The 43,483-nt window shown below is 43.5% G+C and carries 54 protein-coding genes (1 of these 54 running past the window's edge); 40 read left to right on the forward strand and 14 right to left on the reverse strand.

The window, feature by feature from the left end:
• From rsgA to CN378_RS02165, 4 genes are all read left to right on the forward strand, one after another.
• Positions 1–632: the 3' portion of a ribosome small subunit-dependent GTPase A gene (gene rsgA / locus CN378_RS02150; protein ID WP_257140965.1), read on the forward strand. The gene continues 397 nt to the left of window position 1, outside the view; the window shows 632 of its 1,029 coding nt (coding positions 398–1,029); its start codon lies beyond the left edge, outside the window; the stop codon is at positions 630–632.
• Positions 633–811: 179 nt separating this feature from the next.
• On the forward strand, positions 812–1,354 hold the full coding sequence (gene msrA / locus CN378_RS02155; RefSeq protein WP_098350341.1) for a peptide-methionine (S)-S-oxide reductase MsrA: 543 nt from the start codon (positions 812–814) through the stop codon (positions 1,352–1,354).
• The gene (msrB, locus tag CN378_RS02160; protein WP_098350286.1) at positions 1,351–1,773 is read left to right on the forward strand and encodes a peptide-methionine (R)-S-oxide reductase MsrB; all 423 of its coding nucleotides are present in this window, start codon (positions 1,351–1,353) and stop codon (positions 1,771–1,773) included. The genes msrA and msrB overlap by 4 nt, the downstream gene beginning before the upstream one ends.
• A gap of 110 nt (positions 1,774–1,883) precedes the next feature.
• Complete coding sequence (locus tag CN378_RS02165; RefSeq protein ID WP_098350287.1) at positions 1,884–2,384, forward strand: PTS sugar transporter subunit IIA; 501 nt, start codon at positions 1,884–1,886, stop codon at positions 2,382–2,384.
• A 123-nt stretch (positions 2,385–2,507) separates the two neighbouring features.
• On the opposite strand, the gene CN378_RS02170 is transcribed toward CN378_RS02165, so the two are convergent.
• On the reverse strand, positions 2,508–3,089 hold the full coding sequence (locus CN378_RS02170) for a DUF502 domain-containing protein (protein ID WP_098350288.1): 582 nt from the start codon (positions 3,087–3,089) through the stop codon (positions 2,508–2,510).
• A gap of 164 nt (positions 3,090–3,253) precedes the next feature.
• Here CN378_RS02170 and CN378_RS02175 point away from each other — a divergent pair, with 164 nt between their 5' ends.
• The gene (locus CN378_RS02175; protein ID WP_098350289.1) at positions 3,254–3,403 is read left to right on the forward strand and encodes a YjcZ family sporulation protein; all 150 of its coding nucleotides are present in this window, start codon (positions 3,254–3,256) and stop codon (positions 3,401–3,403) included.
• A 67-nt stretch (positions 3,404–3,470) separates the two neighbouring features.
• On the opposite strand, the gene CN378_RS02180 is transcribed toward CN378_RS02175, so the two are convergent.
• Positions 3,471–5,261, reverse strand: coding sequence for a methyl-accepting chemotaxis protein (locus CN378_RS02180; protein ID WP_179884768.1), 1,791 nt, complete (start codon positions 5,259–5,261; stop codon positions 3,471–3,473).
• Positions 5,262–5,605: 344 nt separating this feature from the next.
• Here CN378_RS02180 and CN378_RS02185 point away from each other — a divergent pair, with 344 nt between their 5' ends.
• The 9 genes from CN378_RS02185 to CN378_RS02225 all read left to right on the forward strand — a co-directional run bounded on the left by CN378_RS02185 (position 5,606) and on the right by CN378_RS02225 (position 13,475).
• Complete coding sequence (locus CN378_RS02185; protein ID WP_098350342.1) at positions 5,606–6,913, forward strand: aspartate aminotransferase family protein; 1,308 nt, start codon at positions 5,606–5,608, stop codon at positions 6,911–6,913.
• Complete coding sequence (locus CN378_RS02190; protein ID WP_098350291.1) at positions 6,914–7,612, forward strand: 3-oxoacid CoA-transferase subunit A; 699 nt, start codon at positions 6,914–6,916, stop codon at positions 7,610–7,612.
• Positions 7,591–8,253, forward strand: coding sequence for a 3-oxoacid CoA-transferase subunit B (locus CN378_RS02195; protein WP_098350292.1), 663 nt, complete (start codon positions 7,591–7,593; stop codon positions 8,251–8,253). The genes CN378_RS02190 and CN378_RS02195 overlap by 22 nt, the downstream gene beginning before the upstream one ends.
• Positions 8,254–8,266: 13 nt before the next feature.
• Complete coding sequence (locus CN378_RS02200; protein WP_098350293.1) at positions 8,267–9,532, forward strand: peptidase; 1,266 nt, start codon at positions 8,267–8,269, stop codon at positions 9,530–9,532.
• A gap of 115 nt (positions 9,533–9,647) precedes the next feature.
• Positions 9,648–10,481 carry a putative beta-lysine N-acetyltransferase gene (gene ablB / locus CN378_RS02205; RefSeq protein ID WP_098350294.1) on the forward strand — a complete coding sequence of 278 codons (834 nt, stop codon included), beginning with the start codon at positions 9,648–9,650 and terminating at the stop codon, positions 10,479–10,481.
• 99 nt (positions 10,482–10,580) lie between these two features.
• Positions 10,581–12,008 carry a lysine 2,3-aminomutase gene (gene kamA / locus CN378_RS02210; RefSeq protein WP_098350295.1) on the forward strand — a complete coding sequence of 476 codons (1,428 nt, stop codon included), beginning with the start codon at positions 10,581–10,583 and terminating at the stop codon, positions 12,006–12,008.
• Positions 12,001–12,285, forward strand: coding sequence for a YokU family protein (locus tag CN378_RS02215; RefSeq protein WP_098350296.1), 285 nt, complete (start codon positions 12,001–12,003; stop codon positions 12,283–12,285). The genes kamA and CN378_RS02215 overlap by 8 nt, the downstream gene beginning before the upstream one ends.
• A gap of 106 nt (positions 12,286–12,391) precedes the next feature.
• Positions 12,392–12,616, forward strand: a complete 225-nt coding sequence (locus CN378_RS02220; RefSeq protein WP_098350297.1) for a YozE family protein — start codon at positions 12,392–12,394, stop codon at positions 12,614–12,616.
• A 199-nt stretch (positions 12,617–12,815) separates the two neighbouring features.
• Entirely contained in the window at positions 12,816–13,475 is a 660-nt protein-coding gene (locus tag CN378_RS02225) for a hypothetical protein (RefSeq protein ID WP_098350298.1), read from the forward strand.
• Here CN378_RS02225 and CN378_RS22455 read toward each other — a convergent pair.
• Positions 13,459–13,629 carry a hypothetical protein gene (locus CN378_RS22455; protein ID WP_179884769.1) on the reverse strand — a complete coding sequence of 57 codons (171 nt, stop codon included), beginning with the start codon at positions 13,627–13,629 and terminating at the stop codon, positions 13,459–13,461. The genes CN378_RS02225 and CN378_RS22455 overlap by 17 nt on opposite strands.
• A gap of 124 nt (positions 13,630–13,753) precedes the next feature.
• On the opposite strand from CN378_RS22455, the gene CN378_RS02230 reads away from it, so the two are divergent.
• The gene (locus CN378_RS02230; RefSeq protein WP_098350299.1) at positions 13,754–13,930 is read left to right on the forward strand and encodes a YozD family protein; all 177 of its coding nucleotides are present in this window, start codon (positions 13,754–13,756) and stop codon (positions 13,928–13,930) included.
• Between the two features lie 121 nt (positions 13,931–14,051).
• Here CN378_RS02230 and CN378_RS02235 read toward each other — a convergent pair whose 3' ends face one another.
• On the reverse strand, positions 14,052–15,143 hold the full coding sequence (locus tag CN378_RS02235) for a DUF2515 family protein (RefSeq protein ID WP_179884770.1): 1,092 nt from the start codon (positions 15,141–15,143) through the stop codon (positions 14,052–14,054).
• Between the two features lie 302 nt (positions 15,144–15,445).
• Here CN378_RS02235 and CN378_RS02245 point away from each other — a divergent pair, with 302 nt between their 5' ends.
• The 3 genes from CN378_RS02245 (at position 15,446) to CN378_RS02255 (ending at position 17,449) form a co-directional block, all read left to right on the forward strand.
• A complete protein-coding gene (locus CN378_RS02245) occupies positions 15,446–16,243 on the forward strand; it encodes a serine/threonine protein kinase (protein ID WP_098350302.1) in 798 nt (265 codons plus the stop codon).
• 18 nt (positions 16,244–16,261) lie between these two features.
• Positions 16,262–17,032, forward strand: a complete 771-nt coding sequence (locus CN378_RS02250) for a sporulation protein (protein WP_098350303.1) — start codon at positions 16,262–16,264, stop codon at positions 17,030–17,032.
• A gap of 96 nt (positions 17,033–17,128) precedes the next feature.
• Positions 17,129–17,449 (forward strand): YodL domain-containing protein, encoded by a 321-nt coding sequence (locus CN378_RS02255; protein ID WP_098350304.1) that lies wholly within the window; start codon positions 17,129–17,131, stop codon positions 17,447–17,449.
• Positions 17,450–17,517: 68 nt separating this feature from the next.
• Here CN378_RS02255 and CN378_RS22460 read toward each other — a convergent pair whose 3' ends face one another.
• Both CN378_RS22460 and CN378_RS22465 read right to left on the reverse strand, forming a co-directional pair.
• The gene (locus CN378_RS22460) at positions 17,518–17,661 is read right to left on the reverse strand and encodes a hypothetical protein (RefSeq protein WP_179884771.1); all 144 of its coding nucleotides are present in this window, start codon (positions 17,659–17,661) and stop codon (positions 17,518–17,520) included.
• 18 nt (positions 17,662–17,679) lie between these two features.
• The gene (locus tag CN378_RS22465) at positions 17,680–17,838 is read right to left on the reverse strand and encodes a hypothetical protein (RefSeq protein ID WP_179884761.1); all 159 of its coding nucleotides are present in this window, start codon (positions 17,836–17,838) and stop codon (positions 17,680–17,682) included.
• A gap of 94 nt (positions 17,839–17,932) precedes the next feature.
• Here CN378_RS22465 and deoD point away from each other — a divergent pair, with 94 nt between their 5' ends.
• From deoD to CN378_RS02280, 5 genes are all read left to right on the forward strand, one after another.
• Positions 17,933–18,637, forward strand: coding sequence for a purine-nucleoside phosphorylase (gene deoD / locus CN378_RS02260; RefSeq protein WP_098350305.1), 705 nt, complete (start codon positions 17,933–17,935; stop codon positions 18,635–18,637).
• A gap of 151 nt (positions 18,638–18,788) precedes the next feature.
• On the forward strand, positions 18,789–19,631 hold the full coding sequence (locus tag CN378_RS02265) for a M15 family metallopeptidase (protein ID WP_098350306.1): 843 nt from the start codon (positions 18,789–18,791) through the stop codon (positions 19,629–19,631).
• A 167-nt stretch (positions 19,632–19,798) separates the two neighbouring features.
• Positions 19,799–20,365 carry a YitT family protein gene (locus CN378_RS02270; protein ID WP_098350307.1) on the forward strand — a complete coding sequence of 189 codons (567 nt, stop codon included), beginning with the start codon at positions 19,799–19,801 and terminating at the stop codon, positions 20,363–20,365.
• A 196-nt stretch (positions 20,366–20,561) separates the two neighbouring features.
• On the forward strand, positions 20,562–21,965 hold the full coding sequence (locus tag CN378_RS02275) for a lmo1851 family serine protease (RefSeq protein WP_098350343.1): 1,404 nt from the start codon (positions 20,562–20,564) through the stop codon (positions 21,963–21,965).
• Positions 21,966–22,089: 124 nt separating this feature from the next.
• Positions 22,090–23,028, forward strand: a complete 939-nt coding sequence (locus CN378_RS02280; protein WP_098350308.1) for an LCP family protein — start codon at positions 22,090–22,092, stop codon at positions 23,026–23,028.
• Here CN378_RS02280 and CN378_RS02285 read toward each other — a convergent pair.
• A complete protein-coding gene (locus CN378_RS02285) occupies positions 23,016–23,738 on the reverse strand; it encodes an AlbA family DNA-binding domain-containing protein (protein WP_098350309.1) in 723 nt (240 codons plus the stop codon). The two genes, CN378_RS02280 and CN378_RS02285, sit on opposite strands and share 13 nt — an antisense overlap.
• Positions 23,739–23,945: 207 nt before the next feature.
• Here CN378_RS02285 and CN378_RS02290 point away from each other — a divergent pair, with 207 nt between their 5' ends.
• From CN378_RS02290 to CN378_RS02305, 5 genes are all read left to right on the forward strand, one after another.
• A complete protein-coding gene (locus CN378_RS02290) occupies positions 23,946–24,866 on the forward strand; it encodes a CobW family GTP-binding protein (RefSeq protein WP_098350310.1) in 921 nt (306 codons plus the stop codon).
• A 24-nt stretch (positions 24,867–24,890) separates the two neighbouring features.
• Positions 24,891–25,184, forward strand: coding sequence for a hypothetical protein (locus CN378_RS22470; RefSeq protein ID WP_179884772.1), 294 nt, complete (start codon positions 24,891–24,893; stop codon positions 25,182–25,184).
• A gap of 13 nt (positions 25,185–25,197) precedes the next feature.
• Positions 25,198–25,566, forward strand: coding sequence for a DUF2085 domain-containing protein (locus tag CN378_RS02295; RefSeq protein ID WP_179884773.1), 369 nt, complete (start codon positions 25,198–25,200; stop codon positions 25,564–25,566).
• A 129-nt stretch (positions 25,567–25,695) separates the two neighbouring features.
• Positions 25,696–26,070, forward strand: a complete 375-nt coding sequence (locus CN378_RS02300; protein ID WP_098350312.1) for a MarR family winged helix-turn-helix transcriptional regulator — start codon at positions 25,696–25,698, stop codon at positions 26,068–26,070.
• 129 nt (positions 26,071–26,199) lie between these two features.
• The gene (locus tag CN378_RS02305; RefSeq protein WP_098350313.1) at positions 26,200–27,819 is read left to right on the forward strand and encodes an MDR family MFS transporter; all 1,620 of its coding nucleotides are present in this window, start codon (positions 26,200–26,202) and stop codon (positions 27,817–27,819) included.
• A gap of 59 nt (positions 27,820–27,878) precedes the next feature.
• On the opposite strand, the gene CN378_RS02310 is transcribed toward CN378_RS02305, so the two are convergent.
• Positions 27,879–28,124, reverse strand: coding sequence for a DNA alkylation repair protein (locus tag CN378_RS02310; RefSeq protein WP_098350314.1), 246 nt, complete (start codon positions 28,122–28,124; stop codon positions 27,879–27,881).
• Positions 28,125–28,197: 73 nt separating this feature from the next.
• Here CN378_RS02310 and CN378_RS02315 point away from each other — a divergent pair, with 73 nt between their 5' ends.
• From CN378_RS02315 to CN378_RS02330, 4 genes are all read left to right on the forward strand, one after another.
• Positions 28,198–28,479 carry a hypothetical protein gene (locus CN378_RS02315; RefSeq protein ID WP_098350315.1) on the forward strand — a complete coding sequence of 94 codons (282 nt, stop codon included), beginning with the start codon at positions 28,198–28,200 and terminating at the stop codon, positions 28,477–28,479.
• Between the two features lie 80 nt (positions 28,480–28,559).
• A complete protein-coding gene (locus CN378_RS02320; RefSeq protein ID WP_098350316.1) occupies positions 28,560–28,919 on the forward strand; it encodes a hypothetical protein in 360 nt (119 codons plus the stop codon).
• 272 nt (positions 28,920–29,191) lie between these two features.
• Entirely contained in the window at positions 29,192–30,034 is an 843-nt protein-coding gene (locus CN378_RS02325) for a CAP domain-containing protein (RefSeq protein ID WP_483295042.1), read from the forward strand.
• Between the two features lie 181 nt (positions 30,035–30,215).
• Positions 30,216–30,989, forward strand: coding sequence for an SDR family oxidoreductase (locus CN378_RS02330; RefSeq protein WP_098350317.1), 774 nt, complete (start codon positions 30,216–30,218; stop codon positions 30,987–30,989).
• 47 nt (positions 30,990–31,036) lie between these two features.
• Here the strand turns inward: CN378_RS02330 and CN378_RS02335 are convergent, their stop codons facing one another.
• Positions 31,037–32,401, reverse strand: coding sequence for an MATE family efflux transporter (locus tag CN378_RS02335; RefSeq protein WP_098350318.1), 1,365 nt, complete (start codon positions 32,399–32,401; stop codon positions 31,037–31,039).
• Between the two features lie 153 nt (positions 32,402–32,554).
• Here CN378_RS02335 and CN378_RS02340 point away from each other — a divergent pair, with 153 nt between their 5' ends.
• The 6 genes from CN378_RS02340 to CN378_RS02365 all read left to right on the forward strand — a co-directional run bounded on the left by CN378_RS02340 (position 32,555) and on the right by CN378_RS02365 (position 38,041).
• The gene (locus CN378_RS02340) at positions 32,555–33,322 is read left to right on the forward strand and encodes a carotenoid biosynthesis protein (RefSeq protein WP_098350319.1); all 768 of its coding nucleotides are present in this window, start codon (positions 32,555–32,557) and stop codon (positions 33,320–33,322) included.
• Positions 33,319–34,035, forward strand: coding sequence for a lysophospholipid acyltransferase family protein (locus CN378_RS02345; RefSeq protein ID WP_098350320.1), 717 nt, complete (start codon positions 33,319–33,321; stop codon positions 34,033–34,035). Before CN378_RS02340 ends, CN378_RS02345 begins: the two co-directional genes overlap by 4 nt.
• 13 nt (positions 34,036–34,048) lie before the next feature.
• On the forward strand, positions 34,049–35,143 hold the full coding sequence (locus CN378_RS02350; RefSeq protein ID WP_098350321.1) for a glycosyltransferase family 2 protein: 1,095 nt from the start codon (positions 34,049–34,051) through the stop codon (positions 35,141–35,143).
• Positions 35,140–36,606 (forward strand): phytoene desaturase family protein, encoded by a 1,467-nt coding sequence (locus CN378_RS02355; RefSeq protein ID WP_098350322.1) that lies wholly within the window; start codon positions 35,140–35,142, stop codon positions 36,604–36,606. Before CN378_RS02350 ends, CN378_RS02355 begins: the two co-directional genes overlap by 4 nt.
• A gap of 160 nt (positions 36,607–36,766) precedes the next feature.
• Positions 36,767–37,837, forward strand: a complete 1,071-nt coding sequence (locus CN378_RS02360; protein ID WP_098350323.1) for an undecaprenyldiphospho-muramoylpentapeptide beta-N-acetylglucosaminyltransferase — start codon at positions 36,767–36,769, stop codon at positions 37,835–37,837.
• Positions 37,838–37,897: 60 nt separating this feature from the next.
• On the forward strand, positions 37,898–38,041 hold the full coding sequence (locus tag CN378_RS02365; RefSeq protein ID WP_098350324.1) for a YflJ family protein: 144 nt from the start codon (positions 37,898–37,900) through the stop codon (positions 38,039–38,041).
• Between the two features lie 64 nt (positions 38,042–38,105).
• On the opposite strand, the gene CN378_RS22475 is transcribed toward CN378_RS02365, so the two are convergent.
• Complete coding sequence (locus CN378_RS22475; protein ID WP_179884774.1) at positions 38,106–38,252, reverse strand: hypothetical protein; 147 nt, start codon at positions 38,250–38,252, stop codon at positions 38,106–38,108.
• A gap of 592 nt (positions 38,253–38,844) precedes the next feature.
• Between CN378_RS22475 and CN378_RS02375 the strand changes: the two genes are divergently transcribed.
• Positions 38,845–39,426 (forward strand): hypothetical protein, encoded by a 582-nt coding sequence (locus CN378_RS02375; protein WP_098350326.1) that lies wholly within the window; start codon positions 38,845–38,847, stop codon positions 39,424–39,426.
• Between the two features lie 56 nt (positions 39,427–39,482).
• Here the strand turns inward: CN378_RS02375 and CN378_RS02380 are convergent, their stop codons facing one another.
• The 4 genes from CN378_RS02380 to CN378_RS02395 form a co-directional block, all read right to left on the reverse strand.
• Positions 39,483–40,040, reverse strand: a complete 558-nt coding sequence (locus tag CN378_RS02380) for a GNAT family N-acetyltransferase (RefSeq protein WP_098350327.1) — start codon at positions 40,038–40,040, stop codon at positions 39,483–39,485.
• A 279-nt stretch (positions 40,041–40,319) separates the two neighbouring features.
• The gene (locus tag CN378_RS02385; RefSeq protein ID WP_098350328.1) at positions 40,320–41,450 is read right to left on the reverse strand and encodes an amidohydrolase; all 1,131 of its coding nucleotides are present in this window, start codon (positions 41,448–41,450) and stop codon (positions 40,320–40,322) included.
• 63 nt (positions 41,451–41,513) lie between these two features.
• Complete coding sequence (gene uptA / locus CN378_RS02390) at positions 41,514–42,113, reverse strand: undecaprenyl phosphate transporter UptA (protein ID WP_098350329.1); 600 nt, start codon at positions 42,111–42,113, stop codon at positions 41,514–41,516.
• A 10-nt stretch (positions 42,114–42,123) separates the two neighbouring features.
• Positions 42,124–42,903, reverse strand: a complete 780-nt coding sequence (locus CN378_RS02395; protein WP_098350345.1) for an undecaprenyl-diphosphate phosphatase — start codon at positions 42,901–42,903, stop codon at positions 42,124–42,126.
• 213 nt (positions 42,904–43,116) lie between these two features.
• On the opposite strand from CN378_RS02395, the gene CN378_RS02400 reads away from it, so the two are divergent.
• Positions 43,117–43,440, forward strand: coding sequence for a DUF4870 domain-containing protein (locus tag CN378_RS02400; RefSeq protein WP_098350330.1), 324 nt, complete (start codon positions 43,117–43,119; stop codon positions 43,438–43,440).
• The last annotated feature ends 43 nt before the right edge of the window (positions 43,441–43,483 follow it).

Below are 43,483 nucleotides of genomic sequence, written 5' to 3' on the forward strand. Positions count from 1 at the left end.
CAAACCCAGTCATCGTCCTGACGAAGGCCGATACATGTACTGAAATAGAAGAGAAAAAAAGGGAAGTGGAAGACACGCTGCTTGGGGTGAAGGTCATTACCATCAGCGCCGTGAATCAAGAGGGAATCGAAGAACTGCTCCCATACCTGGATAAGGGGAAGACAGTTGCCCTCGTCGGTTCCTCGGGTGTGGGAAAATCCACGTTAACCAACCTCCTTGTAGGTTATGACGTCCAGAAGACGAAGGAAATAAGGGAATCCGATGATAAAGGCCGGCATACAACAACCCACCGGGAGTTGTTTTTATTGGAAAATGGTGCTTCGATCATCGATACACCCGGGATGAGGGAAATCCAACTATGGCAGGGGCAGGAAGGGTTATCAACCCACTATAAGGACGTTGAGGAATACGCCCTTCATTGCCGATTCAGTGATTGCCGTCATGAAGATGAGCCCGGCTGCGGGATTCAGATGGCGATTGAAGAAGGCAGCCTGTCCGTGGAAAGGTTCGAACACTACCAGAAGCTCCAACGGGAGATCGCTTATATGGAGAGACGCGGGAATAAGCGGCTCGAGTCATTGGAACGGAAGAAGTGGAAAAGTATCGGAAAACAGAGGAAACTTAAATATTGAACAGAAGAGTGACCCTTTAATGGAGGGCACTCTTTTTTTAATGAACAAAGGGAAGGGATTTTCAAACCGTAGACTAAACCGTTTCAGCAAGCTTAATACTTTCCCTTTTTAAAGGGAATGCGTTAAAATCTCATACAAAGGGAATAGTGAAAGAGAATGAGATGGAAAGGATGATGAACATGTCAGAGGCTTCAACGTATGAAAAAGCCACCTTTGCCGGCGGGTGTTTCTGGTGCATGGTGAAACCGTTTGATGAACAGCCCGGAATAGGCAGTGTCATATCAGGATACACAGGGGGCCACGTTCCCAATCCGTCCTATAAGGAAGTGTGCAGTGAAACGACTGGTCATTATGAGGCGGTCCAAATTGAATATGACCCGTCTATTTTTCCTTATGAGAAGTTATTAGAAGTGTACTGGCAGCAAATCGACCCGACAGATCCCGGTGGACAGTTCTTTGATCGCGGACAATCGTATAAGACGGTCATCTTCTACCATGATGAAGAGCAGAAACGGTTGGCAGAAGAGTCCAAGAAGAGGCTGGGACAGTCAGGGATTTTTTCAAAGCCCATCGCTACAGAGATCTTGCCAGCTAAGGAATTTTATCCTGCAGAAGACTATCATCAGGATTATTATAAGAAGAATCCCGGTCATTATAATCGATACAGCAGGGGATCAGGAAGAGTTGCGTTTATTGAAAATCATTGGGGGGAAAAGAAATGAGTAAAGAGGATCTTAAGAAAAAGTTAACACCCGAACAATATGATGTCACCCAGAATAATGGGACGGAGCCTCCGTTTAGAAACGAATATTGGAATACGTTCGAAGAAGGCATCTATGTTGATGTCGTTTCAGGAAAACCTCTCTTCAGCTCCAAGGACAAATACGATGCCGGTTGTGGTTGGCCAAGCTTCACCAAACCGATTGATGAAGAGGAAATATCAGAAAAAGAAGATAGAAGTCACTTTATGGTAAGGACGGAAGTGAGAAGCAAGGATGCGGATTCTCACCTGGGTCACGTGTTCAATGACGGTCCTGGACCGACAAAACTTCGTTACTGCATCAATTCCGCCGCTCTCAGATTCATTCCTGCAGAGAAGCTTGAAGAAGAAGGGTACGGAAGTTATAAGAAGTTATTTTAACATAATGAATTGCTGTGAAAACATTCACATATGTGCTACAATGAATCTCTCATGTTTACATTGAGTTACATATGTGTATTTAAAAAATATGATTAGGAAGGTGAATGAAGATGCTTAAAAAGCTTTTTGGCAAAAAAGAAGAGGCACCTAAAACAATCAATGCCGTAGCACCCTTAACGGGTACCGTGAAATCTCTTGAAGAGGTTCCGGATCCAGTGTTTTCCCAAAAGATGATGGGAGATGGTATCGCCATCGATCCGACGGTGGGAAAGGTCGTTTCACCAGTAGACGGGGAGATCATGCAGCTCTTCCCGACAAAACACGCAGTCGGCATCAAGGCGAAGAACGGTGCTGAAATTTTGATTCATATCGGACTTGAAACCGTTTCGATGAACGGTGAAGGCTTTGAAGCCCATATTTCAGAAGGTTCAAAAGTCAGCGTCGGAGATCCATTGATTACGTATGACCTTGAGCTTGTAAAAGAAAAGGCTAAAAGCACGATCACACCGATCATCATCACAAATGGTGATGATATGGGCGATGTCGTGAAAAAAGACGTGGCAAGCGTGACAGCAGGACAGGAAGAAGTATTGGAGATTTCTTCAAAATAATGAAGAGCGAAAAGACCGGTGAAAGTTGCCGGTCTTTTTTTATGGGTTAAACTGTTTAAATGGAAAGGGCTGGTAGACTACGACACAACCTTCACCCTTATCAAAATCCATCCACTATCTCCGTTATGTTTCCTTCTTCGTCGTCATCCCTCCTGAAAGAATGAATTTCATCGCTTCCTCCGATTTAATATCAAGGATTTCAACATCACTCTTCGGAATCAAAAAGGTCACGCCCGCGACCTGAAAGGTTTGGGGAATGTATACGGCCACGTGAGCGCGAAGATCATCATGCAGATCTTCCAGGTCCTCTGTCGTAATGAATCCAAGACATTTCATGGTGGTACCGGGCATCGTGACGAGGGCCACTCTTGAAAATGACTTCTTTTCTCCCAGGAAGGAATGGATCGTATCCTTGATCACCGAGTAAATCGTTTTGATGAAAGGGATCTTTTGTAAGATGACATCCACGATCCGGATGATGGTACCTGTGAAGAATTTGGTGGAAAGCCATCCGAGGACCGTCAAGAGAACGATGGTGGCGAGCAGCCCGATACCGGGGAGGTAGTTTTCATCCAGGTAAGGCTTTAACACGTTCCCTAATAACCCATCGAAAAATAGGAACATTTTATATACAACGTATGCCACAAGGGCGATCGGAACAATCGTAAGCACACCATTAATAAATGACTTGAAAAACCATTTCATACCGTCATATCTCCCGTCTTTTCTAGAAACTCCCCTTATTATATAGAAAGAATTCGATCCCGAAAAGGTGTACCCGGAAATTAAATGGGCAAATGCACAAACCCTTTCTAGGTGTATGACATAGAGTATAAGGTAAATAAATAATTTTTTGAGGAGTGATAGGTATGAACTATGGTTACGGTTGTTGTGATCCATGTTATCAAGGTGGGTATGCTTATCCGGTTGCCGGCTGTGGCGGGAATGGTTTTGCGTTGATCGTTGTATTATTCATCCTGTTGATTATTATTGGAGCCGTTTGTTACTGCGGACATTAATCCGTTTTTGATGATACTTGAAAATGAAGAAGAAAAAAGAGCTGTCGCGTCGACAGCTCTTTTTGTCTTAGATTTTAAAGCTTGATATGAGTTCTTTCAATTTTTCGGCCTGCTGGGAAAGCTCTGACGCACTTGCCGTGACTTGCTCCATGGCAGCAGATCCTTCTTCCGAGGCAGCGGCGGTGGTTTCTGTGTTGGAAGCAGTGGATTCCGCAATTTCATTTACATGGGCAAATGAAGTGGCCACTTCCTGGCTGAGATTAAGGGTCTGTTGGATATGATCTACCATTTCATCAACGACCACCGTTGTTTTCGTCGTTTGACTTAAGATATCTTCAAGGGATGCGTTGGTTTCATTGGTGATCTCAACACCTGCAATGACTTCGTTTACGCCTTCTGAGTTTTGCTTGATGATGATATTGACTTCTTCCTGGATGCTGTGTACGATTTCCGTCACTCCCTTGGCAGCCTGTCTGGATTGTTCAGCAAGCTTCCTGACTTCATCGGCTACGACGGCAAATCCCCTGCCGTGTTCCCCTGCCCGGGCTGCTTCGATGGCAGCATTCAATGCCAGGAGGTTGGTTTGTTCTGCTATATCTGTGATCGTGCCGATGATTGTGGTGATCTGTAAAGATCTTTCTCCCAAGGCTTCAACAGTTTCACTGGTATTGGACATGGTTTCTTCGATACTCATCATTTTAGATGAAGAAGCTTGGACGGTTTTTCCGCCTTTCTCCGCCACGACTCTCATATCACGTGCGGTTTGTCTTACGAGTTCCGCCTGATTGAATAAAAAGCGTGCTGCTTCCTCAAGGCTATTCATTTTCTCTAAGGACGATGACATGCGATGGGTGGTCTGCTCACTACCCGCGGCAATTTCACTGCTGGTTTCTGCAATGGAAGTGATTGTACGTGAAGTTTCCTCTGCGGAAGCAAGAAGCTCCTGACTGCTTGCGGAGACGTTTTCGGCCATTTCAGAAACCTGCTTGACAAGGGTGGCAATCCCGCCGATAAGCTGATTCGTATCAGAGGCAAGGCCGGCCAGCTCATCTTTCGATTTCACATGGATCCGTTTCGTTAAATCCCCGCCCGCGTTGGCAATTTCTAAAATCGAACGACTAATTTTCCTGGTATTGGTTTTAATCGTATGAGATAAAATGATTCCAAAGAAAACCGCTAAAAGAACGGCGAATGCCGATAAGCCGATGGTGGCGATCTGAGACAGTTGCACTTGCCGGGTAAGGGATTCGATCCGGTTATCGAGATCTTTCTGTTGGTCGACAACGATCATATCTACATACGAGCGGATTCCATCCAGATACTTTTTCCCTGTGCCTGATTCTACGAGTGTTGCTGCCTGTTCAAGGCCTTTATCTTTCCTGGTTTCAATCACCCGGTCGACAAACTGGATCCAAAAACCGTATTGAGCTTCGATTTTATCCATTTTATCAAGCTGTTCCGGGTCGTCTTTCAATAGAGCATTCAAGTTCTCGATATTTGCTTCCACTTCACCCTTACCATTTTGGTAGGGTGCCAGAAAACCAGTTGCGCCGGTAATGACGAACCCTTGTTCCCCTATTTCGATTTCATTTAAAACCTTTGAAAGATCCTTGACCTTCGTATCGACCTTCATATCATACGTGATCAACGTGTCGATCTCTTTTTCCAGCTTCATCATATTGAGGTATGAAGTAGTTGCGAGGACTAACAGGACAATGGTCAATAACCCGAAGGACAGGACTACTTTTCCCCTTATCGTACGAAAATAAGAAAAGATACCAAATGTCTTTTTAGATCCTTCTTTTTTCATTTTCTTTCTTATTGGTGCTTTTAGTAGTTTTTCTCTAGTCTTTTTCACCGTTTCCCCCTCCTGAAGATAAGCAAAAAGTAGCATCATAGGATGAACTTACCATTATTTTATACATATCGACCTAATATATCTAGTGTATTTAAAGAAATTTTGTCGAATTTTTGAGAATTTTAGTATATTTCAATCATAGAAAACAGGGGAACTATTGTTACTGATTTTCAGATGAAAACAAAAACAATATTTGAAAAAGCTCAACTAATGAATGCTTTTTTAATAAAAAAAGAAAGATTCGGTTTTTCATACATATGAATAAAATAAGGGAAATCTTGATGAGCATCCAGATGAGCGAATCGAAAGAGAGTACGAATCTGATTCTTTCAGGAGGGGGAACAATGCCTCATTCGCATTTAATAAAACCGTTGATCGGGGAACATTATCCGACAATCGATTATGGGAAGGGTGTTTTTTTATATGACACCGAAGGACAAGAATATATAGACGCCTGTTCAGGGGCAGTGACGGCAAATGTTGGACATGGTATGGAGGATATTCTTCAATCAATCGTGAATCAGGGAAACAGAGTGGCATTCGTGTATCGATCTCAGTTCAGTAATCAGCCTGCAGAGGATTTAGCGTCCTTTTTGAATGACAAAACGGGTTATCCCTGGACCTTTTTCGTGAATAGTGGATCTGAGGCTGTGGAGACAGCCATCAAGATCGCCATTCAACATTGGCAGGAACAGGGGAAGCCAATGAAAAGGAAGATATTATCAAGGTGGCTCAGTTATCATGGTATCACCTTTGGGGCTTTATCGGCTTCGGGACATCCCTCGAGAAGGGAACGTTTCGATTCGTTTTTAGGGGACTGGCCGACCATCGAACCGCCTTATTGTGCTCACTGTCCATTTGGTAAGACATATCCATCATGCGACATTGCCTGTGCTTCCCAATTGGATACGATGATATCCAGGATAGGTGCTGAAAATATCGCTGCATTTATTGCAGAACCGATCATTGGTGCGGCAGGGGGGGCCATCACACCTCCAAAGGGATATTATGGGCGGATCAAGGATATCTGCGAAAAGCATGATATTTTATTCATTTCAGATGAGGTGATGACCGGGTGCGGGCGGACGGGGACCTTTTTGGCTCTGGAGCAATGGGGCGTCAAGGCGGACATTGTAGCAATCGGTAAAGGTCTGAGTGCTGGATACGCTCCCATTGCGGCCACCCTCATTTCAGAGAAAATCATGGAGCCGATTTTAAATGGAAGCAAAGTGGTCATGAGCGGCCATACGTTCAGTGGAAATCCGATGTCTGCAACTGCGGCATTAGCCGTTCTAAAACTGATCGATTCGGAAAATATCATTGAAGGAGTCGATGGAAAAGGCGTCTATCTGAAGAATCTACTGGAGAAATGTAAGAATGAATTTTCCGTTATTCAGGATATCAGGGGAAGAGGCCTTATGTGGGGGATTGAATTTGATGAGCGTGGTGCGGGATATACTTCTTTCATCGTTCAGGCCGGGGTGGATAATGGAATATTATTATACCCCGCAGCCGCAGGGATCGATGGCAGGAAAGGCTCTGCAATCATGGTTGCACCACCATTGAACAGTACGAAAAGGGAACTTGAGGAAATGGTAAAAAGGCTGAGAAGAACCTTTCAAACGGCTGCAGAGAATTGGAAGGTGAAGTAGATGTCCAATCATCACAACAAAATGAGTGATTATGAAGAAATCAAGCATTTCTTTCATGATGAAATGACCATGATGTTCGGGGGATTTGGAGGGGTGGGATCCCCTCCTACCATTTTAAACCATCTATTGAAGTGGGGTGTAAAGGATCTGACCATCATTGGAAACGACACAGGATTTCCTCATATCGGCATCGGACAATTGGTGGCTCAGAATAGGGTGAAGAAAGTGATTGCCTCACACATAGGTTCTAATCCGATCGCAGGCCGGTTAATGAGTGAAGGGAAGCTTGAGGTCGAATTCTCTCCACAGGGAATTTTGGCTGAAAGAATCAGGGCTGGTGGAGTCGGGTTAAAAGGGGTCGTAACCGAAATAGGGGTGGATGATCCTTATTTGAATAAAGGGAAGACCTTTCTTGAAATGGACGGGAATCGTTATTTATATGAGAGTGCATTGGTGGCAGAAGTGGGCATCGTCTTTGCGAAAAAAGCCGATACGTTCGGAAATCTCATTTATGATAAGAGCGCAAGGAATACGAATCCACTTATCGCGATGGCTGCGGATATAACGATCGTGGAGGCGGAGGAAGTGGTGGGGTATGGTGAACTGGATCCAGAGGAGATCGTCACGTCAGGTGTATTTGTTGATCATATCGTGTTGTCTAAAGGAGTCGATTGGAAATGGGCTTGGGAAGCGAACTGAAGGTAAAGATGGCAAAACGTGCGGCGCTCGAGGTGAAAGAAAATATGATCGTCAATTTGGGGATCGGCATCCCATCCCTCGTCCCGGATCACCTTCCTCCGGGGTTTCCGGTCGTTTTTCAATCTGAAAATGGGATTATTGGCATCGGTCCTGCACCAGGGGAAGGATATGAAGATGAACATTTGTGTAATGCAGGAGGATTCCCCGTTTCCCTGATGAATGGAGGGTGTTATACAGATAGCTCCATCGCCTTTGCCATGATCCGCCGCGGCAAAATCGATTTAACGATTCTCGGTTCCCTGCAGGTAAGCGAAAAGGGGGATCTTGCCAACTGGATCATCCCCGGTAAAAAGGTTCCCGGGATGGGGGGAGCAACGGAACTTGCCTCAAAAGCAAGGAAAGTCATTGTACTGATGACACATTTAGATAAAAACGGCGGGAGTAAAATCGTGAAGGAATGTACCCTCCCATTAACAGCGAGCCGGTGTGTGTCGATGATCATCACGGACAGAGCTGTATTCTTTATTGAAAACGATCAACTGATCCTGCGGGAGATTTTCAATCCCTACACGCTTAAAGATATTAAAGAGACGACAGATGCCCGTTACATCTTAAGCCCCGTGATCAATTATATAGGGTAGGGGGGGAAACCATATGGAAACGCATCGCCGCATCAGAGAAATAATAGAAGAAAAAAAGAAAAGTACGATTAAGCTTCTGCAAAGATTGGTCCAGGAGGATAGTGTCAGGGGGAACGAATCCAAGGCACAGGCGATTGTGATCGAAAAGTGCAGGAAGCTTGGCTTGGAATTGGACATATGGGAAATAGACGAAAATCATCTGAAATTCCATCCTTTTTATCGATGTGACCGACAAAATTTCAAAGGAAATCCCAATGTAGTTGGGGTCCTTAAAGGGAAGGGCGGGGGCAAAAGCCTTCTCTTAAATGGACATATCGATGTTGTGCCTGAAGGGGACAGGAAGGATTGGTCCCATGATCCCTATAGCGGAGTCATCGAGGACGGGAAGCTCTACGGGAGGGGGGCAACGGATATGAAAGGGGGTTCCGTTGCTCTGCTGCTAGCCATTGAAGTGATAAGGGAGTTGGAAATCCCCCTGAAAGGGGATGTCATCTTTCAGAGTGTCATAGAGGAGGAAAGCGGTGGAACGGGTACGTTAGCTGCATTACTTAGAGGGTACAAAGCGGATGCGGCCATCATTCCTGAGCCTACAAATATGAAGATCTTCCCAAAACAGCAAGGGTCCATGTGGTTCCGTCTGACTGTGAAGGGGAAATCGGCACATGGAGGGACCAGGTATGAAGGGGTGAATGCAATTGACAAAGCGTATACAGTCATTCATGCTCTTCAACAATTGGAAAAGGCACGTAACGATAAGGTGAATGATCCATTATATAAAAATATACCGATACCCCTTCCCATTAACATCGGAAGGATTGAAAGCGGTAAATGGCCTTCTTCCGTACCCGATTCGGCTGTCATTGAAGGAAGGATTGGAGTCGGTCCGTGGGAAACACTTCATGAGGTGGAGCAGGAATTCATAACGGAGATCATCAACCTGAAATCAATGGATTCATGGTTTGAAGAGCACCCGGTTGAGGTGGAATGGTTTGGGGGGCGTTGGCAGCCCGGCAACCTTCCAAGTGACCATGAACTGGTGAAGACTCTGTCTAACCATGCAAGAGCCGTGATGGAAACGGACCCGATCATCGAAGCATCTCCATGGGGAACGGATGGCGGGATTTTGTCCCAGGGGGGCAATATCCCAGTGGTGGTCTTTGGGCCTGGCACAACCGAAGTGGCCCATGACGCAAACGAATACATCGAATTAGAAAGGATTTATCAATCCTCAGAAATTATTGCCCTTTTTATCATTGATTGGTGTAATAAACACTCTTGATCTATCCAACGGGAAGGAACAACTTGTCAGGGACCGGGTTGTTCCCTTTTTATGGTGGATTGTTTCATAACTTATCCCTTCTTCTCATATGTTTGTTAAAAAGGGGCTTATAAGAATGCAAACATACGAATATATAAAACTACCGAAACTGGAAGCGGTCATATATAAAGACGACTACAATCGACGGCTCCGGGTGGATGAGTTCAGGGGGAACGCGGGAAGCGTATGGGAGTATGTGATGAATGAGGTGCAATCTCACTCGTTCGAAAAAGTCATCGTAAAAGCAAGGTCAGCCCATGTGCCCTATTTTTTGGAAAAGGGTTTTGTTTTGGAAGGGGGAGTAAACGGTTACTTTAATGGGGATCGGGCATTCTTTATGAGTAAATTTCTGACGGATGACCGAAGGAACAGTGCCTATTGGAGGAAAGAGGACGACATTCTCCAAGCGGTCCAACAGCTTGAAAGGCAAGAGAGGGCGGAATCGGGAATGATTTCAGTTGCCACCGGGGGGGACGCAGGGAAATTAACGGACCTTTATCAGGAAGTCTTCAAGCTTTATCCTGTACCATTACATGATCCTGACTATGTTAAACAATCCATTAAAAATGGGACAATCTTTGTGTACATCGAGGAGGATGGGAAGATCATCAGCGCGGCTTCTGCTGAAATATCATTGTCAAACAAGAACGCTGAACTCACAGACTGCGCCACGAGGTCTTCCCATAGACAGGGCGGGTATATGAAGCATCTTTTGCGGAGGTTGGAAGATGAGTTGGTGAAACAAAATATCTTCTGTGCCTATACGATTGCAAGGGCTCTTTCATTTGGCATGAATGCAGTCTTTCATCAGCTTGGCTACCGGTATGGAGGGAGATTGGCGAATAACTGCATCATCTTTGACAAAATGGAAGATATGAACATATGGGAAAGAGATTTGAGTGAAAGATAGAATGATAGCTGGTTGATAGGCGGGCTGTTTTTTCTTCGTGGACGATGTAACGGTATGAGAGTCTAACGGAAAGAAACTTTTGGAAAGTTGGTGGAGTAGATGAAAATGAATCTCTATAAACCAAAGAGGGATTGGAAGGATATTGAGCTCTGGAAAGATGTGACGGATGAACAATGGAATAACTGGTTATGGCAGCTGACCAACACGATCAGAACCCTTGATGACTTGAAGAAAGTGGTGAACTTGACCCCCGAGGAAGAAGAAGGTGTCAGGATTTCAACCAAGACGATACCGTTAAATATCACCCCATACTACGCATGGCTAATGAATGAGGATGACCCCCGCTGTCCGATCCGGATGCAATCCGTTCCCATAGGCCGGGAAATCCATAAAACGAAGTATGACCTCGAAGACCCTTTACATGAAGATGAGGATTCCCCCGTTCCCGGATTGACTCACAGATACCCGGACAGGGTGTTGTTTCTTGTCACCAATCAGTGTTCCATGTACTGTCGTTACTGCACGAGAAGGAGGTTTTCAGGACAGATCGGGATGGGTGTGCCGAAGAAGCAGCTTGATGCAGCGATCCACTATATCCGTGAAACCGAGAGCGTAAGGGACGTACTGCTTTCTGGAGGGGATGGTCTTCTGATCAATGATCAAATCCTCGAATACATCTTAAAAAATCTAAGGGACATCCCCCACGTTGAGATCATCCGGATTGGAACGAGGGCACCTGTCGTGTTTCCGCAACGAATCACAGAAAACCTGTGTAATATCTTAAAGAAATATCATCCGGTGTGGTTGAATACTCACTTTAATACAAGCATTGAAATTACCGAAGAGTCCAAAAAAGCATGTGAGATGCTTACGGATGCAGGGGTCCCGGTTGGAAACCAGGCGGTGATCCTGGCAGGCATCAACGACAGCGTGCCCATCATGAAGAAGCTTATGCACGATCTGGTGAAAATTCGCGTTCGTCCGTATTATATTTATCAATGTGATTTATCTGAAGGAATCGGCCATTTCCGTGCACCGGTCAGCAAGGGGCTGGAAATCATCGAAGGATTGAGGGGTCACACATCCGGTTACGCAGTCCCAACCTTTGTATTGGATGCCCCTGGTGGCGGAGGGAAGATATCCCTGCAACCAAATTATTTGATTTCACAAAGTGCATCAAAGGTCGTTGTACGCAACTTTGAGGGAGTCATCTCCACCTATCCGGAACCGGAGGAATATGTGGCAGGCAGGGCCGATGATTACTTTAAAGAAGTCTATCATGATCAGGAGTTCAAGGAACCGACCATAGGAATTGCCGGATTGATGAATCAGACTCACTCTTCCCTCACACCCGCCGGTCTCAAGCGCCTGGAGCGTCGCAAGGAGTATCAGGAAAATCCGGATCACAATTCGCTCAAGGATTTCAGGGGAAAAAGGGATCAGCTGAAGGAGAAGAAGCATAAAGCCATGCTCTCAAAGATGAAGCAGGAAAAAAATGAAGATAAGGAAGGAACCCTCGATGGATAAAAATAAAGCATGCGAATGGTGTGAAGAGAAAACGGCCCACCCTCATCAAACCAATGTATACTGGGAGCTGCCCGACGGCTCGAGGGCCATCCAGATTGCGAAGGTCCCCGGCCTCTGCTGCAGTCATTGCGGCATGGAATACCAGGAGGAGTCGATCATCAATGAGATTGAAGACCAGCTGATGCTGATCGATACGAGGTTGATCGATAAAGTGATATCTTATAAAGACCTGATGGACCTTCCCCGGTTACTTAAGAAAAATTACTTCCGATTCTAGAAGGTGTGAGTCAGCAGCCTGAATATGCGTTATCAGTGGCAAACACTTTACGGATCCGTCTTCTTCCGCTATCCTTTTAGAAAAGAAATAAGGGTAGGTGGAAAAGATGAGAAAGTCCTTTTATCATTATTTAATGAAATACAGGCAACCTGCTGCGAAGGATGATATCACACGATTTGCCAATTCGGCTTATGATGATCACAGCTTTCCAAAACAATCACAACAGTACCATGAAATCAGCTCCTACCTCGAAATGAATGGACACTATCTTGACAGCATGTCCATTTTCGACAGGGCCTGGGATCATTATCAATTAGAAGAAAAAGATTAACCTTAGCCACCGGACTGACATTTGTTCTTCACAAACGTCGGTCCTTTTTTAAAATGCTTTCTTTAGTTGTTTGCTTCATTGATATGCCATCCTTCACAACATTTCTTACCCTAATGAAAAGATAGTCAGGGATTTCGTGTATACCGATATGATTGTTATTGCATATCATATAAAAAAGGCGATTAAGGGTGAGGGGAGAATGAAGAAACGAAAAGAGCCTAGATTCAGAGTTGGGGAAACGGTAGTCGTTACAATCTATGGTACAGTCGGGAAAATCACCGATATCAAAAAGCTTGACGGGGAGTTTTTATACGAAGTCAACGAAAGTGAAGGGCTATTCAAGGAGAAAGCATTGGAACTGCTTGATTCTTATGATGGATATATTTTTGAACAGGAACAGATCGATATTGAATATAAATTTTTGTTCGGGGACCTTGTCATTGTGAAGGGATACGAAGAGGATCTCTTTAAAGTGGTGGGTTTCAGGACGGAAATCTGGCGGTATAAAGATGATGCCTGGGAAGATGTAATCTATGAATTAATGAGGATCACAGATGGGGAGTGGCTGGAGGCGGATGAAGATGAAATCACCCTGGTTGCAGATGAAGAGCAGGCAGAGGCATTCATAAAGAAATATGGATTCGTATTCCCGCAAAAAAAAGAGGGGAAATCAAAATCGCTCCATTCACCTGCTTCCCCGAAGCCAACCTGGATTGATCAACTTCTTGATCATTACAATGACTATAAAACACTGTACCTCTTATTCCAGGATAGTAAATACAAGAACAAAATGGACTACGTGCTGGAACAGTTGAGAAATCATACAAACTCACAATCTATCGTTAAAGAGAAGGAATAAGCCACATGATATACAGGAAAACGGGAACGCTAATGACTAAGAATGACAGCAGGATGACACGAAGGATCCATTGCATGCCTGAAACGATCATCCCTTCCCCTTTTTCCAGATCCTTGAACATCGATTTCGTTTTTTGGGTGAATGTATGTAACATAGTATCGCTCCTCTACCTTTGATGATAAAGTCTATGCTTGTCTTTAAAGTCTTATGAAAACTTTTTTCACCTGGCATAACCGGGGTGGTATTGTCATAAATTGAGAATCAAAGGGGGCGATCACATGCGGGAGATAGAAGTCTTTATCGACACCGAGGAAATTGCAGAGTTCTTCATGAAAGAACTCGTTCAAAGAGGGTATGTACCGTCAGAAGATGAGCTGGAAGAAATAGCGGATATCACATTCGAGTATCTGATTGCCAAATGTATCATTGATGAAGAATGGGAAGATGATGTATAGAATCTTTTCGACCATCTATATGGATTTCACTTAGCATGGAACGACCATTCATATAACGGGGATTAACTCTTAAGTGTCTCTCATGCCTTCTTCATGAAGCATGGAGGCATTTTGTTTTGAGTTAATCCCTTTTTAAATGGATAAGGATGGAGGTTCTGGCTTTCCATCTCCGTGTCATAGAGAACCGGTTGGGCACCGTCGTCGTCAGGAGGGGCTCCATCACTTCTACCCTCTGATTCCTGAACCAGTCAGCTGTAGAATGATTGTCAGGAGGCATGTTCTCCCAGACAGATCCCAAAGAGGGTGAGAACAGTCGATTTTTTTTCTCCTCTTTTGAATACAAATGCGGCCAATAATCCTCCCTTGACCCGGTATGGGGATGATGGGCCGAGAAGGACAATGCAGTTGGGAAGACGGTAGGGTGAAATAAAACACTATATAACTTTTTACCCAAAAGAATTCTGCGGTTCACCTTTTCAAAGTGACTGACAAATTGCCCTGCAAGAGAGAAAGGGGAGTGTTTACCGTAAGGAAAGAGGATGGAAGTGAATTCCAATCGATCCTGCAGGAAGAACTTCCATTTTTCGATTCCGATATTCAAATCGGGATCGGATAATATTCGCTTTTGAATCATGTGCTGCTCATTCATAATGAGTGCAAGCGTCAATACGCGTCGATCAAAAGTCTTGAGATAATCCTCCCACATGATCCGCATGAATGTTGATACATTGAATTTTTTCAGAAGGTGAAAGGGTGAACGGCCCCTCAATTTCCACTCTTCATAGAGTAATAATTGAGGGTAGGCGTCTTCAAAAATGGCAGCATTACAACGTTCAAGAAACGAAAAAAGGGTTCGTTGTTCGCTGTCATCCAATACATGGGAGAGGAGGTTACTCCGGATATCGGTCATATGATAACCGGCATTTCTCGAAACCATGTGGGCAAGAAAAGACCAGTGCAGTTCAGGGTGTTTACTGAAAAGATTAAGATAGGAAGAAGTTCTTGTCAGATTATTTACATTCCCCCTTTGGACCTTTCCCAAAATCTCTGTATACAAGGCAAGATCTTCGGGGAAGTAAATGTCAGGAACACTTTCCCGCTTCATTAGGTCGTATAGCTGAGTAATCGTTTTTAAGTCGAGAAGAGGTGATATATGGTCATCTTTACCTGATTTGAAAAGGTTTATGATCTTTAGAAACGGTGAATATACCAAGTGATCCCGCCTCTCAATATGATGTGAAAAATGGTTTCTCATGATTGAAACCAATTCCCAAATGATTCGTATATATTAATACGAATAAAATTCAAACAATTTTGGGAGGTTTAACTATGTTGAAAAGAATCATTAAAAGTTTATTAGGCTCTAAGCATCATCATCACTACAGCTCCAGTGACGCCTGGAAAAAATATAAATCACCAAAACATAAACATTTCGGCCATCATCATTATAAAAAGCATAAGAGCAAAAGCTTTTTTTCAAGTTTCTTCAGCAGTTGATGAGATGAGGAAGTATAGATGATACACATGCTTTTTCGCAGACTCGTCAATGCATTCGAACATTCCTGGAAACCAGGGGATAAGATCGATGGTTTCCAAATCATCCGTTTAGTCGGTAAGGGAAGCTATGGTACGACCTATTCTGTCCTGCTCGAGAGTGGGGAAGAGGCCATCCTGAAACGAATACGCCCTTACAAAAAGTTATTTTCCAATCACGTCCAATATGTCCGGAATGAAAGGAATGCACTGGAAACTTTATCGCACCCGTGCTTTCCTGAATTCCGTATGGCGGGCGGGTATAAAGGGACCCCTTATTTCCTGATGGAAAAAAAGAATGGTCGTACCTTTGAGGAATTGATCTTTCAGGAAGGAAAAAAGTATTCCGAGGAAGAATCCTTAAAGATAGGTTTGCAGGTAGTGAAATTAGTGGATTTCATTCATGAAAAAGGGTATGTACACCGGGATTTGAGGATACCGAATATCCTTTTTGACGAAGGGGGCATCCATATCATCGATTTTGGTCTTGCGTGTAAAATACGGCATGAATCGAATCTTCTTGAAGCACATAAGGATCACATGAGGGATAAGTCGAAGAAAAGTGATTTTTATGCAATTGGTCACTTTTTATTATTTCTACTGTATTCTTCCTATGAGCCAATAAGTAAAAGGGAAAAAAGCTGGGAAGAGGAGCTTTCCATCCATGGGGATACCCAATCGATTTTAAGGAGACTGCTGCAAATCGAGGGAGAATACCATCATGCTTCGGAGCTGATGGACGATTTAACAATGGTGATCAGCACAATACAGGAACGATAAACCAGGAGGAATGGAATTATGTCAATTTTTAATAAAGTGTTTGCTTCGATAGGGATTGGAGCGGCGACAGTGGATACGAAATTGGAGAAGTCAAGCTACGTTGCGGGAGAAACGGTGAACGGTGTGGTGGAAATTAAGGGAGGCAGTACGGAACAGAGTGTTGATGCGATCTATTTAACGCTTTTCACTACCTATATTCGTGAATCGGATGATAAGAAATATACAGATTATGCTCCGATTCAAAAGGTTCAAATTTCAGATCCATTCACGGTTCTTGAAAATGAAACAAAAGAATTCCCTTTCACCTTTACATTGCCATTTGAAACGCCGATTACATATGGGAACACAAGGGTGTGGGTAGGCACAGGGGTGGATATTAAAAACGCAGTAGATCCAAAGGACAAAGATTACATTGAAATCGTACCGAATCAGTTGACGAACTCCATCCTGACTTCTATTCAGGAGCTTGGGTTCAGGATTCGCAAGGTTGAATGCGAACAGGCCCCGCGCCGCTACAGGGGAAGATATCCCTTTATACAGGAATTTGAATTCGTGCCGGTGAATGGCCAATATCAACGTAAATTAGATGAACTGGAAGTCATGTTCCTTAATCAAACCGAAGATCAGGTTGAATTGCTTCTGGAAGTGGACAGACGGGCGAGAGGCTTGGGTGGATTCCTGGCAGAAGCCCTTGAGATGGACGAATCCATCGTGAAAATGACAATCCGATCGTCCGATGTTTCCCAATTGGCATTAAAACTTCAAGCAGCCATCGACAAATTTGCGTAAATATCCCATTCGACAAAGATTCCTATGATTCTGTGAAGGATTCGACACGCCCTTTGTGTAATAGTATGAGTACGACAAATTGACGGAGGGGTACTCATGCCTTTACTTGAAAAAATCATTCGTCCAAAGCTTTTGAGATCGACTTATGACATGACCATCTTCCAAACTCCGCGTTATGGAGAGGATAAAGGCTACGAAAGGGTATATCGAATCTCACTGGAAGCAAATAATCATGAAGAAGCCCTGTATCAGACGTTCCGAACGTTTAATGTTCCTGACTTGGTTCCTAAGGACTATCAAGGGAGATATATTGCAACAGGGGACATTGTATTCATAGACGAGGGACGGAGAGGCCATCACTATTACCGTCTGCAGCCAAATGGCTGGAAGAGAGTGAACAGGATCGTCATTCATTAGATAAAGAATATCAATAGGAAAAGGAAAGAATCTGCCTTAAGCATGATTCTTTCCCTCTTTATAGGTCCTTACATATTATGTCCGGGACCGTTTTTTCTATTTTGACCCGTATTTTCTTTCCCATGTGCATTATGCTCGGCATCTAATGCTTCTTTTGGGATATGATTATTTTTCTTAGGGGCATTGATTCTATTTCGGTGCTTTTTTCCCATCCAAGTGTTTCCCCCTTGCTATGACTTGAGTTTTTCTGTTCTTGATGAGTTCGGTTGTGTCCCGGACCGTGTAGAAGGGTTGGTTTCATTTGCATGCTGCACGGCTTGCTTCAGTTTCTTGCTCATTTTTTCTTTTGCCATGGTCATCACTCCTTCTACCTTTATTTTGACCCTCATTCAGCTTTCTATCCTTCCATTTACTAGCGTTGCATATGATATGAAAAAGGATTACAATGGTGTTTCAGGCAGTCTTGATAGGAGGAAACGTTCAGTGAGTATACATATTAATGCCAAAGAAAACGAAATTGCAGAAACGGTTTTATTACCTGGTGATCCCCTTAGAGCGAAGTACATAGCAGAAACGTTCTTGGAAGATGTGACGTGCTATAACGAAGTGCGCAACATGTTTGGGTACACAGGAACGTACAAAGGGAAAAGAATATCTGTGCAGGGAACCGGAATGGGCGTACCATCCATTTCGATTTATATTAATGAATTGATGCAAAGCTATAACGTCCAAAACTTGATCCGGGTCGGTACATGCGGTGCGATCCAGAAGGATGTAAAAGTTCGTGATGTCATCCTGGCGATGACGTCATCAACTGACTCTCAAATGAACAAATTAACATTCAATGGAATCGATTATGCCCCAACAGCGAACTTTGATCTGCTGAAACGCGCCTATGATGCGGGAGTGGAAAAAGGACTTAATCTGAAGGTTGGAAACGTGTTCACAGCCGACATGTTCTACAATGACAATGCAGAACATGAGAAATGGGCTCAATACGGCATTCTTGCCATCGAAATGGAAACATCGGCCCTCTACACATTAGCAGCCAAGTATGGCCGGAATGCACTATCCGTTCTAACTGTCAGTGATCATATCCTGACAGGAGAAGAAACCACTTCGGAAGAGCGTCAAACGACTTTCAACGAAATGATTGAAGTGGCTCTAGAGGCGGCCATCCAGGAGTAATCTTATACACAAATACGAAAAAAACTGCTTATCATTCCCGACCGGGGGTTTATAGGCAGTTTTTCCTTTTGTGAAGTTTCTCCTGCTTACATAATTCCTCTCTCATGGTAAGATGGAGGATGGAACCATTATAGAGAAACTAGGTGAAAGTATGAAAAAGATCATCTTCGTCACTGCTGCCTCCTTGGTGATGCTATCAGGATGTTCGCAAGTACAAGATTGGTCAGAAGAATTATTTGGCCAAAAACAGCAAGAGACTCAGGAAAAAAAACCAAAGGTGCAAACGCCTGACAAAGGGCAGGATGAACAAGCAATGCCGGAACAGCCTGCTGAAGAAGAGGTTCCTGAAGAACTGCAATTAGAGTCCCAATTTTTCAATGATGTAAAGGTTGTGGACGGAAAACAAGTCATTCAGAATCCATCCAATCTACTGGCACTTGTAAATAAGGAGTATGCATTAGATGAATACAAACCGGCTGATCTCGTCCGTCCGAACGTTCCTTTCGTATTTGGGAATCAGGACCTTGAAAAAGCGCATCTCAGAAAAGAAGCGGCAGAACAGCTTGAAAAAATGTTTGCAGATGCAAAAAGTCAGGGGGTATTCCTGACAGCCATTTCAGGATACCGTTCATATGAATACCAAAAAATGCTCCTGGATAGGGAAATTGCCCAATTCGGTAAAGAAAAAGCCGTCATGGCCGTTGCGCCTCCGGGACAAAGTGAACATCAATCAGGATTAGCCATGGATATTTCCAGTGAAAGCAATCAATTTCAGGTGAACATTGAATTTGCCCAAACGAAAGAAGGAAAATGGCTGGCTGAGAACGCATATAAATATGGGTTCATTCTTAGATATCCGGAAGATAAGGTTTCCATTACTCAATATCAATATGAGCCTTGGCATTTTAGATATGTCGGGATGGAAGCCGCCAAAGTGATTCATGAAAACGATTGGACACTTGAAGAATATTTTGAAAATGTAAAGAAAATATAAAGATGATAAAAGGTTGGGGACGAAGGTTCCTGACCTTTTTTGATTGTGTGTTCAGTAAGTTTCTTCTTTCCTGGGGCACACCTGCCACCGCTCTTGTTCTGTTTCCCTTTCATCCCACATACAACAGTAATAGGGCTGTCCAATTTGGGAATGGGTGGGTGGATTGTATGATGAGGGTATTTGGCATCATCGTTATAGGGAGCGTTTTTGTCGGATTAGGCATCAACCTGTTTTTTGTCCCTCATCATTTTCTGGATGGTGGCATGATCGGGATTGGTTTGATTGCTCATTATTGGTTCGGTTTCAAACCGGGACTTACCATGATTCTCCTCAGTGTACCTCTGTATGTGCTTGCTTTCTTTAAAGACCGCAGCTTATTTTATAATAGTATCCATGGTCTTTGGTTATCTTCTTTGATGATTGATTTTTTTTATCAATGGCATACGATTTTCCGTCTTTCTCCCCTTGTGAGTGCTTTTTTGGGAGGTGCGTTTGTGGGAATCGGGATCGGTCTCATGCTGAGGGGGAATTCCGCTACAGGCGGGTCTGATTTAATGGCACAGTTGATCGGGAAGAGTTTCGGATGGAATGTAGGGAAACTGATCTTTCTCTTTGACAGTATTGTTCTTTTGGCTGGATGGTCCGTGATAGGAACGGAATCATTTTTATATTCCTTATTGGCTGTCAGCACGGTAGGGTTTTTTACAACGATTTTGACACATCATAATCACTAAGATGAATTTTCCTTTCGCTATCATGGAAAAGCTGATAGAATGAAGAAGTTATGAGCTTAAGATTGCTAAAGATGAAAGGTTCATGATATTCTAAACGAAAATTCACACAAGATACATAGCAACGAAAGTGGTGGAAGCTTTGGAACAAGATCATACAGAACAGTCGCAACAAGAAACCCATTCAAGTTTTATAAAAATGAAAAAATTCAAATTTGTCATGCTTCTCTTTTTCCTTGTATTCCTGACGGCAGGGATCACAACGTTTGCCTTGGCCTTTGGAGATGAAAAAGCGGTGAACGTAGGGGTTACAGAACGTTCAGAGTTTCAGAAACTATATGAAGCCTATGATAAGTTAAACCAGAACTATTATAAGGATCTTGATCAGGACACACTTGTGAACGGTGCGATCAACGGGATGATTGATAGCGTCGGCGATCCTTATTCCGATTACATGAACGAGGAAGAAGCGAAGAAGTTCGAGGAGAGCATCTCGTCTTCATTTGAAGGAATCGGTGCAGAAATCCAGGAGAAGGAAGGTTATATATCAATCGTCTCCCCTATTAAAGGTTCTCCTGCAGAAAAAGCCGGTCTGCAGCCGAATGATATCATCACGAAGGTAGACGACAAGAGCATTCAGGGAATGTCAGTGACAGATGCCGTCCTTTTGATCCGGGGTGAAAAAGGGACGAAGGTAACCTTGACTATTCAACGTCCGGGTCAGGACAAACCAATGGAAGTAACCATTACAAGAGATGAGATACCGATTGAAACGGTTTATGCAGAGATGAAAGACAACGGTGTCGCTGTAATCCAAATCACAAGTTTCTCTGAGAATACGTATAAAGAACTGACAGAAGCGTTGAATGAAATGGACGATAAAGGAATGAAGAAACTTGTCCTTGATCTTAGACAGAATCCGGGTGGTTTACTGGATCAAGCGGTCAAGATATCGAATCTGTTCGTGCCGGAAGGGGAAGTCTTATTCCAGGTGAAAGACAGCAACGGTAAAGTGGAGAAGTACGTCTCGGAATCAGGTCAGAAGGTAGACGTTCCTACAGCCGTTCTCGTGGATGAAGGTAGTGCAAGTGCGGCCGAGATCTTGTCTGCTGCGGTCAGCGAATCAAATGATATTCCTCTGATCGGAACGAAGACTTTCGGTAAGGGGACCGTCCAGACGGCAGAAACGTTCAAAGACGGATCGAATATGAAGTTCACGACGGCGAAATGGCTGACACCTAAAGGGAATTGGATACATGAAAAAGGGATCAAACCGGATGTCGAAGTGAAAATGCCTGACTATGCCCAGCTGCCTTATATCAACCCTGATAAGGAATTGAAGCAGGAAGATCTATCTGATGGGGTGAAAACAGCAGAGCAGATGCTGAAGGCATTGGAATTGAATCCTGGTAAAGTGGATGGTTATTACGATAAAGATACCACCACAGCCGTTAAGGAGTTCCAAGGGGATAATGACCTGGAAGTGACGGGTACACTGAACGGGGAGACCATCTTGAAGCTTATGAACGACCTTAGGGAGAAGCTGAAAGAAAACGACCCACAATTGAAAAAAGCGATAGAAATTCTAAATAAAGAGAGCTAAACCAACGATCTCAGATGATGTCATCTGGGATCGTTTTTTTTTTGACAAGGAGTTATTGGTTCCTGATCCCTCGTATAGAATGTTCTTTGCTTACCAACAATGAAAGTATATATGAGGTGATCCAATGAAAAAAATGATGTTAATCCTGTCTATACTGCTTTCTGCCTTGATCGTGGTAAGCTGTTCCCCTTTTTGGGGTGATAAAAGGGTACCTGCCGCAGATGAAGGTCTGTCCCCCGCTAATGTATTAAATGTGAGGGATAAATCCGTGTTTCCGCTTGTCCTTCATGAAAATGAGGATCCGGTCAATTTTCTTCTGATTGGCTCTGATCAACGCCTGAGTGAGCCTGCTCGTGCTGACGTGATGATGGTGGCCCAATACACCCCTCAATCATCAAGCATAAAAATCGTCTCCATCATGAGGGATACCTTCGTGGACATTCCCGGACATGAGAAGAGCAAAATCAATCATGCCTATTCATGGGGTGGTGAGGAACTGCTTACTGAAACAATACAGAAAAACTTCAATCTGGACATACATCATACCGTGAAGATTGACTTCAATGATTTCATCAGTATGATGGATCTCGTGTTTCCTGCAGGGGTCAAGGTTACGATAACCGAGCCGATGATCAATCACTGGAAATGGTCGAAGAAGCCTGGGGAAGAGGTGTTAAAAGGGGAAGAAATCCTGCAATATGTGAGGTTTAGAGGGGATATAAACAGTGATTTTGGACGCGTTGAAAGACAGCAGGAAATCATGCTATTAGCAGAAAAGAGCCTGATGGAAAAAATGCAAACGGGTGAAGGGATGTCGACTCTCATCTCCATCATCAGAGAGGGAATGAAGAACGTTAAAACCTCCGCTCCCATAAGCGAGATCATGAAATACGGGATGACTGTCTTGCTAAATCCAATCGACAAAGTGGAAACCCTTCGCGTACCGGTGGAAGGAAGCTTTGCCGATCTCCCGACGGCGCATGCAGGGCTGGTTCTGGATATGGATGAACAGAAGAATCGAGAAGCCATTAAGGAGTTCCTAAGTGTAAATCACCATGAATGAAATTCAGAAGAATCAAGGTCCAGGAACGTTTCAATCTTCTTCATTTTTCTCAGGATCAAGTCGTGCAGATAGTTCTTGTACTTCTGATCTTCAGCCGTGTCGTGTTCAAGATGGAGGATCTTTACATGCTCTAGGTGCTCCTTTAATGTTCGTTCATCGCTGTCAGACCCACCTGACTGAACTTTACGGAGGATGACATCCACTAATTTATCGTGAGTGGCTTCAACGGTCTTTGTACCTTGCCGGGCGTAGATGGCTCCGTATCGCAATTCCCCCCGTGTAACGATGGAAGTGTAAGGAACGTACCTTGGATCATAATCAATGATAAGAACCTGGAATCGTTTAAGGCTCAGCGGATGCGTGCTTTCAGGAAAGATGAAGTCCTCCGTTCTATATCGCAAATATTTTGGCAGCAGATGTTGCAGCTTATTATCGACATCTGCTTTATCCAAAAATTCTTCGTCGGTCAATCCCTTTAAATCCACCGACCCGTCATCGAACTGCATCACCCCGACGATGATGCATCCACCTCCTGTGTTGGATATCGCCAGGATATGTTTCGCCATCTTGGTAAATTCGATCCAATCGGATTTAAAGTCCACATAATCTGTTTCGCCGGTATTATGAAGCAACAGATCCTTCAATGTTTCATGAGAAGGATTCTTCAAAAAGTCTCTTAACTTGAGCGGAACAATCTTCTCATAATACATGAACACTCCCACCTTTAAATGATTCATCACCAAAATAAAATAGTGCAGTAACCTACTGTCAGTCACTTACTTCATTCTATGCGTGAAATGAAGTGGATAACGCTTCTTACATGAATAATTCTTCTTCTTCCGTTTGTTCAATGTCCGTTGTGTTCCCATCGACTTTCTAATAGAATATGTTTAGGAATACATGGAGAGGAAGATGACATGAAAAAGGATGTATATATCTTATCCGGATTTCTTGGCAGCGGAAAAACGACGCTGCTGAAAGAATTTCTGAAGTCCTTAAAGGAAAAGGATATTAAACCGGCTGTATTGATGAATGAATTAGGAAGTGTATCGATCGACAGTGACGCGGTTGATGATGACACGACGTTACGGGAACTTCTTGATGGGTGCATATGCTGCACGATATCAGAAAAGTTGGAGTCACAGCTTCAGGAGCTTCTGTTGAACGAAGACTTTGATGCATTGGTTATCGAAACGACGGGTGCTGCACATCCGGTGGAGGTCGTCGATTCCATCCTGTCCCCGTTGTTTGCCGATCGATTTGAGTTCAGGGGGATCGTCACAGTCGTCGATGGCCTGCAGTGGCGTAACAGGGGGGACTTCAGTCCGGCCGTTCTCCATTTGATGAGAGAACAAATCCGCCATTCACAATATATCGTAGCGAATAAAATGGACTTGCTTACTGAAATGGAGCAGGGGACCTTCTCATATGAATTACAGCAAATCAATCCGAATGCCAAGGTGTATTTAACGAACTATTCTCAAGTCTCAATGAAAGATATCTTAGCTTTAAGGTACGATCAAAAAAGGGAAGCCCATGACCATGCCTCCCTTGGGGGTCATTTGACACTGCAGGCGGTAGTCTATACATTCAGGGGGAAGGTAAAGGGAGAAGTCTTTGAAGAATGGGTGAGGGCTCAACCTGATACCATCTACAGAATGAAAGGATATGTCCCGCTTCAGGGAAGGTCCTATCCGACCTTATTTCAATATTCATACGGCATGCCGCTTTTTATGCCTGGGGAAATGAATTATCCCACCAATTTCGTCATAATCGGAGAAGATTTACATAAACAAGTAATCATAGACTCCTTACAGGAAATTGACGTGACGGAATAATCCAGGGGTGGGGGAATTCCATATATGGTGTTTCTATTGTTTAGTGTCGAACTCATATTTTTCATTACCGGGGTATACGGTTTGAGTATGTATGAAACCAAGCTGCAGTTGCTTATCTTCTCCGGGTTAATCGGAATCAGTGTATTGTTGTTTATCTGGACGGTTGTATCCTATCAGAGAAAACAACAAAAGAGACAAAGAACGAATGACTGTTGGGATTGTGCCATTTACTCACCGGACTGTCTGCCAGCTCCCAGGGGAAATAAATTCGACTGTGATTCACCGGACTGTGACTGTACCCCGGATTGCAGTCCTTAGGAGGGGAATGGAAGTGAAGGAATGGGGAATGTTCTCTTTTATGCCGTGCCATAGGATACCGGAACGTTCACTGATCGTGAATGGAAGGCAATTCCCATTATGCTTCAGATGCATGGGGATACTGATGGGAATCATTATGGGAATTCCCTCTGCATGGCTCTTGCTCCCTTCCTTAACGCTCATTCATCTATTGATGGCCGGCATATTCATCGTCCCTCTTTTAGCTGATGGATTCACTCAGAAATGGAACGTTAGAGGGAGTACGAATGTGCTCAGGTTGGTAACGGGAGTCCTTTGCGGTGTCGGTTTAGCGATCGGAATCGTTTTTTGTTCAAAATGGGGAGTAAGCATCATTATGATGTTAACAAGTTTAAAGCATTGACAATATCGAATAAAATGTTTATTATTTAATAGTTAACTTAGTGAAGTATTTATTGAGCGTTAGAAAGGTCGATTTTTTGTGGGTAAAGAATTGTTCGAGCTAGAAGGATTATTTAGATCCGTGTTTAGAATGATGAAATCAGATATTCGAACCATCTTTGGAGAGTTCATTTCGAATGGGGAATTCCGTGTGCTGCAACTCATCAGGGAAAATGGTGCATTGAAATCCTCGGAAATTTCAAAGCGTATGGAAGTATCCGCAAGTCATATTACGTCCATTACGGATGCTTTAGTTGAGAAAGGCTATATTACAAGACAGCGTTCCAGTGAAGATCGTAGAGTTGTAGAATTGACTCTCACACCCCAGGGCGTGGAAGTGCTGGCACAGTGTGAGGAGAAAAAGTCACATTATTTTCAGCAATTATTTCAAACTTTCGATAAAGAGGAAATCAGTCACTTGATCGAGCTGTTTGAGAAGCTGTTGAGTTCATCGGTCCGCAAGTGAATGGAAGATGTCCTGTAAGCATACAGGTAGTAAAAAGGGTTGACCTGAAAGTGGTCATCCCTTCTATTATGCTCATTTACTTAAGTTGGTTAATTATTAATACTATAAATATTGAGGGAGACAGAAAATATGGAGCATTTAGAACATCGCAAAAAAGTATTGATCATGATTGCCATCATGTCAGCCATGTTATTCGCTGCATTGAATCAAACGATTGTCGGGACCGCATTACCTAAAATCATTTCAGAGATTGGTGGCATGGATTATTATAGCTGGGTATTCACCATCTTCATGTTAACCAGCTCAGTAACCGCCATATTAGTGGGTAAATTATCTGATATGTATGGAAGGAAGCCTTTCATCTTACTGGGGATCGGAGTCTTCATGGTTGGTTCGTTTTTAAACGGACTTTCCTCTACAATCTTTCAGTTAATCATTTTCAGGGGAATTCAAGGATTCGGGGCCGGGATGATCATGTCTACTGCCTTTACAGCCGTCGGAGACTTATTCTCTCCCCGTGAAAGGGGAAAATGGCAGGGATTGATGAGCAGTGTGTTTGGTTTAGCCAGTGTATTCGGTCCGACACTAGGAGGCTGGATTGTGGATAATGCAGATTGGCACTGGGTATTCTGGGTATTCCTTCCGGTAGGATTCATCGCCTTTGGAATGATTTATAAAATGTTCCCTTCCCAGGAACCTAATAGAGGATTGAAAGTGGATTACTTAGGGTCCATTATGTTAACGTTAACGATCATTCCATTGTTACTCGCCTTTACGTGGGGTGGAAACGATTATGAGTGGATATCCGTTCAAATCATCGGATTACTGACTGGCTCGGTCTTAGCCTTAGTGCTATTCATCATCACTGAAAGAAGAGCAAGTAATCCTGTACTTCCACTTCAATTGTTTAAAAATAAGATCTTCACCCTTTCAAATATCATCGGATTCATTCTCGGAGCAGGGATGTTCGGGGCCATCATGTATATGCCGTTCTTTATTCAAGGCGTCATGGGTACATCTGCGACTAAATCCGGCCTGGTGATGATGCCTATGACATTGAGTATGGTATTTGCAAGTACGATCGGGGGACAAATCATTACGAAAACAGGCAAATATAAGTTCCTCGCACTTATCGGTTTGTTTGTCATGAGTACGGGTATGATTCTTTTATCGTTTATGGATACGGAGACAACCAATGCCAGGGCGCTGATGAATATCATTATAGTAGGGACTGGTCTTGGACTGAGCTTTCCTGTATTTACCCTGACAGTTCAAAATGCTGTACAGCATAAGTTTCTGGGTGTTGCCACAGCAGCCACTCAGTTGTTCAGACAAATAGGCGGAACAATCGGGGTAGCCATCATGGGTACCGTGATGAACTCTTCCATGACTTCAAAGATGACGGAGAAAATGTCTTCTGTGAAAGACTCCCCGTTACTTACAGATCCTAAAACGGCTGGAGTGATGAAGCAGCTTCAAGATCCACAGAACATTATGAACGGCGGGAAATTGAAAGAACTTCAATCAACCTTACCTCGGGAATTCCAAGGAATTTATGCATCCATTTTGGAAGGGGTCAGGGAATCATTGAGTTTTGCCTTAACCAATGTCTTTTTCATTGGAGCCATCATCCTTCTGGTCGGATTCGTCCTAACGTTCTTTATGAAGGAAATCCCTCTGAGAATGTCAAACAAAGATGTCACAGAGGAAGAAAAGGAAACGAAGCTTAAAGAAGCATCCAATCATTAATAGTCCATAGATAGAAAAGGGTAACCGGATTTGCACATGCCGGTTACCCTTTTTCCATTTTACATTGTACTTTCCCCGAATTTCTTAAATGTCGTTTCATCCTCAACCAAGCCGCAAGCGGCACATTGAACCTTTAAATCGGGTCCGTTATAGGCAAGGTGAAATGGATCGAGTTGACCCTGTTCATAACTTTGCACAACTTCTCCGGAAGCAGGATCAAGTTTCACACTCTGTGGGACTTGTTGTATAATATTAAATCGGGTACGATTCGTTTTACAGCCGGGGCAACGATAAGGTGTAGTCATTGATATCGCCCTTTCTTTGTTTTTTTACTAGTATGCTTAAAGATCAAACTTAATATGTAAAGGGTGTATGAATATGTCGGCAGAATTGCTCAAATCCTACAGACAAATATGGAAGAACCGAACGTTAATCAGCGATGACGAATCACCTGAAAACGTGTTGAAAGATGCCATCACACGTGAGCTGGAAGATGCAAATAGCCATCCGAGGGTCCGTAAATCCATTGAATATAAGTTTTTTACCGCGACTAAGAGGATCACGGAATCCCACTTGCCGAGTGTTGATAAGGTTGCACTCATTCAGTTACATATAGATATGGTTTCACAATTGAAGAAAGTCGTACAAGAAAAAGATTGAGTAAAATGAACAAAATCCTTTCTCACATACCTACATAGGTATATAATGATCGTTAGTTTATTAAAAAGGATGATGCCAGTATGCTAGTAATTAGCTTATTAGTGGTCAGCGTATTTTCATATATGTTGTATTATCGATATTTTCCGGTAAGTACTAAGCAATGGTTTTCTCATGAGGTCACGTCTGGACATGTAGTGGTGGACGTAAGGGATTATCAGGACTCTTCCAAAGGAGATTGTGAAGAGGTCGTAGCCTTACCTTGCGGATACATTCGGAGGTATTTCAGTGACATCCCTTCAGGTCCCTTGGTCGTCATGGGAAGCAATCTTATAGAGTGTAATGTCGGTGTCAGGCAATTAAAACGCCTGGGCTTCAGTGTAGAAGGGTATCTGATCATAGACGATGGAAAAAAATGCAACGAATACCTTACTTTAGGATGAGATTCAAGCTTCTTTGAAACGTTACTGTAACATAAGTTACATTACAAGTGCTGTTCAAAACATGTCAAGAATCATATACCGGTAATAATTAGTTACTGAATCCATTTCATTCTGCTGTTGGAAATGTAAGTAAATCTTATAAAAATGCTTTTCTCCCTGATAGAATCAGTGGTTACTATAGTACTATAGAAAATTGTCTTTCAAAATAGAACAATTGATTCCCAGTTACCAAGTTCTCCCGTAAATGTAACAAAAACAGGGTGGTATGATGAATGTGCAGCAAGAAAAACACATTCACTAAGGAGGAATTCATTTTTATGAATAAGAAAATGATGGTTTCAGCAGCAACAGCATTAACATTATTAGCAACTCCATTCGCAGCAGGTAAAGCTGATGCTGCAGCACCGTGTCCAACACCAGATAAGGCCGTTCAACAAGTGAACGCATTTAAATATAATGGAAATCAAGAAGACCTTAATAAATTTGTTCAAGATGTTCTATCAAAATACCAAATCAACGGTCAGAATATTAATGTACAAGATTTATTAAAAGGCCAGGCTCCAAAAGCAGAAGCGGCTGCTCCCGCTCCACAAGCAGCACCTAAAGCGGATGCGCCTAAGTCAGAAGCTCCCGCTCCACAAGCAGCACCTAAGGCTGAAGCACCAGCACCAGCGCAAGCCCCAGCTGCAAATGAGCAGAAGCAACAATCAGAACAGGCAACGGAACAATCCGGTCAATTAAGCCAGTTCGAACAACAAGTAGTAGAGCTAACAAACCAAGAGCGTGCTAAACAAGGACTTCCAGCTCTTAAAGTAGATGCAGAACTAAGCAAGGTAGCACGCGAGAAGTCCCGTGATATGCAAGCGAACAACTACTTCTCACACACTAGCCCTACGTATGGTTCACCATTCGACATGATGAAGCAGTTTGGTATCGAGTACAGCTCTGCAGGTGAAAACATCGCAATGGGTCAACAGACTCCAGAAGAAGTAGTACAAGCCTGGATGAACAGTGAAGGTCACCGCAAGAACATCATGAGCCCTAATTACACTCACATTGGTGTAGGGTATGTAGAAAACGGTAACTACTGGACTCAACAATTCATCGGTAAGTAATCTTATGCAGGTAATGAAAGACAGTCTCTCCTTTGAGAGGCTGTTTTTTTTATTCTGTCACCATTTGAAAAAGTATATTCTTCAGTTTCCGATTATAAGCACACAATTTGAGGGTTTAGATTTGCATTTCCGCATAATCATTCTTACTATTGAAATATAACGAGAACGTGGAGTGAGCTTGATGAAAGATAAAGTTGTACTGATAACGGGAGGATCAAAGGGGATTGGAAGGCAGACGGTCGAAGAATTCTCCAAACAGGGGTACACAGTGATCCTTAATTATAGAAGCAACGAACAATTTGTCAAAGATCTGGTGTCGGATTTGAAACGTCAATACAGAAACACCATCATCCCGGTCAAAGGAGATATCTCTGTGCCTGAAGAATGTGAGAAGATGGCAGCAGAAATATGGAGTAAGGTGGAGAGCGTGGATATTTTAATCCACAATGCCGGTCCTTACGTGAAAGAACGAAAGTCATTTGCCAATTATTCTCCTGAAGAATGGAACTATATCGTGAACGGGAATTTGAATAGCGTATTTTACTTAACAAGATTGATGATCCCTAAGATGCGGGAAAAACAGTGGGGTAGAATCATCACCTTTGGATATGACCGGGTCGAATCAGCACCAGGCTGGATTTATCGTTCGGCTTTCGCGGCGGCTAAAGCAGGGCTTGCTTCTTTTACCAAGACGATTTCCATCGAAGAAGCAAAGAATGGGATAACCGCCAATATGGTCTGTCCCGGTGACATCGTAGGTGAATGGAAGGAAAAAGATGTCCTTAGTGCAAAAGAACAACATGACCCAAAGACACCGGTGGGACGACCGGGAACAGGTGAGGATCTGGCAAGGGTCATTTCGTTTTTATGTCAGGATGAATCTGATTTCATTACCGGTTCCATCATTCCGGTAACGGGTGGTAAGGATGTCCTGGGGAAGATCTTTCATCAATAAAGAGCCACGGCAGTGGAAACGGCCGTGGCTCTTTCAGTCCAATTCTTTTATTTTGACAGATGATATTGCTTTCTGTACTTTTTCTGTATATAGAGAAGCCTCCCGGACAACGTAATGGCTCCCGCAGTTAAGCCTGAGGTAAGTCCAAGCCAGTACCCATAGGGGCCGAAATCCGTGTGGTTAGCAAGGAAATATCCTAGTGGCAATCCGATCACCCAGTAAGATACAAGGGCCATCATAAAGGTGATATTGACGTCCTTATATCCTCTAAGTGCGCCTTGGACAGGAGCCTGTATCGCATCCGATAGCTGGAAAAACACAGCATATAATAAGAAATGAGACGTTAACTCCAATACATAGGAATCATCGGAATAAAGATAAGCAATTTCAGAACGGAAGACGAGTAAAATCACACCGCATATTCCGGCCATGAGCAACGCGAAACCGACGCCCATCCAGCTGTAAATCTTCGCATCCCTGAGCCTCTTCGAACCAACCTCGAACCCTACAACGATGGTCAGAGCCATGGAGATGCTCAGGGGAATCATATAAAGGAAAGAAGCAAAGTTGATGGCAGCCTGGTGAGCTGCAATGACGACTGTGTCATAGTGGCTCATTAATAGGGTAACAGCCGAAAAAATGCTGACTTCAAAGAATATCGATAAACCAATGGGCACTCCGATAAGAAAAAGCTCTTTCCATTTTGAAAGATCAGGCTTATGGAAAATTCGGAAGATGAAGTATTGACTAAAGGGTCTTTTCGTATGGACGACCCAAAAGGCAATGAAGGTAATGACCCAATAAGTGATGGCAGATGCGTAACCTGCACCTACCCCTCCCAATGCAGGAAATCCGAGCTTGCCGAAAATGAGAAGATAATTGAATATCACATTGGTCGGCAGGGAGAGGAGAGTAATGAACATGGTGACCCTTGTCATCCCCAGTGCATCGATGAATGATCTCAACACATTATAGATGAATAAAGGAACCATACCGAATGACAGGGCAATCAAATACTCCTTAGCCACAATACGGACCTCTTGTTCTATGTTCATCCCATTCAGGATCGGGTTCAGGGCGAAACCGCCGACCACCATGACGGTAAGGGACAATGCAATGGCTGCATAAACACCCTGAAGGACGGTATGGGGGACAGCTTCCTTATTTCCTCCCCCGATCAATTGTGCGACGATGGGTGTCACGGCCAAAAGGATCCCGCTTAATCCCGTGAAGACCGGTACCCAAAGGGAAGAACCGATGGCGACACCGGCAAGGTCGATGGGAGAATACTTCCCTGACATGATCGTGTCAAAGAAATTCATGGCAAACATCCCGAGCTGGGTGACAAGGATCGGGATCAGTATGATTGAAAGTTGTTTCATTTTATCCTTGGTTGTATGGGTTTTTCTCATAAGACGTACTCCTTCTGAATGACTTCTAAAAAGTGCATGAAGATTTCACTATCATACTGTACCATATTTCCGTAGGGATAGAGAGTGAAAGATGCCTGATGTCTAAGGACTCTTTTTATAGATGGATATGAATGAACCAAGTGGAGGAAAAGAATGAACAAGCAATGGCAGGATTGGATCTGGATTGTATTTTTAATATGGTACGGAGTGGGGATCATCCTTGTGTCTCTGGATTGGCTTCCTCCTGCCCTGAATTGGGCAAATGCCGTCTTCTTATACATAGCCGGTTTTTTGGCTATTCTTTATGCAATGAAGCGATTCAGGGGCAGCAGTGGGCTTATCGTATCCATCTGCATTATGCTCCTTACGGTTATCGCCGAGAGTCTGGGGGTTCATTATGGCTGGATATTCGGTTCTTATCATTATGAAAAAGACTTCGGATTTCAACTATTCGGCGTGCCTGTTACTATAGGCTTCGCCTGGGTGATGGTGATATTCACCAGTATGGCCTATTATGAGCTTCTCCTGAACAAAGCGAAGACCGTCGTGGGGGCTTGCATCTATGGTTCCGTCACCTCACTTCTGGCTGTAACCATGGATTTGATCATCGACCCCGTCGCGTTTAAAGGACGTGAATATTGGATCTGGGATCAAGGGGGACCGTACTATGATATTCCCACGCAAAATTTTATGGGGTGGTTTTTTGTTTCGTTTTCCATTCAATTCATCCTGTATTATTTTATTAAACAAGAAACTTTTTCCTCGAAGTGGAGCAGGCGGATGAGACGTTTATATTTTCTAGTGATCCTGATGTTCATGGTGACAGCCTTGGTGGAAGGGCTGTGGCTCTCTGTTTTCGTCACTTCTGTATTTTACGGTGCATCCCTCATTCTCAGAAAACGATTGGAGACGGTAGCATGATAGAAGCGGAAAAAAGTAAAAGCTTTCAGCGACTCCTCGCCGGCTATCTTACCTATCAGCTCAAAAGGCACTTTTACCGGGTATGGATCGATGACCTGCGGGCTTCCTTTCAACCCGGTTCAGGTCACCTGGTCCTTGCAAATCATTCCAGCTGGTGGGACGGATTGATGGTCTTTTACTTAAATCATAAAGTCATTAAGGAAGACAGCTACGCCATGATGAGCCAGAAAGGGATGGAGGATTTTTCCTTCTTTCGCAAAATCGGGGCGTTTTCTGTTAATCCCGATTCTCCCAAAGACTTGGTCACATCCTTGAAATTTGCAGAAAAGTGCCTACAGGATCAGAAAACGGTTTGGATCTTTCCTCAAGGAAAAGAAGAACATCTTGAAAAGAGACCCCTGTCCTTTATGAGCGGCCCGGGTTATCTATACGAACGGAACCCCGGGATCACCATCACGATGGTGACATTCTATTATACCTTCCGTCACGACCAAAGACCGGAATTATTCATCAGGATCTTCAATGAGGAACTGAATCATGGGGACTTTCCATCAAGGGCAGAACTTACAGATCATTTAAGAAACAGCTTGGAAGCCAGGCTCGATGGTGTGAAGCAAGATATTGTCAATGAGGATATTTCCAACTTTGATCAATTGCTTAAAGGGTTTCCCACCAATAGTGAGTGGTTGAGTTTTTGGAAGAGGAGAAAGTAGAGGTGTAGAAAGAATGAATTATTTAATAGTGGTGACTTTCCTGTTTGTTCTTGCTACTTGTATCAATCTGCTTTTTTTACCAAAGCTATCCTGTCGCTCAGCTGCAATTGAATTGGTGTCCGTCCTTGTCCCGATGAGAAACGAGGAAAAAAACGTAGAAGGGCTCATTGGAAGCATCAGGAAGATCACGTATTCCCCTGTGGAATTTATCCTCCTTGATGATGGATCGACGGACCGAACCAGGGAACTTCTGACCCGCCTTACAAGTGACGATCCCCGTTTCAAGGTCATCGATGGAACCCCTCTTCCAAAAGGGTGGGTAGGGAAGGTCCATGCCTGCAAAGAGCTGAGTCGTCATGCCTCGGGGGCATATTATCTATACTTGGACGCAGATGTCAGGGTATCTCCATCCATCATTGAAAAAGTGTTATTTCAAATGAACCGGTACGATGCGGGCCTTGTTACAGGGTTTCCTCAATTTCCTATACCGACACTCCTTAGTAAAATGCTGGTCCCGTTTCAGCATTTTCTCGTTTATTTTCACCTACCTATCGCCGTGGCAAATCATACGACGAGAAAAGCATTCACCGCTGCCCATGGAGCTTTTATGTTTTTCAGGAAGGAAGCATATGACGATTGCGGTGGGCATGAATCTGTTAAATCGTCACTACTCGAAGATGTTCATATCACGAGGAAGGTAAAGGAAAAGGGGTGGAAGGTGACACTTGTCAATAATAGTCACGACGTCACCTGTCATATGTATGATACGGATAAGGAAGTATGGGAAGGCTTTTTGAAGAATATATATATCGGCACAGGAAGAAGCCCCATATCCGTCGTCCTTTTTTCCCTGTTTTACTCCGTTTTCTATATCCTCCCTTTGCCCTTAGCTGTATATGGTTTAATTTCAGGGCAGTGGAGCTGCTGTCTCCCTTTAGGGGGGATCTGGCTGCAAACCCTCATCATTGACATCGCATCCAATCAATCGAAGTGGCACTTTCTATTGATCCCATTCGCTTCCGCCTGCTTTATTGTCATTATGTGGGCTTCGATGCTGAGAGGACTGAAAAAACAAGGATACACGTGGAAAGGAAGGACCTACCTATGAAGAATATCATCATCATCGGAGGAGGATTAGGTGGATTATCTGCAGCTATATCCCTTCAAAGTAAAGGGTATTCCGTGACGATAGTCGAAGAGAATCTTCACCCAGGGGGCAAAATGATGCCCGTTGAAATCGATGGCTACTCCTTTGATTTCGGCCCCAACACGATCACGATGCCCCGTGTCTTTCAATCTGTCATCAATGATGCAGGAGGGGACTCTTCCCGATATTTCGAGTTTGAAAGACTGGTGAAGCATACGAAAAATGTTTTTCCAGGAGGCAAGGTCCTATATCAATCAGCGGACCCGGATGAAATGATAAGAGAGCTTGAAGGGATCGACCCTTATGGGGCAGCTCATTATAAAATGTATTTAAAGGAAGTAGAGAAGCTATTTACCTTGGCTGAGAGAGGATTTTTTTACAGGGTGTTCGGTTCATGGAGAGATTATCTTTCACCGGGTCTATCCTATAACTTTATGAAGGTCCGTCCCTTTGAGAAGATGGATCACTTTCACAGGCGTTTCTTTCAGGATGAAGACGTGTTGAAGGTGTTCAATCGGTATGCAACGTATATCGGCTCATCGCCTTACGGGTGTCCTGCCACCTTCTCGTTGATCGGGCATCTTGAGATGAATGAAGGGGTGTATTACACGAAAGGTGGAAATCCAAAGATTGCACAAGGGTTCTATACATTCTTTCAAGAACTGGGGGGAGTAGTCCGTCTCGGAACACGCATTAAAGAGATCGTTGTAAAGGGAAGAAAAGCAGTCGGTGTGAGAACCGAAGAGGGCGAGATGATTCCTGCCGAAGATGTGATTGTAAATGGAGATTTTATCACGGCTACGAAGCACCTGATCAATGAGAAGAATCGACCGAGTCATCCCGACAAGAAGCTTGATTCCTATGAACCGTCCATTTCGGCCTTCGTGATCCTGGCAGGACTCCGAACCTTCCAGGATGGGATCCATCATCATCACGTCTATTTTTCGGAGGATTATCAAAAGGAATTCAGGGAAATTTTCTCTGAAAAATCCCTCCCAAGTGATCCGACGATCTATATCAGCCATTCGGCAGCGACAGACCCATCGATCACAAAGGGGAGCAATTTATTTATTCTTGTCAATGCCCCTGCCATAGAATTGACCGATGAACAAGTCCAAAAGTATAAAGATAAGATTTATCATACATTAGAAGAAAAGGGGATACCCATCAGGGATGCATTGGAAGTGGAGAAGATCTACACACCGGACACCATTAAGCATAAATTCTCAGCCTATAAAGGCTCACTCTATGGTCTGGCCTCCCATGGTATGACCGAAGCATTTGTCCGTCCATCCAACGTCAGCAGGGATATTGAACACCTATTCTACGTCGGTGGAACGACGCACCCCGGGGGAGGGTCCCCTATGGTGACGATCAGCGGAAGGAATGTAGCCAGCTATATTCTCAATAGGGATAAGGTCTAATACGCTCTTCACACTGTTGGTCATGAATGAAAAGGGTCCTTGAATGTAGGATTCTTTTCTTTTGTCAAATTTTCGTGGTTCTATCCCACCTGTATTTTTGGTAAAGTGTATAATGGTTAGAGAGAAGAATAGTAGAAAATGGAGTTAGGAGTTAATACATATGAAGAAGCATATTTTATTTACGGGCGGCGGGTCTGCGGGCCACGTCACGGTCAATACAGCATTGATCCCCCACTTTGAAAAAGAAGGCTGGGATATTACCTATATAGGGTCGGAAGACGGGATTGAAAAGGAAATCATCACGGAACAATTTCCCCATATCCCTTACGAAAGCATCTCAAGCGGAAAGCTTCGGAGATATTTCTCCTGGAAAAACTTTTCAGACCCGTTTCGAGTGATGAAAGGGGTGTTTGACGCCCTGTCCGTCATCCGGAAGACGAAACCCGACATCATCTTCTCAAAAGGCGGATTTGTATCCGTACCGGTCGTGATGGCCGCCAAAATTGCCAAAGTTCCTGTAGCGATCCATGAGTCCGACGTTACTCCGGGACTGGCGAATAAATTAGCGGTCCCGTTCGCTACTAAAATCTTCACTACTTTTCCGGAAACGGTTCAATCGCTTCCAAGTGATAAATCATTATGTGCAGGAGCCATTATCCGTGAAGAATTGTTTACGGGTGATGCCCGTGAAGGGAAGAGGTTATCGGGCTATTATGAAGATAAGCCTGTTTTGATGATCATGGGAGGGAGCCTTGGTGCGAGAAAAATTAATGAAGCGGTAAGAGGGAATCTGGAAGAACTGCTTTCAACCTTTCAAATCATTCATATTTGTGGGAAAGGGAATATTGATGAAACCCTCTCACAAAAGGGATATCGACAATATGAGTTCATTAAGGGTGAACTTCCACACTATCTGGCAATGACCGATTTCGTGATCTCACGTGCCGGATCGAATTCGATCTTTGAATTTCTTGCATTGAAGAAACCCATGTTATTGATCCCCCTTTCAAGGGAAGCGAGCCGCGGGGATCAAATCCTTAATGCCAATAGCTTCGTGAAACATGGTTATGCCATAAAGTTGGAGGAAGAGAACCTGAACGAAGAGAGCTTTTTAGCGGGTGTCAAGGAGCTTAAGTCAAACAGCGGCAACATGATCCGTTCTATGGAAAAAGGAGAAAAAGCGTATACAATCCAGGATATGTATGAGGAACTTTCATCAATGGCCCGATAAGAAGTCATTGGATTCCCCTTTAAGCATACAGTATACAAATGGTTGAAGGGGAGAAGTGGAATGGCTTATCAATATTCAAAGGGATGGTACCTTCAAGAGCTTAAAAAGATGGGGATCACACATCACCCATTGGAAAAGAGAAAACTGGAAAATTACAAAACCTTTGTGGTGAGGAACCTGTATTTCCAGAAAGTATCCAAGTAAATATAAAAAAAGGAGCTGTTGGTAGATGCTGAATCCTTTAAGGCATCCCGGACAGCTCCTTTTTCTATAATGATTTCCCGGCTATGATTTCGTTCGTCTTCCCGCTGAATCTGTGCGAGGATAAGTCTGTTTCATTCGTCATGAACGTCTTTTCGATCAGCGATTGATACCAATAAATGATGATGGAATAAGTAATCGTAAGCATGTACATGTAATGATTATTCATCCGCTTTAGTTTATATACACCTTTTTTTCGAAAAAGGAAGTGAGTGGGTAAGCAAATAGATAATTTATTACAAGGTTTAAAACCATATAAAGTGGAAAAGATCGGTAGGTTAATTTGAAAACCCATAGAGTGGCTGAAAAAAAGGGTCCCAGAATAAACATTAAATCACCGATCAATTTTTCCTGCTTACTTCCGCGTATCTCCCAAAACTTCAGCACTGAATTACATAGTGTGACGGTGGTTAAAATAAAGCTGACCAAAACCGCTGCGGGAGAAAATCGAATGAATGATTCTTTTCTTAGAAACAGCAGGCTGATCCATGAACCTATGATTAACAGTATACGAATTGGCATTTTATGAGTCCTCCTAATAGACCTTCATGTATGAAAGTTTTCCCGTGAAGGATACAATTTTATGTATAAAGAATGGTTATTTTCATCAAAGGGGTACGATTGAAGTATGGAGGAATTGATATAATTCCATTCTTTTTAAAAAAATTCATCTGATTTTCACGGGATTTTCATTTATACCATTTAGACTGAGGATATATTTCACCATCTCATTAGGAGTAAAAACAATGAAATCTAAACCAAAAAACAGTAAACAACCATCTTTTTTATCTAGTACGATCCCTAATCCTAAAGAACGAAAGACCGTGGCCGTTTCTCTCACTTTATGCCTTTGCTTAGCCGGTGCAGGTCTCCTCCTCATTTTCGTTTATAATGGGATGCTCATGAGGATGGATAAGGACACCTACAAAGAATTCCTCAAACAATTCGGGTCTGTTGCAAGAATCATTTATTTTGTCGTCCTCAGTATCTTTCCGGTATTTTTATTAATGAAATGGAAGGGCTTAAAAGGGGTGAAGTGGCGGGATATTGAAATAAAACCCCTAATTCAATTTGCTGGCAGGTACTTAAGGAAGTGGCATGTGCCACTGGCGCTTTTGGCAACGGCAGGTATCATGTTACATGGGGTTCTGGCAATCAACAGGGATTTTCATTGGGATTTTACAAATATGACGGGCATCTTATCGAGTGTTGTTCTTTTGTTCCTGGTGGTTATGGGCTTTAAGCGATTTAAAAGGAAGGACCGATCATGGCATTTAAAGCTTGCCATCACTTTTACCGTATTGTTTATGATTCACGCATCATTTTGATCTGACAAGACAAAAAGGTTATCGCAAACACTTGCGATAACCTTTTCTTCTGTATTCTATGCTTCAAGGGCCTGCTCTTCATCCGGAGACTGCTGAAGCTGATATAAATAGAGTGTGTACAAATCTTTAGGGATTTCATATAAGTCATAAACCTCTTCTTGTGCATTCAATTGATCATAAAGAGATTTCCTGGATTCATTGGCTTTTACGACATAAGGAAGCTTTTCTGCGGCCTTTTGTGAGCGGGTATTCACTTTTCTGATTCTCATGAAGATGGTCTCCATCCCCAGTTCAAAAAACAACTCAGAAAAGAATGCATCCTTCGCAGGCTGGTTATATCCTTTGCCGTGGAAGGGCTTGCCGATCCACGTTCCTAGGAAACCTGCATTTTCCTGGATGTCAAACAGATTGATGGTACCGATAGGGTTGCCCCACTCGTCCAAAATCGTGCGGGAAATAAGCTCACCGCGTTCTTCTGCTTCAATGGTTTGTTTCGTCAAGAAAAGAAGTTCCTCATAGGACTGTGCCTTTTGGCGCACAAAAGGGAAGACATCCGGGTGCACCATCAGGTCATAGAGTTCATGACACTCATGTAATTCACGTTTCTTGATCATAGTAGACCCTCCTTGAGGGCAGTCTACTTGCGTACGATCCCACCCTCGAAATTTTTAAATGGTAACTAAAAAATTTCGGGGTGGGAATCGAACCCACTAAGACCAGTCAAGAAACTGGTGGCGCACCTTTTGCCTTCCCTTCATTACAGTCGCTAAAATATATGAATAGATCGCGTCATTGTAACCGGAAATATATTATCCATCTGTATCATATACGAAATATCTCAAAAAGGAAATAGCTAAAATGCTGATTTTTGAAGAAAATTTTTAACAAATTTTCTACACGTTTTGATAAGCGATTTCCCCATTCACAAATGTCAGCATGGGCTTGGCCATAAAGTGGAATGGGTGATGGCTCCAAAGGACTAAATCCGCATCTTTATTCTCCTCGATACTTCCGACCCGGTCTGATACACCAAGGTTTCTCGCAGGCAGGATCGTGATTCCTTCCAATGCTTTATGTTCATCCATCCCTTCCCGCACAGCAATCGCTGCACACATATTTAAATACTGAATCGGAGTGTACGGGTGATCGGTGGTAATGGATACTTCGACACCGGCTTCCGTCAATTTCTGATAGGTGATCCAGCTCTTATTCTTGAGCTCGACCTTTGACCGTCTTGTGAAGGTGGGTCCGACAGAAACCTTTAAGTTTCTCCCGTGAAGTTCTTCTGAGATAAGGTGGCCTTCCGTACAATGTTCAATCCGCAGGTCGAGGTTGAATTCTTCTGCAAAACGGACCGCCGATAATATATCATCCGCACGGTGAGCGTGGATCCGAACCGGGATTTCACGTTTTAGAGCGGATACGAGCGGTGCTACTCTTAGTTCCTCGGGCTGATCACAATATTTAGCGGAGAAAAAGGCTTCCCTGAGCATTCCCATAATACCCATTCTCGTAATGGAATCGTTGTTTCCATTACTATGGATCCGTTTGGGGTTCTCACCCAAGGCAATCTTCAATCCGGAGGTTTCTTTGATCAGCATGGATCTGATGTTAGAGCCATGGGTTTTGATTACCGCAGTGGTGCCGCCGATCACGTTTGCGCTCCCTGGCATGACATTCACGGTGGTGACACCGTATTTTAGGGCATCTTTAAAGCCGGGGTCCAATGGATATACCCCGTCAAAGGCCCGGATGTGGGGAGTCATCGGTTCGATGGTTTCATTGGCGTCATTCCCAGCCCAGCCTGTGCCTTCGTCATAAAGACCTAAATGAGTGTGGGCGTCAATGAAACCAGGAAAAAGAAATTTCCCCTGACAATCATATACGGAAGCATGGGGATATCCATCCACTTCATGCGGGAAGATCTTTTGGATTTTTCCGTCTATTATAAGTAAAGAGCCGTTTTGGATGGGCTTTGATGTAATGGGGTAGATGGTTACATTTTTTAAAAGTATGGAATTCATAGTTAATCCTTTCGTGAGGCTTGTTTCCTTCTTATTTTAAACAATTTTAAGCGAAAAAAGAAGTCAATCCACCCTTTTATTTCTTCTCTTGGAATAAATCAGGTATAAAAGCGTTGTAATGACAGCTATGAGACTGAGTGGTTTAATGTAGCGCATTCCGATGACTTCTATATGCTCCCAGTGTGTACCGAGCTCCATCCCGATAATCATAAACAACAGGGTCCAGGGAAGCATGGCAGCAAAGGTATATAGACAAAATATAGAAAGAGGCATGCGGCTGATACCGGCGGGGATGCTGATGGCATGGCGTACGATCGGAATAAATCGAGCCGTGAAAATCACAATGGTCCCATGCTTCTCGAACCATTTCTCAGCCGCAAGAATATGTTTCGGATGAATCAGTAAGTATTTGCCGTATTTTTCAAAGAACGGTCTGCCTCCATAATAACCAAGCCAGTAAAGAAATATTTGAGCAACAGTCCCCCCGATGACTCCGCTCAAGAAAGCTCCTATGAAAGTAAGCTTGCCGCCACTTACCATAAAGCCCGCATAGCTCAGGACGAGCTCACTGGGGATGACTTCAATCATCAGAGCAAGTGAAATCCCTATATATCCCAAATCGGTCAGAAGTGTAAGGATGTGTATAACCCATTCATGGCTCATCGTTTTCCTCCTACATAAATCCTGAATATTGAAGAATGAGAATCAAGAGGCCCAAAGCCCAAACGTAATAGGAGAATATTTTCAGAGAATGCTTTTTCAAGAAATTCACCATCGTCACAATGGCAAAATAGCCGAACACAGCCGCGCTGACCGTTCCGATGGCTAAACTTGAGAAGGGGATTGTTTCCACTCTGCCTCCCATCATTTCTTTCCCTTGCAGCACAATGCCTCCTAAAATGGCAGGGGTGGAGAGTAGAAACGAGAAATAGGCGGCTGTTTCCCGGTCCAGTTTCCGGAATAATCCTGCGGCTATCGTTAAGCCGGACCTTGAAAGGGCAGGGAATATGGCGGCTGCCTGAAAGCTCCCGATCACCAGTGCGTCTGTATAGGAAAGGTCATCAAGCTTTTTGTAGCCGTTTTTTACACCATCGGCCACATACATAATGCATCCCGTCGCAAGGAATTCCCACCCGATCGTTGATCCGGTCTTTGAGATTGAGTCAAAGAAGTCTTCGAACAAAAAGCCGACAATCACAGCCGGTATCGTCCCGATTATGAGAATCCATGATAATTTGCTGAAAGGGTGTCTTACCATATAGAGAAGTTCCTTTTGATATACAACCAAAACAGCGATCAATGTGCCGATATGAAGCATCGTATCCAGGAATAGCCCCGCTTCCTCAAGACCGAACGTCAGTCTTCCGAGATACAGGTGCCCTGTGCTCGATATGGGGAGGAACTCTGTTAAGCCTTGGATGATTCCCAGAATGAAAGCTTCAAATTTATTCATCTTCATCACTACCTTTCTGTGCGTCTAGGGACAAACTCCTTTCATATACATATATTCCATACCTTTCTGTTTCATGAGGGATGTCCGGAAGAATCAAAAAGATCTTATCAGGAAAATCATAGGAATGGATGAAACTTTATGAGGGTAAATACGTAAATATAGAAGGGGATACACCCGTATCTCTGTATAGAGAATGAACAGGGAGGAATTGACATGCCGACAAAAGATGAAAGAATGATGGCTGCTCTTATCTATATCTTAAGCTTCTTCACAGTATTCATCGGGCCATTGGTCATCTGGCTCGTTAAAAAGGACGAATCGGAGTTTGTGGATTTTCATGGGAAGGAATACTTCAATTTTCTCATTTCATATGCCGTTTACGGCTTGGTAAGCTCGATTCTGATGGTGGTATTAATCGGGTTCGTATTGGCTCCGATCGTAGGTCTCCTGGCACTTATCTTCACCATCCTCGGTGCCGTAAAAGCCTACGAAGGCGAACATTACCACATCCCGACAGTCTTTCGATTGCTTAAATAAACAACAAGAGAACTCATGGCACTTTAGACTAACCTAAATTAAT

It is taken from the genome of Bacillus sp. AFS015802 (genome assembly GCF_002561455.1).
Classification (GTDB): Bacteria; Bacillota; Bacilli; order Bacillales; family Bacillaceae_B; genus Rossellomorea.

What these genes read in the sequence shown, in the direction of transcription:
- CN378_RS02325 (WP_483295042.1), top strand. Translation starts at nt 29,192, where the DNA reads ATGTGCAGCAAGAAAAACACATTCACTAAGGAGGAATTCATTTTTATG.
- CN378_RS02385 (WP_098350328.1), bottom strand. Translation starts at nt 41,450, where the DNA reads ATGAATTCCATACTTTTAAAAAATGTAACCATCTACCCCATTACATCA.
- CN378_RS02195 (WP_098350292.1), top strand. Translation starts at nt 7,591, where the DNA reads ATGGGCTTGGGAAGCGAACTGAAGGTAAAGATGGCAAAACGTGCGGCG.
- CN378_RS02400 (WP_098350330.1), top strand. Translation starts at nt 43,117, where the DNA reads ATGCCGACAAAAGATGAAAGAATGATGGCTGCTCTTATCTATATCTTA.
- CN378_RS02335 (WP_098350318.1), bottom strand. Translation starts at nt 32,401, where the DNA reads ATGAGAAAAACCCATACAACCAAGGATAAAATGAAACAACTTTCAATC.
- CN378_RS02345 (WP_098350320.1), top strand. Translation starts at nt 33,319, where the DNA reads ATGATAGAAGCGGAAAAAAGTAAAAGCTTTCAGCGACTCCTCGCCGGC.
- CN378_RS02270 (WP_098350307.1), top strand. Translation starts at nt 19,799, where the DNA reads ATGATGAGGGTATTTGGCATCATCGTTATAGGGAGCGTTTTTGTCGGA.
- CN378_RS02305 (WP_098350313.1), top strand. Translation starts at nt 26,200, where the DNA reads ATGGAGCATTTAGAACATCGCAAAAAAGTATTGATCATGATTGCCATC.
- CN378_RS02375 (WP_098350326.1), top strand. Translation starts at nt 38,845, where the DNA reads ATGAAATCTAAACCAAAAAACAGTAAACAACCATCTTTTTTATCTAGT.
- CN378_RS22465 (WP_179884761.1), bottom strand. Translation starts at nt 17,838, where the DNA reads ATGAGGGTCAAAATAAAGGTAGAAGGAGTGATGACCATGGCAAAAGAA.
- CN378_RS02230 (WP_098350299.1), top strand. Translation starts at nt 13,754, where the DNA reads ATGCGGGAGATAGAAGTCTTTATCGACACCGAGGAAATTGCAGAGTTC.
- CN378_RS02255 (WP_098350304.1), top strand. Translation starts at nt 17,129, where the DNA reads ATGCCTTTACTTGAAAAAATCATTCGTCCAAAGCTTTTGAGATCGACT.
- CN378_RS02380 (WP_098350327.1), bottom strand. Translation starts at nt 40,040, where the DNA reads ATGATCAAGAAACGTGAATTACATGAGTGTCATGAACTCTATGACCTG.
- CN378_RS22455 (WP_179884769.1), bottom strand. Translation starts at nt 13,629, where the DNA reads ATGTTACATACATTCACCCAAAAAACGAAATCGATGTTCAAGGATCTG.
- CN378_RS02360 (WP_098350323.1), top strand. Translation starts at nt 36,767, where the DNA reads ATGAAGAAGCATATTTTATTTACGGGCGGCGGGTCTGCGGGCCACGTC.
- CN378_RS22460 (WP_179884771.1), bottom strand. Translation starts at nt 17,661, where the DNA reads ATGGGAAAAAAGCACCGAAATAGAATCAATGCCCCTAAGAAAAATAAT.
- msrA (WP_098350341.1), top strand. Translation starts at nt 812, where the DNA reads ATGTCAGAGGCTTCAACGTATGAAAAAGCCACCTTTGCCGGCGGGTGT.
- CN378_RS02225 (WP_098350298.1), top strand. Translation starts at nt 12,816, where the DNA reads ATGAAGAAACGAAAAGAGCCTAGATTCAGAGTTGGGGAAACGGTAGTC.
- CN378_RS02275 (WP_098350343.1), top strand. Translation starts at nt 20,562, where the DNA reads ATGAAAAAATTCAAATTTGTCATGCTTCTCTTTTTCCTTGTATTCCTG.
- msrB (WP_098350286.1), top strand. Translation starts at nt 1,351, where the DNA reads ATGAGTAAAGAGGATCTTAAGAAAAAGTTAACACCCGAACAATATGAT.
- CN378_RS22470 (WP_179884772.1), top strand. Translation starts at nt 24,891, where the DNA reads ATGGTGTTTCTATTGTTTAGTGTCGAACTCATATTTTTCATTACCGGG.
- CN378_RS02165 (WP_098350287.1), top strand. Translation starts at nt 1,884, where the DNA reads ATGCTTAAAAAGCTTTTTGGCAAAAAAGAAGAGGCACCTAAAACAATC.
- CN378_RS02200 (WP_098350293.1), top strand. Translation starts at nt 8,267, where the DNA reads ATGGAAACGCATCGCCGCATCAGAGAAATAATAGAAGAAAAAAAGAAA.
- uptA (WP_098350329.1), bottom strand. Translation starts at nt 42,113, where the DNA reads ATGAGCCATGAATGGGTTATACACATCCTTACACTTCTGACCGATTTG.
- ablB (WP_098350294.1), top strand. Translation starts at nt 9,648, where the DNA reads ATGCAAACATACGAATATATAAAACTACCGAAACTGGAAGCGGTCATA.
- CN378_RS02365 (WP_098350324.1), top strand. Translation starts at nt 37,898, where the DNA reads ATGGCTTATCAATATTCAAAGGGATGGTACCTTCAAGAGCTTAAAAAG.
- CN378_RS02315 (WP_098350315.1), top strand. Translation starts at nt 28,198, where the DNA reads ATGTCGGCAGAATTGCTCAAATCCTACAGACAAATATGGAAGAACCGA.
- CN378_RS02185 (WP_098350342.1), top strand. Translation starts at nt 5,606, where the DNA reads ATGCCTCATTCGCATTTAATAAAACCGTTGATCGGGGAACATTATCCG.
- CN378_RS02350 (WP_098350321.1), top strand. Translation starts at nt 34,049, where the DNA reads ATGAATTATTTAATAGTGGTGACTTTCCTGTTTGTTCTTGCTACTTGT.
- CN378_RS02175 (WP_098350289.1), top strand. Translation starts at nt 3,254, where the DNA reads ATGAACTATGGTTACGGTTGTTGTGATCCATGTTATCAAGGTGGGTAT.
- CN378_RS02170 (WP_098350288.1), bottom strand. Translation starts at nt 3,089, where the DNA reads ATGAAATGGTTTTTCAAGTCATTTATTAATGGTGTGCTTACGATTGTT.
- kamA (WP_098350295.1), top strand. Translation starts at nt 10,581, where the DNA reads ATGAAAATGAATCTCTATAAACCAAAGAGGGATTGGAAGGATATTGAG.
- CN378_RS02330 (WP_098350317.1), top strand. Translation starts at nt 30,216, where the DNA reads ATGAAAGATAAAGTTGTACTGATAACGGGAGGATCAAAGGGGATTGGA.
- CN378_RS02310 (WP_098350314.1), bottom strand. Translation starts at nt 28,124, where the DNA reads ATGACTACACCTTATCGTTGCCCCGGCTGTAAAACGAATCGTACCCGA.
- CN378_RS02190 (WP_098350291.1), top strand. Translation starts at nt 6,914, where the DNA reads ATGTCCAATCATCACAACAAAATGAGTGATTATGAAGAAATCAAGCAT.
- CN378_RS02280 (WP_098350308.1), top strand. Translation starts at nt 22,090, where the DNA reads ATGAAAAAAATGATGTTAATCCTGTCTATACTGCTTTCTGCCTTGATC.
- CN378_RS02320 (WP_098350316.1), top strand. Translation starts at nt 28,560, where the DNA reads ATGCTAGTAATTAGCTTATTAGTGGTCAGCGTATTTTCATATATGTTG.
- CN378_RS02340 (WP_098350319.1), top strand. Translation starts at nt 32,555, where the DNA reads ATGAACAAGCAATGGCAGGATTGGATCTGGATTGTATTTTTAATATGG.
- CN378_RS02300 (WP_098350312.1), top strand. Translation starts at nt 25,696, where the DNA reads ATGATGAAATCAGATATTCGAACCATCTTTGGAGAGTTCATTTCGAAT.
- CN378_RS02355 (WP_098350322.1), top strand. Translation starts at nt 35,140, where the DNA reads ATGAAGAATATCATCATCATCGGAGGAGGATTAGGTGGATTATCTGCA.
- CN378_RS02290 (WP_098350310.1), top strand. Translation starts at nt 23,946, where the DNA reads ATGAAAAAGGATGTATATATCTTATCCGGATTTCTTGGCAGCGGAAAA.
- CN378_RS02285 (WP_098350309.1), bottom strand. Translation starts at nt 23,738, where the DNA reads ATGTATTATGAGAAGATTGTTCCGCTCAAGTTAAGAGACTTTTTGAAG.
- CN378_RS02215 (WP_098350296.1), top strand. Translation starts at nt 12,001, where the DNA reads ATGGATAAAAATAAAGCATGCGAATGGTGTGAAGAGAAAACGGCCCAC.
- CN378_RS02395 (WP_098350345.1), bottom strand. Translation starts at nt 42,903, where the DNA reads ATGAATAAATTTGAAGCTTTCATTCTGGGAATCATCCAAGGCTTAACA.
- CN378_RS02220 (WP_098350297.1), top strand. Translation starts at nt 12,392, where the DNA reads ATGAGAAAGTCCTTTTATCATTATTTAATGAAATACAGGCAACCTGCT.
- CN378_RS22475 (WP_179884774.1), bottom strand. Translation starts at nt 38,252, where the DNA reads ATGTACATGCTTACGATTACTTATTCCATCATCATTTATTGGTATCAA.
- CN378_RS02245 (WP_098350302.1), top strand. Translation starts at nt 15,446, where the DNA reads ATGATACACATGCTTTTTCGCAGACTCGTCAATGCATTCGAACATTCC.
- CN378_RS02250 (WP_098350303.1), top strand. Translation starts at nt 16,262, where the DNA reads ATGTCAATTTTTAATAAAGTGTTTGCTTCGATAGGGATTGGAGCGGCG.
- CN378_RS02265 (WP_098350306.1), top strand. Translation starts at nt 18,789, where the DNA reads ATGAAAAAGATCATCTTCGTCACTGCTGCCTCCTTGGTGATGCTATCA.